Raw genomic sequence first — 57,165 nt, forward strand, 5'->3', positions numbered from 1 at the left:
GGAATGGCCCGATGCACAAGCCCAGAATGCAGCTGCTCGCCAGCTTTGATATCGCCTCTCTACAGTACCTGGATGAGTCAGGACAAACTACGCAGGCGCTACCCGATTTCGCTACCCCGGATACTCTGGTTGCCCTATACCGGCAGATGACCTTGGCGCGTATGGTCGATGATCGTGCGGTGAAGATGCAGCGCACCGGTCAACTCGGTACCTACCCGTCCAGCCTTGGGCAGGAAGCGATCGGTGTGGGTGTCGGTGCCGCCATGGCAAAAGAAGACGTCTACTGCCCCAATTACCGGGAAACCGGTGCTCTTTTGGAGCGCGGTGTGCGTATAGAGGAAATCTACGCTATTTGGGGAGGAGATGAACGCGGCCAGAACTATCGCCACGTATGCGAGGATCTACCGCTAAGCGTACCTATTGCCACGCAAATGTTGCATGGGGCCGGCGTTGCCTTTGCGCTCAAATATAAACACGAGCAGCTGGGGGAGCCTATACGTGCGGCGGTTACCAGTGGCGGTGACGGCGCCACTTCCAAGGGAGATTTCTATGAGGCGATCAACCTAGCAGGGGATTGGAAGTTGCCGCTGGTGGTGGTGATCAATAACAACCAGTGGGCCATCTCCCTACCCCGTTCTGGGCAGACTGCTTGTAAGACCCTCGCACAGAAGGCAATCGCCGCCGGAATCCCCAGTTTACAGGTTGATGGCAACGACGTGATCGCTGTGTATCAGGCCGTGTTAGAGGCGCTGCAACTGGCCCATGAAGGTGGCGGGCCTTCATTGATTGAGGCGGTGACTTATCGTCTGTGCGATCACACCACTGCGGATGATGCCAGCCGCTACCAACCACAAGAGGGCGTCAAAGAAGCTTGGGGTAGGGAGCCGCTCAGGCGGCTGAGAATCTATTTGGAAAGCCTGGGTATCTGGGGAGATGCACAGGAAGAGGAATTACAGCGGGAGTTGAAGGAGATACTGGAGGAGGCAGTGCGGGTGTATCGGCAAACTCCTCGAGATAAGTCTACGGCTATTTTCGATCACCTCTATGGAACCTTGCCCGAGGCCTTTATCGAGCAATACCAACAATTGCAGGGGGACAGCTGATGGCGCAAATTACCCTGGTAGAAGCGATTACCCAGGCGCTCGCTTTCGAAATGCAGAGAGACCCCAAGGTGGTTGTCTTCGGTGAGGATGTGGGACTGAACGGCGGCGTTTTTCGTGCTACCGATGGCCTGCAGGCGCGTTTTGGCCATGAACGGGTACTGGATACTCCGCTGGCGGAAAATATGATTGCCGGGATTGCGATTGGTATGGCGGTGCAGGGCCTGCGACCGGTGGCGGAATTTCAGTTTATGGGGTTTATCTATCCCGGTCTCGATCAGATCCTCAGCCACGCCGCGCGCTATCGCAATCGCACTCGCGGTCGTCTCTCCTGCCCGATTGTCTACCGGGCCCCCTATGGAGGCGGAATCCATGCACCAGAGCATCATTCGGAGAGCACTGAGGCACTGTTCGCCCATATTCCCGGATTGCGCTTAGTGGTGCCCTCTTCTCCGGCGCGGGCCTATGGATTGTTACTGGCGGCGATCCGCGATCCAGACCCGGTTGTCTTTCTCGAACCCAAGAGGATCTACCGTGCGGTGCGCCAGGAAGTCGTCGACAATGGTGAGGCTCTGCCGCTGGACCGTGCCTTTGTCTTGCGAGAGGGCAGTGATATCACCTTGATCGCCTGGGGAGCTTCGCTGAAGGAGACCCTGCAGGTTGCCGAGCAGCTCTCCACTGAAGGCATCGAAGCGGAGGTGATCGATCTCGCCACTCTAAAACCCCTGGATATTCACACCATTATTGATTCTTTGGAGAAAACCCACCGCTGTGTCTTGATACATGAAGCCGCACGTTTTTGTGGTCTGGGTGCTGAGGTGGCTTCACAGATCAATGAATACGCCTTTGACCTATTGCATGCACCGGTACAAAGAGTAACGGGGTTCGATACGGTGATGCCCTATTACCAGCTTGAAGATGTCTACCTACCCGGTGTGCCGCGAATTATGACGGCGGTGCGCGAAGTGCTTGAATACGCAAATGGAGGGGTGGCATGAAAATTTTTACCCTGCCCGACCTCGGTGAGGGGTTGCCGGATGCAGTAGTGCGGGAATGGCATGTGCACGAAGGAGATGAAATTGCCGCCCACGAAAGCCTGGTAACCGTTGAGACCGCCAAAGCTCTGGTAGAAGTTCCAGCTCCTTGGGGAGGCAGAATAGAAAAGCTGTTTGCAGAGCCGGATCAAACCGTCAATGTGGGTGAGCCCTTAGTGGGCTTTGTCGCTGAAGGCAGTAACCAAGAGACATCGCAATCAGCAGTGCCTGCTGAGGCTTCTTCTCCCAAAGAGTCTGTCATTCAGGAAGAATCTGAAAAGGAACAAGTGTGCGGCGCATCGGCACCTAATCGGCCGCGGGCTGACAGTGGAACGGTGGTTGGGAAGCTCGAACAGAGTGAAGATGTCCTCGGCGCCGAGCAGGGCCTTACTGAGGGACCTAAACGGCTGGCAACACCCTCGGTTCGTGCCCTAGCCCGGCGCCTGGGGGTGAATTTGGAACAGCTCTCCACGGACGGGGGAGTGATCACAGCTGCACAGGTGCGCTCTGCCGCGGGGGCAAAATTTAGTGCAGCGGAAATAGCTACCGGTCAAGCTGAGCAAAATACAAGGAAGCCTTTGCCTGAGAGGGATTTGGTAAAAGCTCAAGAGCCTAGGGAAATTATGTCCCCGGCGCGGCGTGCCATGGGCCTATCCATGAGCCGCGCTAGGGACCAGGTAGCGCAGATTACTCTGTGTGATGATGCGGATATCTCCAGCTGGTGGGGCAGCGAACCGGCATTATTGAGACTGATTCGCGCTGTGCAGTCTGCCTGTGCTGCGGAGCCTACCCTCAATGCGTATTTCCAAGATGATCAGCTGTATCCTCAACAGCCCGTCAATATCGGATTGGCGGTAGATTCCCCGCGAGGCCTTTATGTCCCTGTGCTCAAAGATGTAGCCACGCGATCAGATGACTCACTGATGGCCCAGGTGGCCGACTTCAAGCATCAGGCCAGGGAGACCGGAATCGCCCAGAGCGATTTGCAGGGCGCAACGATTCTCTTGTCCAACTTTGGTGCTATTGCCGGGCGCTATGCGACACCCGTTGTATTGCCCCCTACGGTGGCTATTGTCGGTGCGGGCAGGGTTTGCCAAGGAGTCGTCGTCATAGACCGTTGGCCGGCTATGCGGCCACTGTTGCCGCTTTCTATTAGTGCTGATCATCGAGCGGTGACCGGCGGTGAATTGGCGCGCTTTCTCCAGGCGATGCTAGCCGCGCTTTCCACCTGAGTAGCGGCATCATTTCTGCTGTTTCCCTGTTGGGCCTCTGCCTTTTTGAAATTCCTGTGGGAATTTATCTTTCATTTTGCTATCTTTAAGTTTCGAAATGAAAGTTGGCAAGTTATGTCGAAACGCAATACCCAACAACGCCGCCATGGGATTATGAGTCTTTTGAATGAAACTGGGGAGGCCAGTGTCGAAGATTTAGCAAGGCGTTTCGAAACTTCAGAAGTTACGATTCGAAAGGATCTTACTGCGATGGAAAACCACGGCTTGCTGCTGCGTCGCCGTGGTGGTGCCATACCGGTACCGCGGGAATTAGTTGTAGAGGAAGGGCCATCGGAAGTGAAGCGCGCCATTGGCCGCACTGCGGCGGCCTTGATTCCCGACCACCATCGCATCGTGATTGATTACGGCCGCACGACTGCGGCGATGATCCCCGAGCTGGAATCTAAGCGCGGTCTGGTGGTTATGACCAACTCGCTGCATGTGGCCAATGCCCTGCGGGAACTGGAAAACGAGCCAACCCTGTTAATGACAGGTGGCACCTGGGACCCCCACTTCGAGGCTTTTCAAGGCAAGGTGGCGGAACAGGTTTTGCGCGATTACGACTTTGACAGAGCGTTTATTGGTGCGGATGGCATAGATCTGGAGCGAGGCACTTGTACTTTTAACGAGCAAATAGGCCTATCCAGGGTGATGGCGCAAGTTGCTCGGGAAGTTGTGGTATTGGCGGAGTCCAGCAAGGTTGGCAGGCGTATTCCCAACCTGGAGCTATCCTGGTCAAAAGTCGATGTACTGGTGACAGATTCTGGTTTGGAAGAGAGTGCGCGCGAGCAATTGCAAGATTTGGGGGTGCGGGTGATTTGCGCATCGCCAAAATCAGTTGCAGGCGACTAACGAAAGAACAAACAAAAATTTTAGGATTTGAGAGGAGATCGGTATGTGTGGGATTGTTGGGGCACTGGCCCAGCGCAATGTAACGGGTATTCTTCTCGAGGGCCTGCGCCGCCTGGAGTACCGCGGTTACGATTCTGCGGGCGTCTGCCTTCGCGATAATGAAGGCCAGCTACAGTTGCGCAAGAGTTTGGGTAAGGTTGTAGACCTGGAGGCCAAGCTGAAGGTCGATCCCACTGAGGGCCATCAAGGCATTGCCCACACACGCTGGGCTACCCATGGAGTGCCTTCCGACGAAAACGCCCATCCACATATGTCTGAACATATCACCCTGGTGCACAACGGGATTATTGAGAATCACCAGGCTCTGCGCGAGGAGCTACAGGCCAAGGGCTATGAATTCGCCTCCGATACCGATACCGAAGTGGTGGTTCACCTGATTCACTCCCTGAGCACAGAGGGCCTGGGGGTGGTGGATGCGGTTAGCAAGGCGACCAAGATGCTGGAGGGTGCCTACGCCCTCGCCGTGATCAGCAGAGAGGAGCCTGAGGTCCTGGCTTGTGCGCGCTACGGTAGCCCCTTGGTCTTGGGCGTTGGCATTGAGGAGAACTTTATCGCCTCAGACCCGATGGCACTGCGCCAGGTAACCGATCGTTTTATTTTCCTCGAAGAGGGGGATGTGGCGGAAGTGCGTCGCAGTGGGATTTCCATTCGCAATAAGCAAGGTGAAGAAGTGAGCCATCCGGTGCATAAGCTGGATAGGGGCCACGACGTTGCCGACAAGGGGCGCTATCGCCACTATATGCAGAAGGAAATCTTCGAACAGCCGGAGGTTGTGGCGGCGACTTTGGCCGGGCGCATTGGAGAACATTCGGTTTCGGTGTTGTCCCAGGCGCTGGGTAGCCGCGCCCAGGAAATCCTGCCCAAGGTAGAGCAGGTACAGATCGTCGCCTGCGGTACCAGCTACCACGCGGGAATGGTGGCGCGCTATTGGCTGGAGGACTGGGCGGGAGTGCCTTGCTCCGTGGAGGTGGCCAGTGAGATCCGCTACCGCAAGACTGTTGTTCGTCCGGGTACTTTGTTCGTGACTATTTCTCAGTCCGGCGAAACTGCGGATACCCTGGCGGCTCTGCGTCAGGCCAAAAAACTTGGTTACCTGGGTTTTATGACGATTTGCAATGTGCCCAACAGTTCTCTGGTGCGTGAGTCTGAACTTTCGCTGATGACGGAAGCGGGCCCGGAAATTGGTGTGGCCTCTACCAAAGCCTTCACCACCCAATTGGTGGCCCTGCAGTTATTCAGTATTGCGTTGGCCAAGGCCAACGGCCTCCCCAGTGAGCGTGAAGCGGAACTAGTTAGTGCGCTACATCAGCTGCCGAAGCTGATGGAAGAGTTCACCGGCCTCGATGCACTAGTTCAACATACCAGTGAGGCTTTTGCGGAGAAGAATCATGCGTTGTTCCTCGGCCGTGGTGTCGAGTTTCCTATCGCCCTTGAAGGCGCATTAAAGCTTAAGGAAATCTCTTATATCCACGCAGAAGCCTATCCGGCAGGTGAGCTCAAGCACGGCCCGCTGGCACTGGTAGATGCGGATATGCCAGTAATTGTTGTGGCCCCCAATGACGAGCTGTTGGAAAAGCTTAAGTCCAACTTGCAGGAAGTGCGTGCGCGCGGTGGACAGCTGTTTGTCTTTGCCAGCCCCAAGGCCGGCTTCACCAGCGAGCAAGGGGTTACCGTAGTGGAAGTGCCGGACTCCCCAGAAAGTTTGGCACCTATCCTCTATACCGTGCCCCTGCAGTTGCTCAGCTATCATGTGGCGTTGCTGAAAGGCACCGATGTAGATCAGCCTAGGAACCTGGCTAAGTCGGTGACGGTAGAGTAATTCCCCAAGGCCATGGATGGCTTATGAACAAATCCGCGCAGCGCTTGAGCTTTACCACGTCGGATGGGGTAAAGCTCAGCTATCTGTGTGCCGGGACTGGTCCGACCCTACTGATACTGCACGGTTGGTCTCAAGGGGCGGCCCTGTTCAAGCATCAACTTGCCGGTTTATGTGATCGCTACCGAGTCATTGCTCTCGATATGCGTGGCCACGGTCAGTCAGAAAAACCCTTGTATGGCTACCGTATTGCCCGCTTGGCGAAGGACTTACAGGAGTTGATCACAGCCCTGGACCCGGCCCCTCTCTATCTACTTGGCCACTCGGCCGGTGCTTCGGTGATCTGGAATTACCTGGAGATATTTGGCGATACGCGAGTCTCCAAACTGATTTTTATTGATGAACCCGCCGCCTTACTTGCCCAGCCTTATTGGTCTGAACAAGAGCGTTTGCAGGCCGGTGCAATCCTCACTGCCAAACAGCTCTTCCAGTTTACCGGTCAACTGCGTAGCTCCCAGGGCGAGCAGGCAACCCGTGACATTTTGATGTCAATGGTGACTCCGGCAATGACACAGGATCAGAGGGAAGAGCTGGTTGGGGTCAATTTGCAGTTCCCGCGCGCTCTGGCGGCGCGCCTGTTTATTGACAATGTTACTCGCGATTGGCGGGATTTTATCCCCAGAATTGAAAAACCCACTTTGATCGCCTTCGGCCGTGCCAGCCCTCACCCAGTAGAGTGCCAGCAATGGATTCATCAACAAATTAAAGGTTCTCGGTTGGAGATTATCGAGGCTGCAGATGGAGGCAGCCATTTCCTATTTCTTGAAGCACCACAGAGGTTTAATCGGTTGCTGTGTGATTTTCTCGCCAGTTAGTCGGGTTTAAATAGAGGCCTGTTAATATTTTTCTGGCTGGATGGATTATTATCCGCTGGTTTTCCACAGGTACTCTGTTACCTGGTCTGCGTTCTTTTTCGGTGGGTAAGATAGGGAGTGTTATTAACAGGTTGGAGTTTTAAAATTTACCCTACGGCAGCAGGTGGCTGTTGATGTGGATAAGTAGTTTTTAAAAAATCCAACTTTCCCAAAATTATGCACAAGGAACTCTAATTTATGAGAAAGACCTTAGGTTATTAATAATCTTTCCCTATTTTTAATGAACTCTCTCTAGAGAGTATCTCTCTACCGATGCCAGAGGTGCCTATTCGAAATTAATTGTTAGGTTTACAGCGTTTCGGTTAACTCTTTTCCCTCTTGTATGGATCTTTGTTTCTTAAAGCGTCTGTGATCTTGCTTAGGCGCTAAAGCCCACACTTTCAATGACTTTGTGAAGCCTCGGTAATCCTCTTTCCTATACTGGCGGAATGGCTGACCTGTTAAGTCGGGTTAAAAATTGCAGTGCCGCGGTCTTTCAAAGGAATATGAGTGTGCGATGCACTATCTCGTTGTTGCTCTACTGTTACTGCTGGTAGTGGCGCTCAGCCTGATTGTCGCTAGAGTTTTGCCTTTTCCTGTCCCCTTGCCTCTTATTCAAATTTTAGGTGGTGTTCTTCTCGGCGCCGTGTTCGGCATAAAAATACCATTAGACCCAGAAATATTTTTTCTGCTTTTTATTCCACCTTTGCTTTTTTTGGCTGGCTGGCGCATTCCCAAGGGTGCTCTTTTCAGAGATCTAGGTTCGATAATTACCTTGGCTGTAGGGCTGGTAATATTTACCGTATTTGGCATGGGGTTTTTTATCGCTTGGTTGTTGCCGATTATGCCGATCGCCATGGCATTTGCACTAGCAGCAATACTTGCCCCCACGGACCCTGTGGCCGTATCGGTTGTGCAGGGCACCAATAATATTCCCCCAAGGCTTGAGCATATTCTTGCTGGAGAATCATTATTTAATGATGCCTCTGGGCTTGATATCTTTCGTATTGCTTTGGCTGCGGCGATGACTGGCAGTTTTTCTTTTCCACAGGCCGTAACCGGTTTTTTTTGGGTTGCCATAGGAGGGGTTGCCATTGGTGCGGGGGTGGCATTTATCTGTGGCTATCTGTTGCGCTGGTTGGTGTACCTTCGCGGTGAGGATACGGCGATCCAGATTTTGGTAAGCTTATTGGTCCCTTTTGCCGCCTACCAAGCCGGTCAAAGTGTAGGTGTGTCGGGAATTCTTGCTGCTGCAAGTGCGGGAATTGCCACTCATTACACCAGCTTGCATGGTTCAGAAAAATCCGCTACACGGATGGACCGTAGAGCAGTTTGGAATACCGTACAAACTGTGCTCGATGGCATTATCTTCGTGCTGCTGGGGGAACAGCTGGTGCGCCTTATCGATGTAGATTCGAGTTGGGCTCAGGATATTGGATTAGGTTGGATTGTATTGTATGTCCTGGCAATTTCTTTTGTTCTTTTGATGCTGCGTTTTATCTGGGTTTGGGTATCGCTTTATCTCTCGCGCTTTCGCCGCAACCTTCCCTCTCTCTCTACTCAATTTGCTCTGGTCAGTGTGTTGAGCGTGGCTGGTGTGCGTGGGGCTATCACTCTTGCTGGTGCATTTTCAATGCCTCTTTTAATGCCTGATGGCAAACCATTGCCTGGCCGTGAAGCATCTATAGCGATAGCTATGGGGGTAATTCTGATTTCATTATTGGTCGCCAGTATTTTCCTACCATTTCTTCTTAGGCGCTTACCAGATACGCCCAGTCTTGCGGCGATTGGCGATGAAAAGGGAGCAAGGGTTTCTGCCGCCAAGGCGGCTGAACATCGGCTGATCAGTTTGCGTAAAGAAATAGATGTACACTGGAAAAATAAAGAGATTGCCTACGAGGCGATCGATCACCTGCTGGAGATATACCGTCGGCGCATCAACATCGGTGATGATGAAGCGGGCGAGACGGTATGGTTGAGGGCACGGGTGGAACGCCGTTTTCGTCTGGCGGCATTGGCCGCAGAGCGACAGCGTCTTTTGGAACTCCGTGTGAGCCGAGAGATTGATGATGAGTTGCACAGAAAATTAGTGCTCGAAGTTGATCTGATAGAGGCCAGTATTTTGTCTAAGGAATAGAGGTTTTCCCGGATCAATATTCGCAATAGGTTGGGAAAGGTATGAAGTATATAGAGCTGCTAAGTGTTGATGGCGTATCTATCTTTAAAGAGCGGAAAATAATCCAGAAGAACCATCAGCCACTTGGGGATTATTCTGATCCCTATCAGGTGCGGCAGATATATTTTCGTGAGTTCGATGAGCATCAGATTTTTGATTGGCACTGCGCGCCACGAGAGCAGTTTATTTTTTATCTGGAAGGTGAGGTGAAAATAACGACCAGCTCTGGTGAGCAGCATATTTTTAGAGCTGGCGATATTTTATTAGCCAAGGATTTGTGTGGAAAGGGACATGTGAGTGAAACTCTGATACCAGGTCGGGCTGTGATCGCTGTGCTCGATCACAGCTCCGCAGTTGGCCACTAAGTCGCACTCAACCACATTGCGCTCAAAAGTTTGCGCCGTCAGCCAATACCCTAATTTGGGTAAAAGCTATATTGGCGCTATGTTTCTAAGTCTTTTATCGGCACAGGCATGGGGCCACTTAAGACCTTTCGGTCTCCACTTTCGCCTCTTCCCAGTAATGATCCAGGTGCAGGTCCCTATCGCGGCGGTCTTCTTGTAGAGCCTGCAAGAGTTGTTCACGATAGATACGACTTTGCGCGATGTGCTGTGCCTCATCGCGCCAGTAGGGAAACAGTGCCTCCAGCATACGCTGGTCGTGCTGTTTAAACTTGCGTGCAGCGCGGCGCGCTTGCAAGGGGCTGAGTCCCAGCAGCTCCAGGGCCTTCTCACCAATTGCCAAGGCGGGATCGACGGTCTCGCGAAAAATATATTTTACCCCGGCTTCCATCAGCGCGTATTGGTGCATACGGCTGCGCGCCCGCGCGAGAATCTTTAAGTGCGGAAAGTGTTTTTGCAGCTGCGCGATGATCTCCAAAGACGCGGCCTGATCACTCAATGTGAGTATCACCAGGCGTGCCTGGGCGGCGCCGGCGGCGCGCAGTAGGTCTTCCCGCGTGGCATCACCGTAATAGGCCTCAATACCATAGCGACGAACCAAATCCAGCTGTTCGGCGTTGCGCTCTAGTAGGGTGGTGCTAAAACCACAGGCATTGAGCAGGCGTCCGGCAATCTGGCCGAAACGGCCGTAACCGATGATGATGACCGGTGAATTGGAATCCAGCGGTGGTTCGTGTTCGACTGCCTGTGGGGCTTCCGGGCCGATAAGAAAACGCGGCTGAATAAACCTTTCAAATACCAGTAACAGAATCGGTGTGAGCGCCATAGTCAGGGCGATCAGTGCTACCAACAAGCTGCTGGCTTCGGCGTCGAGTACTTGGATTTGAGTGGAAAAGGACACCAAAACGAAGCCAAATTCTCCCGCCTGGGCCAGGGATAGAGCGAATAACCAATCCTCGCCCTTGGACATGCGCAGAAACCTTGCCAATAAGAACAGAACGCCAAATTTCACCACTACCAGGGCTACTACCAGGCCAAACAACAGCAGTGGGTTTTGCGCGATCTGCGCAAAGTTCAGGCTGGCGCCTACAGCGATAAAGAAAAGTCCCAGTAACAATCCTTTGAACGGCTCAATATCTGCCTCCAGTTCGTGGCGAAACTCACTCTCCGCCAACAGTACTCCGGCGAGGAAAGTACCCAGAGCCGGTGAGAGGTCGAGCCAGCTCATTACCGCCGCTGCAGCGAAGACAATCAGCAGGGCGGTAACGGTAAACATTTCGCGTACCTGGCTACCAGCTACCAGGCGTAACAGCGGTCCCAGCAGATAGCGGCCGGTGATAGCGAAGGCAGCGATGGTGGCAATAACTGCAGCGGCATATCCCCATCCCTCCAAGCCGCTGGCGTGGGATTCGGCGGTAGTACCCGCGAGCAATGGCAGCAGGGCGAGAATGGGGATTACAGCGATATCCTGGAGTAACAGCACCGCAAAGGCACTGCGCCCGCCTTGAGTTTTGAGAAGCCCTTTTTCATTGAGGGACTGTAGGACGATAGCGGTGGAGGACAGGGCCAGGATCAAACCGATCGCTACGCCGGTGCGCCAGCTCATATCGAATAACCACAGCGCTATTGCCGCCACTGCAGCAGCGGTCAGGAGTAGTTGCGCGCTGCCGGTGCCGAGGATGGCGCCGCGCATTTGCCACAACTTTTTAGGTTGCATCTCCAGGCCGATCAAAAACAGCATCAACGCTACGCCGAATTCGGCCACATGCATTTCATCGCTGGCATCCCCCACCAGGCCCAGTGCGCTGGGTCCAATGGCCACCCCGGCCAGTAGGTATCCGAGTACGGAACCCAGGCCCAGGCGTGTGGCGATAGGCACAGCGATAACCGCGGCCCCCATAAAGATGACGGCTTCAACAAGGAAGTTAGAGTGTTCCATTGATCGATTATCGCTAGTTAGCAGTGTGTTGCTGATCGCTGGCGGGCGCGCTTTCCGGTTCGGCAAATTCGCGACTGCGGCGTATTAATGGCGCTATGGTAGAGCCCTGCACCACAATAGAAAAGAGCACTACGCCGTAGGTCATAACCACCCATAGGTAGCGCAGGTCCTGCCCCTGAACAAAAGCGCTGCCAGAGGGAATGGACATAGCCAGGGCCAGGGCCAGGCCGCCTTTGAGACCACCCCAGATCAATATCCGGTTGGTGTAAGGGTGGTAGCTGCGGCGCCTTTTCAGGTACAGGAAGGGCACCCCCACAGCCAGGACTCGTGCCATTAGTACGATGACAATTCCCGCCACCATTAGCAGGTAGTCCGCCGGGCGCAGATCGATAGTAATCAGGAACAGGCCCACCAACAGGAACAGCAGTCCGTTGAGGAAATCCTCGGTGATATTCCAGAAGTTATCCAGTTCGTGCTGGCTCACCCTGGAAAAGCCGCGCTCGCGGGTGAAGTTGCCGATAATAATTCCGCTCACTACCATCGCCAGGGCACCGGAGACACCGAGGATATTGGCCAATGAGAATCCGGCAGTTGGAATGACCAGGGTGAGCAACAGCTCCAGGCTGTGGTCGTCGGTGCAGCAGATCAGCCAGTGGAATAGCCCACCGATAATCAGGCCGAGCAGAATTCCCCCAATCGCTTCCAGCACGAATAGCTCTGCCACTGCCGGTACAGTTGGTTGCCCCCCTTCGAAAGCCACCGCGTAAATTACCGCAAATACCACAATACCGAAGCCATCGTTGAACAGGGACTCCCCTTCCACCTGAATGGAAACCTGCTCCGGTGCCTTAAGGTTTTTCATAATGGCCAATACGGCGATGGGGTCGGTGGGGGAGATCAAGGCACCAAATAATAGACAGTAAATGAAGGCTACCGGCATATTGATCAACATGAGGAACCAATACAGCAGGCCGCCCACCGCAAAAGTGGAAATCAAAGTACCAACAATCGCCAGCAAGCCAATTTCCAGTTTTTGATTGCGCAATTCCAACAGGTCGATATGCAAACTGCCGGCGAAGAGCAGGAAGCCCAGCATTCCCTTGAGTAGGATGTCTTCCAGGTTAAGCAACGGTAGCAGTTGGTCGGCCCAGGTGCGCAACTCCACTACCCCCAATTTGCCCAGGCCGGTGACAATGAGCGACAAGGCCAGGGCCCCAGTGGTGATGGCAATTGTGGTTTGTGCACGCAGCACATACTGATTTAGGAAACCGAGAAAGACCGACACCGCGGCAAGAAAACAAAAGGTGTAATAGACTTCCATGCCGTGCGTGGACTCCAGGGATAAGAATTGCGGGGCCTTGCCCACCCCTTAAAAGCGATGCTTCTACGGGCGAAATTATCAGTTGCTGAGCGTGCCGTTAGTGTAGTCGCGCAGGGCCCCGCTCGAGTTTCCCTGACAGGGCTCTGGGCACAGGGGTGTCAGGTATGGATCCGCCGGCTGCGCCCTGGTTGGGGGCGCGCAATTGTAACGGCTCCTCAGTGCGGCACAACCGCATTTTCTATTTATATCCACAACAACTTTTCCGCGCCTGCCGAAACTGTCATTCGTTAATTTCCGCTTCGTCTGACTCTCAATTGCGGTGCAAGTTTCTCTTAGTGGAATACATTGCTGTCGGCATCGCCCCCATTTCGATATGGCTTCCCAACTACACTGGAGGCATCAGGTAGAGCCCAATGTAACAGTTAAAGAAGAGAGAAGGCCGTGGCACATCATCCCCTGTTATGTGATACCTCTAAACTTGTCGGGCGGGTATTAATGTCCCTGCTGTTTATCTTTGCCGGCTGGAATAAGATCGGCGGCTACAAAATGACGGAAGCCTTTATGGTTTCCATGGGAATCCCCGCCCTGTTACTCCCCTTGGTGATTATCGTAGAACTGGTCGGTGGCCTGGCGATATTGCTCGGATTCTTTACCCGCTTTTCCGCAGTGATTCTTTTTCTCTTCTGCCTGGCTAGTGCCTGGATGGTGCATTACTCACCAGGCGATCCCGCAGAGATGACCAGCTTTATGAAGAACATCACCATTGCTGGAGGCTACCTGATTCTCGCCTGCGCGGGTGCTGGGCGCTTCAGCCTAGATCACTGGATTCGCAAAAAATAGCGCCTTGTGAAGCCAGTAGGCGCCTATATTGCCCGATGCCGCACAGTCCACTCAGGAGGGTCACCGTGAAACTCTTTTATGCGCCAGGAGCCTGTTCTCTATCCCCACATATTGTCGCCCTGGAGGCGGGTATTGATCTCGAACTCTGCAAGGTGGATCTAAAGACGCATACCCTGGAAAACGGCGACGACTTTTATAGAGTTAATCCTAAGGGCTATGTACCAGTACTGCAGCTAGAGGGGGGCGAGTTACTCACAGAGGGCGTCGCTATTATGCAGTTTCTCGCCGAGCAAAAGCCCGATGCCGGTTTGGCGCCACCGTTGGGCACTTTGGACCATTACCGCTTGTTGGAGTGGTTGAATTTTATCAGTGCGGAGGTTCATAAATCTTTCTTGCCCCTGTTTTGGAAAGGCACTGAGGAAGAAAAGAAAAAAGCTCGGGAAAGGATTCTACGTCGCATAGACTATATTGAAGAGCAGCTACAGAACGACTATCTGTTGGGGAATTCTCTATCTGTCGTGGATGCGTATCTCTACCTGATAAACCGCTGGCTCAAGGTGCAGGATTTTGATATGACACGGTGGCCCAGGTTACAGGCTTTTCAGGAGCGTATGGCAGCGCGCCCGGCAGTTCAGCAGGCCTTGCAAGAGGAAAATCTCAGTTAGATTGAGGGCCCAAGAGTATATTACCGCCAAATAAACAGTGCACCAGCTCCGCTAGCGTTGGTCGAAGTTGTGGCTGTACTCACTGAAAGCATCTTATCTCGTTCAGGAATAGTCCTCGATTTATTTACTCCCTACACATATCTTCAGCCTTACCTGGACAGGCAAATTGTCGTTGGTACTGACCCGGAGAGATACCGAAAGTTTTACGGAAATGATGGCGAAGGGTTGCACTGCTCTCAAAACCAGAAACTTGTGCTGCATGATCAATGGTCTCACTGCCTGACTCCAGAGCTTTCTGCGCTATACGAAGCCGTTGTTGCGTTAACCATTCTTTAGGGGCCAGCCCCATGGATTGGCGAAATTTTCTATCGAAACTGCGACGAGAGAGATGCGCTTGTTTCGCCAAGTCGCCCACCATGATGGGTTTATCCAGGTTGGCAAGGGCCCAATCCAGGGCGCCCGCGAAATGATCGGGCCGCTTGGGAACTGGGGTCTCTACAAACTGGGCCTGTCCTCCCTGCCGATGAGGAGCCATCACCAGGCGCTTGGCTACAGAATTAGCCAATTCATAACCATGGCTACGCCGTAAATACTCTATTCCCAAATCTATTGCTGCTGAGCTTCCTGCAGAACAGGCCAATTTGTCCTGCCAGACATAAAGTACATCCCCTACATACTCTACTTTGGGGAATCGCTTTTTAAAGGTATTCGCATAGCGCCAATGAGTGGTGGCTTGCCTTCCATCCAGCAAACCAATTTCGGCAGGTAAAAATGCGCCAGAACAAAAAGTCAGAATTTGCCGGCGTTCCGCCGCAAAGGCTTCCACAGCAGCGTATACAGATTGTAGGGAGCAGTCCTTGGTTTGTGGTGTAGTCGGCCAGCTGGGTACGACTAGCAAATCGTAATCCATCAGGCTGCTCACTTGTCTGCACTGTAGGGATACCCCCCCAAGCCCCAGCTGTGCCTTGGCAGTGAAGGAAACAACCTCTCCCTCATAGAACGTATCGGTACAGGGGCGGGGTAAACAGAACAGTTCGGTCGCGCAGCCAAGTTCAAATAAGGCAACCTGGTGATGAACCAGAATCGCTACGCGCTTTGCTTTTCCCTTATCCATCATGCCCTCCCTTGATTTCTCACTTCGATACCCAGATTGGCTCAAATTTAACGCTATATGGCTTTTAAGCCAATCGTTAAATAAATAGCCAGAGAACAGAATATATACACGACAAAGAGTGAGTGTTAACCAAGGAGATAGTTATGAGTTCTGCTGTAAGTCGTATTGCCCCAGCTAGCAGTCAAAAAGCCCTGCAACATTTCCAAGAACTGATGGCCTTTGAGACGGACTGCTGGGATGTTCATCATGCCCTAACCAATGGGCGCCAGGACTTCGTGCTGCTGGATGTTCGTGGTGAAGAAGCCTTTCGTCAGGGGCACATTTTGGGCGCTGAGTCCTTACCTTATCAGCACATCAATAAAGAGCTTGTATCTCGCTATCTAGATTCCACTTTGTTCGTCGTTTACTGCGCAGGGCCCCATTGCAATGCAACAGAGAAGGCTGCTGTCCGGTTGGCAAAATTGGGGCTTCCAGTGAAAAAAATGATTGGTGGTATAACCGGATGGATAGATGAAGGATTCAAACTGGTGGGAGAAAAGGAAACTATCAGCGCCTAAGGTCAAAGTGAGATTTTATCTCTCAAGACCGGAAATAAAGAGGGTGAAGATTGCACCCTCTACCAATCCATCAAATTTGGCAACAAATAAATGCTTATACGTAACGCAAAGCCTAGTGATATTCGTCAATTATTGGAGATGATGCGTGGGCTAGCTAAATTCGAAGGCTACTTAGATAAGTTCAAGGTTACTGAGGAAGAATTAAATAATCGACTATTTAAGCGGGCAGACTTCCAATGTTTAGTGGCCGAAGACAGTGGTGTAGCTATTGGCTACCTGGTTTTTTATGCCCTTCCCTTTACCTACGATTTAACTCCCTGGCTGTGGATTAAAGAACTTTACGTAGTTGGCAACAAAGAATATCGCCGTAAAGGGGTAGGAAGGGCATTGATGGGGTATTTAATAAAAGAGGCCTATGAGCGGGGTAGTGCCAAAATAAAGTGGGAAGTTCTTTCTACTAATGTAGATGCACAAGCTTTTTATCAACAACTAGGTGGAGCTCCGGAACAGAAGTGGCAAATATGGTCCCTGAGTACTTAGCCAATATGGCCGGGCCGAAATACCCCCTTTTCAATAGATGAACACAAAACTGACTCTTCAACGCGGGGTAAAGCGCCTGGTGATTGGTATATCCGAGTCGATGGGTGTGCGTGCCTGAGCGATTACCAGAGTGGAGAACAGGGCCACTACTGCACACCCAAACATGGACGCGGCAATAGGAACCAGGGTGCCGGTGTGCAGGCTGCTGACCAATCCGCCCAGCACACCGCCAGTGATAAAAATTGTGGCGCCATACAGGGCGTTGGCGCTGCCGCTGATTTTGGGAAAAAACTCCAGATAACAGGCGGCGGCATTGGGCCCGGTAATACCGATACAGCTCATTACCAATACCAGCGGTACCATCCACAGAGTCAGTTCTTTAATACCGGTCAAAGTGCCGAGTAATAGCAAACCACAGCCGAGTATCTGCAGGGTGACGCCAGCCAATAAAATATTGCGCGGCTGGAACAGGTTGAGCAGGCGGATATTGACCTGCACCATACAGATCAGCCCCAGAATACAGGCGCCAAAGAACAGCGGGAAGCGGCTCGGACTGACACTGAAGTAGTCCATAAAGACAAAGGGTGCGGTGGTGATATAGATAAACATCGAACCACTGACACAGGCCTGGGCGCCGAGAAAACCGAGGGCGCGGCGGTTGCGTAGCACCTGTCCATAAGTGGAAATCAGTGAAGCTAATGGCATCAACTGGCGCCGCGCGCGGGTAAAGCGCGATACAGTTTCTGGCAACAGTAAGCGCACTAATAGCAGCATGCCAGCGGCGTACAGTAGCAGGAATACAAAAATACTCTGCCAGCCACCCACTGCTAGCAGTAGAGAGCCGATTACTGGAGCGATCAGGGGGGCGATCAGCATGATGGTACTGATCATAGAAATAATTTTGGCGGCTTCACGCCCACTGTGCAGATCGCGCACTATGGCGGCGCAAATCACTGTAGCAAAACCGCCCCCCACGGCCTGGAAAAAGCGCAGGATAATCAGTTGATCGACATGGTCGGCAAACAGGATCAGCAGTGAACTGACGATATAAATGCACAGGCCGATAGTGCCGACCAGTCGCCTGCCCCAACGATCGGAGAGGGGGCCGCCGAAGAGCTGTCCTAGGGCAAAACCCAGTAAAAAGCTGGAGACCGAATACTGCACCCGCTCCACTTCGGTATCGAGCGCACCGGCCATGGCCGGGATAGCCGGCAAGTAACTGTCGATGGAAAATGGCGTCAGGGAGACCAGCGCCGCTAGCCATACCACCAACCAGCGCGGTGCTTTTTGCTCAGCGGATAATGCGGTGGATGTCATGGAATTGCTCTGGAACGGCTAGGGGCACTTGTTGGCGGTGGCAGTAGATCGCCGGATACAGCAGGCATGGTAGAGGGGCCGCGACACATTATCCAGTGCCGCATTCTTGCAAACTTCCCTCAGTGTTTGTCTTCCCGCAATGTGTACAAACCCTGCTTCAGCTTCAGTAGGTGCTCTTGCAGCTGGGGGCCTTTGCGCTGGGCAACGCCGATGGCGAGCACATCGATCACCACCAGATGGGCGATGCGTGAGGACAGTGGTGTATAGATCTCAATATCCTCCTCCACATCCACTTCTAGCGGGATACTGGCCTGCTGCGCCACCGGCGAACCGCTGGGTGCCAGGCCAACCACCAGAGCGCCCTGCTCCTTTGCCATGCTCATCGAGCGCAGTAGTGCCTTGGTGCGGCCACTCTGGGAGATAGCCACGACTACATCGCCCGGCTGCATAGACATGGCTGACATATTCTGGATGTGGTGGTCCGAGTGGGCGGCGGTGGCCAATTGCAGGCGGAAGAACTTGTGCTGGGCATCGGCGGCGACAGCACCAGAGGCGCCAAAGCCGAAGAATTCCACTCGCTTGGAAGCGGCCATCGCAGTGACAGCGGCCTCAAGGGCGCGGTCGTCAATTCTATCGCGCACTTTTAGCAGAGTATCTACTGTTGAGTCGAACACCTTGCGTTTGTACTCGGCAATGGTGTCGGTCTCGGTCACCGCGATTTGGCCGAAGCTGGGGCTGGAAGCCAGTTGTTGCGCCAGGTTCAACTTGAACTCCTGGAAGCCGGAACAGCCCACGGCGCGACAAAAGCGCACCACGGTCGGCTCGCTCACCTGGGCCTCTGTGGCCAGGTCGACGATGCGCATATGAATAATTTCATCGGGATTGGCGAGAATATACTCCGCCACCTTGCGCTCAGATTTGCGCATGGATGACAGTTGCTCACTGATTCGTTGCGTTACTTCCGCCGGTTTCACAGGACTTCCTTCTCTATGCCAGTTGGCGCAGTTTAGCCGCTGCGCCCCCGGCTGGCGAGAGGCTTTGCATTGTCAGCCGGGGTAAAATCCTGTTTATTTACACAGGTCTTATGCAGCAGCTCTGGTACAATCTTCGCCCATGGACGTATCTCAGATTTTAGACCCCCTCAACGACGCCCAGCGCGAAGCGGTAGCTGCCGCGCCCGGCAATCAATTGGTTCTGGCCGGTGCCGGCTCGGGCAAGACCCGGGTGCTGGTGCACCGCATCGCCTGGCTGATGCAGGTGGAGGGCGCCTCGCCCTACTCCATTATGGCGGTGACTTTTACCAACAAGGCGGCCCGCGAGATGCGCGCTCGTATCGAAGAGCTGCTGGGGGTGAATACCTTTGGCATGTGGGTGGGCACCTTCCACGGCCTGGCTCACCGCCTGCTCAAAGCCCACTGGCAAGAAGCCAAGTTGCCGCAGAACTTCCAGATTCTGGATTCCGACGACCAGCTGCGCCTGATCAAGCGGGTACAGGCAGATCTGGGGCTGGACGATAAAAAGTGGCCGCCGCGGGAAACCCAGTGGTGGATTGGCGCGCAGAAAGATGAAGGCCTGCGCCCGCAATATATCAATGCCGGCGCCGATCCTTGGTTGCAGACCATGGTGCGCATCTACTTCGCCTATGAAGAGGCCTGTCAGCGCGGTGGGCTGGTAGATTTTGGCGAGTTGCTGCTGCGCGCCCACGAACTTTGGCTGAATAACGACAGTATTCTGGCCCACTACCGCCGGCGTTTCCCCCATATCCTGGTGGATGAGTTCCAGGATACCAACACGATTCAATACGCCTGGCTGCGCCTGCTCGCTGGGGAGCGGTGCCATATCACCGCTGTGGGTGACGATGACCAGTCCATTTACGGTTGGCGCGGCGCCAAGATCGAGAATATCCAGCACTTTTCTACAGATCTGCGTGAAGTGCAGACGGTGCGCCTGGAACAGAATTATCGCTCCACTTCCACTATTCTGAACGCCGCCAATGCGGTGATCGCTAATAACAGCGGTCGCCTAGGCAAGGAGTTGTGGACCAAGGGTGAAGAAGGCGAGCCTATCGCCGTCTACGCCGCCTACAACGAGCAGGATGAGTCGCGCTTTATCGTCGAGCGTATCAATGACTGGGTGCGCGATGGCAATCGCCGCGACAGCATTGCCATCCTCTACCGCTCCAACGCCCAATCCCGGGTGCTTGAAGAGGGGCTACTGCGCGAACAGGTGCCCTACCGTATCTACGGTGGCCAGCGCTTCTACGATCGCCTGGAAATCAAAAATGCCCTGTCCTACCTGCGCCTGATCAGCAATCGCAATGATGACACCGCCTTTGAGCGGGTGGTAAATACCCCCACTCGTGGCATTGGTGCGCGCACGGTGGAGATGGTGCGCTCCTATGCCCGCGAGCAGGGCTGCTCCCTGTGGCAGGCGGCCAAGCTGATGTTGCAACAGCGGGTTCTGGCTGCGCGCGCCGGCAACGCCCTGCAGAGCTTTCTGGATCTGATCAACCAGCTGGCTGCAAATGCGGAAGAGAAAGAGCTGGATGCCATTGCTGAGGATGTGATTGAGACTAGCGGCCTGCTGGAATTCCACGGCAAAGAAAAAGGTGAGAAGGGCCAGACACGAGTGGAGAACTTGCAGGAATTGGTCACTGCTTGTCGCTCTTTTGCCGGTGTGGACCTGCCCGAGGGCGAGGAAGATGAGGAGGAAATCCCTCTTATTAACCAGTTCCTCGACAGCGCCGCCCTCGATGCCGGTGAAGGTCAGGCGGATGAGTTTGAAGATGCCGTCCAGCTGATGACCCTACACTCCGCCAAGGGCCTGGAATTTCCTTTGGTGTTTATGGCGGGCGTGGAGGAAAACCTATTCCCCCACAAGATGTCTGCACAGGAGCCCGGCCGCATGGAGGAAGAGCGACGTCTCTGCTACGTGGGTATCACCCGCGCCATGCGTAAGCTGTATATTACCTACGCGGAAAACCGGCGCCTGTTTGGCAGCGAGACCTACAACAGTCCGTCTCGCTTTATCGGTGAGATTCCGCCAAATTTGGTGCACGAAGTGCGCTTGAAGACCGAAATTTCCCGTCCCCTCTACCAGGCGGATTATGGCAAGGTGGGCCAGTTTTCCGACCCGGCGCCAGATTTCGATGATTTACCACCATTGGCACTGGGTGGCCGGGTTGAGCATGTCAGGTTCGGCGAGGGCACCGTAGTGCAGTTCGAAGGCAATGGCCCCCGTGCACGTGTACAGGTCAATTTCGATGATGTTGGCAGTAAATGGCTGGTAGTGGCTATGGCTAAGCTTCAGCCTTTATAGATTGTTTGCTTTGGTAAAAACCAAGTCAGATTAGAAATTTTTTCTACACTGATTTCGGTTTTTCCCAAATTCCCGACCATTTAAAAAAGATCATTTATCGATGATCAGCGCCTTACAAGAAAAAAGATAATTAAAAGCGATGAAAAAAGTTAACTGGTATCCCGCTATTATTTTGGGCCTACTGGCCCTACTCGTTGTTACCTTTGCTGCACTGGTCACTTCCCGCGCAGCACAGGGCCCTGCACAACACTTTTCCGATAATGACAACAAAGAATTGTTCGAGTGGAAGCTTGTCACCACTTGGCCAAAAAATTTCCCCGGCCTTGGCCAGGCCCCAGAGCGCTTTGCAAAAAACGTTGAGTTGATGTCCTCCGGCCGCCTCAAAATTAAAGTTTATGGTGCAGGTGAGCTGGTACCCGCTCTAGGTATTTTTGGTGCGGTATCTGAGGGCGCTGCACAGATGGGACATGGTGCGGCCTATTATTGGAAAGGCAAGATTCCAGCGGCCCAGTTTTTTACCGCGGTACCTTTTGGTTTAAACGCCCAGGAAATGAATGGCTGGCTGCACCACGGTGGTGGTTTGGAACTCTGGAAAGAGATTTATGAACCGTTCAACCTGATCCCCCTAGCGGGTGGCTCTACTGGGGTACAGATGGCCGGCTGGTTTAACAAACCAATTAACTCTGTTAAGGATTTGCAGGGCTTAAAAATGCGAATTCCCGGTCTGGGCGGTGAAGTATTAAACCGGGCCGGTGGTACCGCTGTGACTATTCCCGGTGGTGAACTCTATACCGCGCTGCAGACTGGTGTTATTGATGCGACCGAGTGGGTTGGACCTTATAACGATCTCGCTTTCGGTTTCCATCAGGTTGCCGAGTACTACTACTATCCCGGCTGGCATGAACCCGGCTCAATGATGGAATTTATCGTCAATAAAAAAGCCTTTGAGAAATTGCCCAAAGACCTACAGGCCATTGTGCGCGTGGCTGCCCGCGAAGCAAACCAGGATATGTTGGATGAGTACACCGCACGTAATAATCGCGCCCTGCGTGAGTTGGTGGAAACACACGGAGTCAAAGTTAAGCGTTTACCAGACGATGTACTTGCCCATTTAAAGCAGATCAATACTCAGCTGATGCAAGAGACCGCAAATAAGGACCCAGAATTTGCGCGTATCTATAAAGCCTTTAAGGATTTTGAGCGGGATGTGCGGCCCTATCACCAGATAAGTGAAGAGGCTTATTACCAGGCGCGTGAACTTGATGGGGAAAGCAAGAAACAGGAATAAAAGGCAAAATTAATATCATAGAAGGGAAACTGGTTTAAGGCAGTTTCCCGAAATAGTTTTGCAAGTCGTTTCAGGGCAGCGGTCTGGTATGCCCTCTATCGTCGATAGCGACAAAAACAAACTCACCCTCGGTGACCTTTACCTGCTCACCAGAGTCCACCCGTGTCAGCCATACCTCAACCATTGTCCTAATAGAGGAACGCCCTACCTCTATAGCTTCGGCATAGCAGCTGACCGTAGAGCCAACCGGAACCGGGCGTAAGAACACCATACTGCCGACCGCTACGGTAGTTACCCTGCCGCGCGCAATGCTTTGGGCCAAGATTGCTCCAGCCAGGTCCATTTGCGACATCAGCCAACCAGCGAATACATCCCCCTGGGGGTTGGTATCACGGGGCATAGCCAGGGTTTGCAGGGTAAGCGTGCCTGTTGGTTGCGGGTTTTCATCAAGGGCTGAAAGTGCGGACATCGACTACTCACAGATTGTTAGAGTTATTGGTTTCCACCTGAGGGAAGGTGGCGCATTCTAGCACAAATTGAGTAGTATTTGACCAGTACTTGTCTGAGTTTTTCCAACGAAAACGAGGGAAGTTTTTCCCAGCCACCCCCCTAGGTGGCCGGGAAATTAGTGACAAGAGCCCTAAAGTGTCTCTATTGCTAACAGATTGTCGTCCGGGTTTTTGTCGATCATCTTGATATAGGGATCAAAGCCAGCAATGCTCGGTTTGCCCTTCACCTCAAACTCCAGCAGGGTGGTCTCTTCACTGATCTCCTGTTTGGCCAAGTAGAGCACATTGTCTGAACTGGTATTCTTGTCGGGATCTTCTGCAAAAATGGCAACATCTATCCAGTTATTGATGGGAATTTCTTGTTCCTGTCCATCCCCTTCGGCTTCATATTTGTGCGCTTCCAGCTCCAGTAATACGCGATAATTGCCGTTCTCCAACAACTCATAGGTGGCATTTGCGACTTTGAGATCAAAGAGGACTACTCGCTCCAGCATATCGGTGATTAGCTCTTGCTGGGGTGGTTTGGCGTGGGCTCGGAGTCTTGCCACTAAATCCATGCTGGTGGGATAGGGATCACTGGAGAAGCCTTTTTCTTTTAACAGGGAAGCCAAAGCCGCATTGACGGCATCTTCACCCATCGCATCCTTAAGGGCATACATCGCTAGCGAGCCCTTGTCGTAATGGATATAGGTCTGGTTCTCGTTGCGAGATAAAGGTAACTCCTCAAGCAACTCGGTACCCCGAGCGCTCAGGTAGCCATCTAGCTCATATTTGAGGAAACGACGCATTTTTTCATGGCCGTATTCCCGCTCCATCACCATTAGTGCTGAGTACTGCGCCAGGGTTTCAGACAGTAGAGTCGCTCCCTGTACATTGGCGCCAATCAATTGATGCGCCCACCACTGGTGCGCCACCTCGTGGGCGGTTACATAGAAGACGTAATCAATCTCATCCGGGTCCCGCAGATCGGCGACAAAACCGATAGATTCAGAGAAAGGTACGGTGTTGGGGAATGCCTGGGCAAAGGATTCATAGCCCGGGAACTCGACGATACGCAGTTGGCGATACTGATAAGGGCTGAATGCCTTACTGAAATACTCCAGGGACTTTTTCACCCCCTCAACCATACGATCTATGTTGTAGTCGTGGGGCTTGTGGTGGTAGACCTCAATGGCAACGTCCTGCCACTTATCTTTGACCACTGTGTAGTCCGCTGAAAGGTAGGAAAAAAAGTTGTGAATGGGCGCGTCCATCTTGTAATGAAAATAATGGCGCTCTCCCTCCTGCCAGTCTTTTTTTAGGTAGCCGGGGGCCAGTGCTATCTGTCCCAAGGAAGTACTGACGGTGGTTTCAAAGTTGATCCAGTCGGAGTCGCTGCGAAGATAGGATTTTCGGTAGTGCTCTTTGTCCTCCAGTTTGGGCATGCGCTGCGGCGGCGGTAGATCGTGCTTTTTACGCAGGTGACGATCAGTCAACTCAAAATTGCTGTTGTAACCGATAAAGGGCAGCGCTTCGTAGTTATTAAAGAAGGTACCGTTCTGCACCAAGGTGGTGGAGGAGCCGGAGTTCATAAAGCCGCGATTGATCCTGCTCAGATCAAACTCCAGCGTGAGGGACTGGCCGGGTTCAAGTGGGCGATCCAGCTCGAAGAAATAGTGTCCGAACTGCTCGTCCTTTTCGCGTAACTTGGCCTGATTTAGGGATAACTGGTTAACTGTAAGGCCGCGATCCAGCCCTATAACTACCTCATCAATCGACTCCACACGCTTGTTAACCAGGAAATAGCGGCCGCGCACTTCATAGCGGCGTTCATTGGGGAAGATATCCACATCCACTTTGACATCGGTGATATGTGGTGCGAGTTTATCCTCCAGGGCCTTGTATTTCTTCTCATAGTCTGCAGCCAGTCGCTCACGATCCTTGCTGGTTTCGTAGTGATTGAGAATATTGGTGTTGTAGAAAATAAAGACGCCCGTGCCGATAAACAGTAGCAGGGTTGTGGAGGCAGTTAATCGACTGGAAAGCCCCAATTGGAAGCGCAGGGCTTTGACCCGGCTAGTTAGAGGAGCCAGGGTTCCGCGCTGCCAGAGCCCGTAACTCAAGATGGCCAGTATCAGGCTGAAGCTGATCCAATATAACGCAAACCAAGCCCGACCCTGATCAAAGTGACCATAACCATTCATGTCCGAGTAAGGTGCGGCGTTCCAGTCTGCAAATTGATAGAGGTTGTGTTCGAACCCAAGGCCATCAAGGACACTGGAGCTAATTAAGTAGCCCACCATCAGCAGCATGCCGAGGAATTTATTGCGGGTTATCACCTGGGCAAAGATTGATAGGACTGCCATCAAGTAAAACGGCAGCGCAAACTGATACCAGAGTCCGTAAAAATACAGTCCAGGCTCAAGAGTTGTATATCCCTTGCCCAGCTGTACAGCCACAGTGGTAAGCATGCAGGCTATCAGGATACCGGCCAGAACTACCAGCATTGCAATAAACTTGCTCGCTACGAAAATCCAGCTGGGTGTGGGCACGGCATCCATAATTTCATGGCAACCGGCCTGGCGTTCTCGCCACACCAATTCAGCCCCATAGTAGATCAGAATAATCAACATGATGAGGCTAAAAGCACCTTCTATCAGACTGACCATAGAACGAGTCACCGGGTATACCGAGGTGCCAAATACTGCCTCCAGGCTCAGGGATGCGCCCAAGACATTCAGAACACCTAGTGCCAGGATTACCCAAAAAGCTAGGCTTTTTACTACTGCTTTTACTTCAAAACCGCAGCGTATACGGAATTGTTGCCAAACCGTGGCTGCCCCAAAGTTTGGAGTAATTCGCGGTAGGGGCTTGATGTACCTAGGTATCTCACTATCTGCAGCTTCTGTGGTGCGGCGGCGCGACCAGAGAGGTTTACGTTCGACAAATGAAAAGCATTTATAGCCTAAGCCGATAAATAATAAGCTGGCGCCCAGCCATAGTAAGCGGTTGATTAGAAAGTTTCCCTCTAGTGCGATCATAGAGGTATTGCGATCGAAAGCGGTCCAGTAGCGAGTTGTCTCCTGGAAGGCGGCGATACCAAAGGGGTCAGCCAGTGCGGCAGCACTTCGATAGGCGGGTTCATCCATGATTCCCTGGCTGGTGAAATAGAGTATCAGGAAGGCGATCAACCCCAGGTAAGTGGCCATCATGCTGCGAGTTATGGCTGCCAGGCTAAAAAACATGGCGCTGCAAAACAGCATGGTGGGAAAGATAAGTATGAATAAGGTTTGCAGGTAGTGGGATATTTGAGTGGGGCCCAAGCGCTCTGGGTCTAGCCAAGGCATCCATGAACCGAACAGCATACCCAGCGCCGTAGATGAGAAAGCCAGGAAGGCTACGGCGAATGATCCTGTGAAGCGCCCCAATAAATAATCACGCTTACTGATAGGGGTACTGAAGACAATACCTTCCATTTTCATATCGCGATCACGCAGCACCGGATTGGCTGCGAAGGCGGCAGTGATAAAAATACTGAAAACGCACATTACTAACAGGGTTAGCATAATCGCGTAGGGAGAGTTGATCAGGGTGCTACCGCCACCGCCGCCGATCTGTATATTGTCGACGGTCATAGCACCAAAAGTCAGTAGAAAAAATACCAGGCTGGTCACATAAAACAGTGGCTGGCGCAACTGGTAGTGAAATTCAAACTTAGCAACCGATAAAAACATTTCGAAATCCCCCCCCATCTCAAGCGGCGCTAGCCACTTGAGCTTTTTTATTGCTAAACAGGGTGGAGAAGTAGACATCTTCAAGGTCCGGTTGCAGCTGCTCAAAGCCTACTGCCGGTTGGGTATCTGCCAGCGCATGCACAACATGGCGCCCGGCTAATAAACGAGTGGAAATCACATCAAAATTATTGTGGCATTCTTCCAGCTCAGATTTATCGACGGTGCGCCGCCATACACGTCCTTGCAATTTAGAGATAAGTTCTTCGGGTTTACCTTGGGCCACAATTTGACCTGCGGCCAGGATCGCCATATTGGGGCACAGATCGGCAACATCTTCGACAATATGGGTGGAAAGAATTACCACTACGTTCTCGCCAATTTCGCTAAGCAGGTTGTGAAAGCGATTGCGCTCCTGAGGGTCGAGACCAGCGGTAGGCTCGTCGACAATAATCAGGCGTGGGTCACCGATCAGGGCTTGGGCAATACCAAAGCGCTGGCGCATACCCCCAGAGTAACCGCTTAGGTTTTTTTTGCGATCCTTAAATAAATTTGTCTGGTGCAGTAATTCAGCCACCATTTCGCGACGCTCTTTGCGATTACTAATACCTTTTAGAACTGCCATATGATCGAGCATATCTTCAGCACTGATTCTCGGATAAACCCCGAAATCCTGTGGTAGATAACCCAAGGTGCTGCGAATTTTCTGAGGGTTACTGGCCACATCGATACCATCAAAAGTGATGGAGCCGCTGTCTGCAAATTGCAGCGTGGCGATAGTACGCATTAAAGAAGACTTGCCGGCACCATTGGGGCCGAGCAATCCGAACATACCCTTGGGAATATCCAAGTTGACGTTTTTAAGCGCATGCACGCCGTTATCGTAGGTCTTGGAAAGGCTGGTAATATTTAGCATTTTTTAAATCCTTTTTAATTTTTTATTCGTGCTTGGATATCGATAGCAGTGTTTAATTCCTTTTGATGGATCTATTTTTAAGGAGAGATATCCACAGAGGTTTATTGAAGGTCTGGCGAGCAAATTAAAAAATTTAATGCCAATTTAGCAGGTGCTGGTGACTTGCCGTAGGGAATCAAGATGTGCCGATGAATTTAAGGGGCGAAGGGTTTATTAAGTTTCAATGTTAGTACGATCGTTTTGGGCTGGATCCAATCGGTAGCGATACAAGGTCTTATCACTACCGATCGTTGTCTTTTGGGTTAATTCTGAACCACCCCCGGCAACCAAGTCACCAGAGCAGGCCAGAGTGCTAGGAGGCACAAAATCAACAGCTGAATAGCGATAAATGGCATAACGCCGCGATAGATAGCGGAAGTGGCCACTGAACTTGGCGCAACGCCGCGAAGATAAAACAATGCAAATCCAAAGGGTGGAGTAAGGAAGGAAGTCTGCAAGTTGATTGCAATCATGATGCCCAGCCAAATCGGGTCCACACCCATCGCCAACAACACCGGCCCAACAATGGGCACCACCACAAAGGTGATCTCAATAAAGTCGAGAATGAAACCGAGCAAGAAGATCACCAGCATGACCAGCAAGGTCGCACCAATAACACCCCCAGGCAGACTGTGGAAAATACTGGTGACAAGTTCTTCACCGCCATATCCACGGAAGACCAGTGAGAACAATGAAGCACCAATAAGAATGGCAAACACCATCGCGCTTACCTGTAGAGTGCTGCGACCCACCTCCCCCGCTTGCGCCCAATGCAGAGCACCGCGACTGTAAGCCAGTAATCCCGCCCCCAGAGCACCTACGGCGGCGGCTTCTGTAGGCGTTGCGGCACCGGTAATAATTGACCCCAGCACTAATAGCATCAAAGCGATAGGAGGAAAAAGGCTACTCAGTAGCGGCCAAACTTCCAGAGGTTGCTGCTGCGCGGTCTTGGCCTTACTCGGAGAACGGCGCGCCACAAACAATAGATAAACAATGTAGGCTGCTACCAGCAATAGGCCGGGAATAATGGCACCGATAAAAAGGTCACCAACGCTGACCGGCTTGGGGTTAAAAATACCTGCGGATAGTTGTGCCTGCTGGTAGGCGTTGGAGAGAGTATCCCCAAGCAGCACCAGAGCAATAGAGGGGGGAATAATCTGCCCGAGGGTGCCGGTGGCGCAGATGGTGCCGGTGGCGAGCTTTGGGGAGTAGCCCTGCTTCAACATAGAGGGCAGGGACATTAATCCCATAGTCACCACGGTGGCGCCCACAATACCGGTACTAGCGGCCAGAAGTGCGCCGACGACCACTACAGAAATGGCCATACCCGCCGGCGCGCCCATAAATACTTTGGTCAGATTGACCAACAAGTCTTCGGCGATTTTTGCTCTCTCGAGAATGACTCCCATCAAGACAAAGAGCGGCACGGCAACCAGGGTGCCGTTTTGCATAATGCCGTAGAGGCGGTCGGGGAAGGCACGCAGTAGCTCGGCATCGAAAGCGCCATACACGATACCCAACCCGGCGGTGATTAGGGCCGTACCGGCGAGCGTGAAAGCTACCGGGTAACCGAACATCAGTAGCCCGCAAACGGCGGCAAACATCAATAGAGGTATCAGCTCGATCATGCCTCTGCCTCCTCCACCTGCTTGAGCAATCGTGGTTTCGCTACAGATTCGCTTACCGGGCTTGAAACCTCCATAAGCTGTAGCAGAGCACGAATAAACTGGGCGGTGCCGGCGAGACCGAGGGTTACTGCCGCGAGGGGAATCAGACTTTTCAGCAGGAAAACACCGGGAAGGCCGCCGGCATTGGCGCTCTCCTCAAGCACTGACCAACTATTCAGAGCAAACTGCCAGCTGCTCAGCAACATAAAAGTGCAGACTGGCAAAAGAAATAGCAGAAAACCCACAGCATTAACCCAAGCCTTACCCCTGGGACCCATTCGCCGATAGAAGACATCGACACGCACGTGGGCGTCAGTTTGCAGCGCATAGGCCAGGCCCAACATAAAGGCGGCACCGTGCAGATAGATTACGGACTCCTGTAGCGCTATGGAGCCACTGTCGAACAGGTGGCGCAGAGCCACAACGCAGGACTGTATTAAGACCATGGCCCAGGTAAACCAGGCGAGCAGGTGGCCGGTGCGACTGGATAGACTCTCCAGTGCACGCGCTCCACGCATCAGAAATAGCATGGGGGCTTCTCTCTTTACATCTTATTGTTATCTCGTTTGTATGCAGGTTACCGCTTTGCCTGCCCGGGCACCAGCGGGGTAAATTTCCGGCTGTAACTTTTTTGTCATGTTTTATTCATAGAATCGTCATCCGTTGTTCCTAGCATCGCCGCGTGAAATAAAAAACACTCATCGGAGTTACACATGAACAAGCAAATTTTGGCTACTTCCCTGGCGGCATTGACCCTTGCCACCTCTCAGGTAGCCCTGGCGGCTCGCGACTACATCAGTGTTGTGGGTTCTTCCACTGTTTACCCTTTTACCACCACTGTGGCGGAGCGTTTCAGCCGTGCTACCCAGTTCAAGACTCCGGTAGTTGAATCCACAGGTACTGGCGGCGGCATGAAGCTGTTCTGTCAAGGCGTTGGTGAAAGCACTGCAGACATCACTGGTGCTTCCCGTCGCATTAAGCAGTCCGAGCTGGAGATGTGTAACGGCAACGGCGTTGATGTTGTGGAAGTACAGATTGGCTACGACGGCATCGTGCTGGCCAATGCGAAGAAAGCAACTCCTTTCAAGCTTTCCCGCAAAGATATTTTCCTGGCCCTGGCAAAAGAAGTACCGAACCCGGATGGTTCCGAAACGCTGGTAGCCAACCCTTACAAGACCTGGAAAGACGTAAACCCTGCGTTGCCCAATACCAAAATTGAAGTTTTGGGGCCGCCCCCCACTTCCGGTACCCGCGATGCCTTCGCGGAGCTGGCAATGGAAGGTGGTTGTAAGAAATTTGGCTGGATTAAGGCCATGAAGAAAAAAGACAAGAGCGCTTACAAGGCGATCTGTCACAACGTACGCGAAGACGGCGCTTATGTTGAAGCCGGTGAGAACGATAACCTGATCGTCAACAAGTTGGTTGCCAATCCGAATGCCCTGGGCATCTTTGGTTTCAGCTTCCTCGACCAGAATGCCGATAAAGTACAAGGCTCTTTGATCGAAGGACAGGCTCCGACTTTCGACTCTATCGCCGATCAGAGATATCCAGTTTCCCGCCCGCTGTTTATTTACGTGAAGAAGGCACATGCCGACGTAGTGCCAGGTATCAAGCAATTCCTGGCGGAGTTCACTAATGAGCGCGCTTGGGGTGATGAAGGTTACCTGACTGACAAAGGTATGATCCCTTTGCCCCAAGAGAAACGCCAGAAAATTGCTACCGACGTTCGCAAGCTGAATGCCCTGAGCAATCTTGCTGCGAAGTAAATTTATCCTGGAGTAGTACAGTCAAAGGGAATTGACGGCCAAGCTCGAGAGGGCTTGGCCGTTTTTATGAAAGCCAAGTGGAAACACAGGGAAAAGTCGGGATAATGCCGACATCGACATTTTTAGCACGGTAATTCAATGCAAACCCCCACACTGTTCGCCCTTTTGCTGCTGTTGATTTTAGTGGCCTACGGTACCGGCTTTAGTCGTGCACTGAGTGCAGCGCGCAGCCGCGGAGGCCTGCGTAATCTGGCCTCACTGCCCAGCTATCACGGATTATTTACCGCGCTTTGGTGTGGTTTACCGGCACTTTTACTACTGGGTGCCTGGCTGATTTTTGACGATGCCATTATTCGCTCTATGGTGATGCACAGCATCGCCGACAAGCCCGATACCATTGCCGGGCAGAACCTGCTCTTTGCACAAATTCAAAACCTCGCCGCTGGCCATTTGGTGGGAGAGTCATCCCCACAGTTACAGTTGGCTGCCGAGCACCTCAGTCAGTTGCGCAATAATTCCAATACTCTACAGGCCTTTTTAAGCCTGGTATTGGCGGTGGGCCTGGGGGCATTTGCACTGTTGCGTTTTTCTCCGGAGCTGCGTGCCCGTGAGAAAGTGGAAAAAGTCCTGAAGGCTATTCTGATTACCTGTGCCTGCGCCGCGATTTTTACCACTGTGGGTATTTTGTTCTCGGTACTGTTTGAGTCGCTGCGCTTTTTCCAGTCGGTGCCAGTGACTGAATTCTTGTTCGGCCTGCACTGGAGCCCGCAGATGGCCCTGCGCGCCGATCAGGTTGGTTCCAGCGGAGCTTTTGGTGCGGTACCCCTGTTTACCGGCACCCTGATGGTTTCCGCAATCGCTATGTTGGTGGCGGTGCCTGTGGGCCTGATGGCCGCTATTTATCTGGCCGAGTACGCCAGCAAGCGCGTGCGCAACGTGGCCAAGCCTATTTTGGAAATTCTCGCCGGTGTACCCACCGTGGTATACGGCTTTTTTGCGGCACTGACTGTTGCCCCATTTATTCGTGACCTGGCCACCTCAATGGGTTTACAGGCCTCCAGTGAGAGCGCTCTGGCCGCTGGCCTGGTGATGGGGATTATGATTATCCCATTTGTCTCTTCATTATCTGACGATGTTATTAATGCAGTTCCGCAGTCCCTGCGCGATGGCGCTCTGGGATTGGGTTCAACCCAATCGGAGACCGTGCGCAAGGTGGTGATTCCCGCCGCCCTGCCGGGAATTGTCGGCGGTGTACTCTTGGCGGTATCTCGCGCAATTGGTGAAACCATGATCGTCGTGATGGCCGCGGGCCTCGCCGCCAACCTGACTGCGAACCCTCTGGATTCGGTCACCACTGTTACCGTGCAAATTGTGACACTACTGGTCGGCGACCAGGAGTTTGACAGTCCCAAGACCCTGGCCGCATTTGCGCTTGGCCTGATGCTATTTATCTCCACTCTGGTGCTGAACTTTATCGCCCTGCATGTAGTGAAAAAATACCGGGAGCAGTATGACTAATCTCACCCAGACGCAGGTTCGTGAGCGCATCGAGAAGCGCCTCGCCAGCCGCCATCGCAAGGAAAAACTGTTTCGCGGGCTGGGCATTGCCAGTATCGCTTTCGGCATACTCGCGGTTGTCATTCTATTCAGCGATATTATCAGCAAGGGTAGCGGCGCCTTTGTGCAGACCGCCATTGAGCTGGAAGTGCACTACGATGCGCAGGTACTCGGTATTGAGACGGTCGATGACGAGAGTCTTGCCTTGGCCAATTTCACCGGGGTGATCCGCGCGGCGTTGCGCGAGCGTTTTCCCTCGGTGACTGGCCGCAGTGACAAGCGTGAGCTCTATAGCCTGGTCTCCTCGGGGGCACCCTTTAACCTGCGTGATCGCCTGGCTGCAAACCCAGAGCTACTCGGTACGAGCGAGAAAGTATGGTTTGCCGCTGACGACGATGTGGATACTTTTGTTAAAAGCCTGAAGGATTCCAAAGAGGGCTTCCGTGGCCGCACATCCGAACAGAAAGCCGGCTGGATCGAACAGTTGCTACAAAGTGGCGAACTAAAGAAGCGTTTTAATACCACTTTCTTTACCAACGGCGATTCGCGCGAGCCGGAACAGGCAGGTATCCGCGCCGCTTTGATGGGCTCGCTGTTTACATTGCTGGTGACTTTGGCGCTGTCTTTCCCAATCGGGGTAGCTGCCGCTATCTACCTGGAAGAATACGCGCCGAAGAATCGTTGGACCGATCTGATTGAGGTGAATATCAATAACCTCGCGGCAGTGCCGTCCATTGTATTCGGCTTGCTGGGGCTGGCGATCTTTATCAACTTTTTTGAGTTGCCGCGCTCAGCGCCTCTGGTTGGCGGTCTGGTACTTACCCTGATGACATTGCCGACAATTATTATTTCCAGCCGTGCGGCGTTGAAAGCGGTGCCGCCTTCGATTCGCGAAGCGGCGATGGGTATGGGTGCCTCGCGTATGCAGGTGGTTTTCCACCATGTATTGCCGCTGGCCATGCCCGGTATGCTCACCGGTGCGATTATTGGTATGGCCCAGGCCCTGGGAGAGACTGCTCCCCTTCTGATGATCGGTATGGTTGCCTTTATTGTGGATGTACCCGGCGGAGTTACTGATCCGGCCACGGTATTGCCGGTACAGATTTTCCTCTGGGCCGACAGCCCAGAGCGCGCCTTTGTGGAGCGTACCTCTGCAGCCATTATGGTGCTGCTGAGTGTATTGATTCTTATGAATACCAGTGCAGTAATGCTGCGCAAGAAACTTGAGCGCCGCTGGTAACAGCGCGGATAATCGGAAAACAGGATTATTTATGAGTACCATGACCCTGGATGCCGCCGGACATTCTGAAGCGGCGCAACCCGAACTGACCGGTGAAAAAATGGCAGTGAGCCAAGCCGAGGTGCGGAAAACAGTGGGCCAGCCCTTCACTGATACCGCCAAGTTACGCATGCGCAATGTGAATGTGTTCTACGGTGAAACCCAGGCTATTCACAATGTGGGCCTGGATATCGGCCGCAATGAAGTTGTGGCGATGATCGGCCCATCCGGTTGTGGTAAGTCCACTTTCCTGCGTTGCCTCAACCGCATGAATGACACCATCGAAGGCTGTCGGGTGGAAGGCGAACTGAGCCTGGATGGCGACCCCATTTATGGTCCCAAGGTAGATGTTGTGCCACTGCGCGCTCGGGTGGGGATGGTGTTCCAGAAGCCCAATCCCTTCCCCAAGTCTATCTATGAAAATGTGGCCTATGGCCCCAAAATCCACGGGATCGCCAGCCGCCGCGCCGACCTGGATGAAATTGTGGAAAACAGCCTGCGCCGCGCCGGCCTCTGGGATGAAGTTAAGGACCGTTTGGACAAGCCGGGCACCGGCCTGTCTGGCGGTCAGCAGCAGCGTCTGTGTATCGCCCGAGCCATTGCCGTGAGCCCGGAGGTTATCCTGATGGATGAGCCCTGCTCCGCCCTGGACCCTATTGCCACTGCGCGTATTGAGGAGCTGATCGATGAGCTGCGCGAGAACTACACTATTGCCATCGTGACCCACTCCATGCAGCAGGCGGCCCGCGTTAGTCAGCGTACGGCTTACTTCCACCTGGGGCACCTGGTTGAAGTCAACGATACAGAGACCGTGTTCACCAATCCGGAGCACGAACTAACCGAAGCCTACATTACCGGCCGCTTCGGCTAAGCCAATCTTGCTCCGAGGGATAACTATGGAAATGCACTTCGATCAGCATATCTCCCGCCAGTTCAATGAGGACCTGGAGGGAATCAAGACCGAGATGTTGGAAATGGGCGGCATGGTCGCCCGCCAAGTAGCCGATGCCGTCGATGCTCTGTCGAATGCCGACAGCCAGCTCGCCGAGGAAGTCCTGCGCGTCGAAGAGGAAATCGACAAGTGCGAGATGGCCCTGGACGAGCACGCGACTTTAATAATCGCCAAGCGCCAGCCCGCCGCTTCGGATCTGCGTATGGTGATGTCGGTAACCCGTATCGCCCGCGACCTGGAACGTATCGGTGACGAGGCCAGCAAAATCGCGAAAATGGCGATTGCCCTGACCGATGAGGGCACCTCACCGCGCGGCTATACCGAGATACGCCATCTGGCAAATGCTGTACGCAAAATGCTCAACGACGCCCTGGATGCCTACACTCGTTTCGATGTGGAGTCCGCATTGCGCACCCTCGCCGAGGATGAACAGGTGGACATGGATTACCGCACTGCCGTCCGCGAGCTGGTGACTTATATGATGGAAGATCCGCGCAGTATTTCCCGTGTAATCAATGTGCTGTGGACACTGCGCTCACTGGAGCGTATCGGTGACCACGCCAAGAATATTTGTGAGCAGGTGGTCTACCTGGTGGAGGGGGCGGATATTCGCCACGGCCACGAGAGGAATTTGAATTTAAGGAAATCCTGAGTTTCCTCAGCCAAAGAAAGGTCGCTCATAGCGGCCTTTTTTATTGCAGGCAGATTTTAAGAACTTGAAATATTTAGAGGCTTGGCGATGAAATATATTTTTGAAGTTCAAATCAAGGAAGGTTTCACAGCGGAAGAATATGCCGATGCCTGGGTACGTGCGTCTCAGTTAATTCAGCGGGCACCTGGGGCTATGGGCACGGAACTTTTGCAAAAGATCGGTGACGAAAATAGCCTCATAGCGATAGCCACTTGGCACAGTAAAACAGAACGCGATGCTATGCAGGCTAAACATACGTTAGCGATTGATGAAATTATTCAAAACGTGGCTCCTTTTGTGGGAATACGACCTTTAGGAGAGTTTAAAGAATTTAGAGAAGTAGTAGCTTCTTCTACTGATGATGAACTTTCTTAAGAATGCTTTGTCAGAGCTGAATAGAAGCTGAATAAATTATTTTTTAAAAAATAAAAACTGTAAATTTTACTCGGTCATTGAATAAGCATTTAAAGTACTTGATTACGGATAATTACATCTAGGCTAGCCGCTTTTTATTCTATCTAACCTCTGTTCTCACTCCCTTCGTCGCAAAGTCTTCTCAAACTGACTTTGTGTAATTAACTGTTGTTGCGGACAAAAAATCTTTTGTTACAATCCGCAGCCCAATTTGGATCCCTACGTTAACGAAGGATTTTGATATGAGATTCAAGCTCGCAGCTCTTCCCCTGATGCTTCTTGCAGCTACTGCAACTGCTGAGGAGTACAACTCTATTTCTACACTTGGATATTCCAATCTTGATTTTGATAGTGCTGATGGAAATCAGTTCGGTGCAGAAACGACTTACTACTTTGGCGGTAAAGAGGCACTAGGACCGCTTAAAGAATTTGAATATATTAATAAAGTTAGCAATGTTTCGGCAGCATTTCTTCACTACGATGTAGAAAGTGAAGACCTTGATAATTTTGCATTTGCAGGTGAATACTTTGCTGATAATGGCTTAGTATTCGGTGCTAATATTACAGAAGTAGACGATAGTGGCGTAAACAAGTTAACACTTGGGTACTTTTTCACCCCCAACTTTCTGGTAGAAGCGTCTCATGTTGATACTGACGAGGAAGACAAAACTTTAGTTGAAGCTCGTTATAATTATCAGCTAAGTGGTACCGATTATATCGGTTTTGATTTTGCAACAGATGATGACTTCGATGTTCAGGTGTTCTCTTCTAAGTACTTTACGAGCTTAGGCGGTAATCAATACCTAGCCGCTGAACTTGCCTATGCCAATATTGATAATGGTGATGATTACTGGCAAGTTGGTACAGATTACTACTTCACTTCAAATACGTCCTTTGGTGTAAAGTTTGATGAGAACGATGACTATAAGGTAGCCTTTTCACACTTCTTTAGTAGAAATATCGCTGTTGAGGCCGCTTATAGCACTATCTTTGCGGAAGGTATGAACTTGCGCAGCTTTGGTAATGAAGCCTATGCCGCTGGTGCAGATTTCGATGTAGACATTGATAAATTTGAGCTAGGCTTGACTGTTCAGCTGTAATTAATAGCTAAATAAAAGGGCTACTTATAAGTAGCCCTTTTTAATCGATTTTTAGGAGAAATTGGGCTTAAGCTTTTCCAGTCAATGCCTGTATCCGCGCCTGCGCCTTAGTGCCTATTTCTCCCCCTGCCCCGGCTGCTGTCTCGTAGTGCTTGAAAGCGCTTTGCTTATTCCCCTGCTTTTCATACACCTCGCCCAAATAGAAGTGTGCGTAAGCTGTTTCCAAATAACGTAGAGAACGGTTTAAGTCCCTCTCCGCAGCAGTGTAATTTTTAAGTTGCGCACTAGCCATGCCGCGTTTTAACCAGTGGGAAAATAGTGCAGGATTTTTCTGTACGGCACGGTCGTAGGCCTGGTGGGCTTTATCAAATTGTTTTTTCTGGGCGAGCAAATCTCCTTCCAGAGCGAAGAAAGAGGCTTCTTTTGGTTGTTGCTTCTGTGCCTTTCGTATCAAATTCAGTGCCGTACCAAACTGCTTTTTATTGGCTGCTTTTATGGCACCATCATAATTTTCATAGGCATCGGCATCGCGTTTTAGTTGTGCTATGGCCTTTTGATAGGCATCGCGGTTGGTGACCCCGTTCTTGGGTAGGGATTTACTGTGCTCGATATTGGCGCTGACGCGGGACTGTGATGGGGGGTGGCTGGCGAAGAGGGCTTCCAGGCCGTTGCTCTGCTGCCCTTTGGAGAGTTCGACGAATTTGCGCTGCAGTCGCACGGCGCCCTGGGGGGCATAGCCGGCGGCAGCCATATATTTCATGCCGTATTCGTCGGATTCCAGTTCGTTGCCGCGCCCGTAGCGGGCGATATAGGCAGAACCTCCCAGCTGGCTGCCAGTAGAAATAAGGTCCGCATAGGCGGAATCTTTGGTGGCCGCACCGAGTACAGCCAGTCCGGCTCCGAGCACCTGCTGTTGTGACATGGCGGTGGCGGAGTGGCGGGCGGCGGCATGGACAATCTCGTGGCCGAGCACAGCGGCCAATTCTGCCTCATCCTCAAGCAGGACCAGCAGGCCCCGGTTAATGGCGATTTTGCCACCGGGAAGTGCCCAGGCGTTGGGAACGGAGTTATTCAATACCACAAATTCGTAGGGCAGCTGCGGCTGGTCTGAGAATCTTGCCAGCTTTTGCCCGACCCGGTTCACATATTCCTGCAAATTGGGATCTATGGTGTACTGACCGCCCTGTTGTTGCTGGTTAATAGGGTATTGCTGCTGCCCTAAGTTCAATTCCTGCTGGGCCGATACCAGAGAAAACTGTTGCTCTCCGGTCACTGGATTGGTGACACAGCCACTGATAATAGAGGTTGCCGTCAACGCCACTGCGGCGAAGAAAGCCTGGTTACACGAGATCATTGCTTGCCTCCCTGTATAATGCCGATTATTCAACGATCACCCATTGTACACAGTCGGGGAATAGAGGTTATGACGGCACTTCAGGTAATAGAGTTATTTGCGGGCACCAACCCCGATGGCGAGCCGGTGGTAGAGCGCTTACAGGTACGAGTCAATGAGGACGACAGTTGCCAGCTGGTACGTTCTCCCGCATTTATTAAAGGCATCGCCAGTGGCGATTGCATTAAAGTGGATAAAGATACCCAGCAATTTGAGCTGGTTAAGCGCTCCGGTAATCTGGCGATCCGTATTTTCTGTCGCGGCGATAGTGCCGAACTCTCCGACCGCTTGAGCCCGCAGCTGGAAAAACTTGGAGGAGAGCTGGATCTGGAAGTTCCGCGCATGCTGGTTTACAGCATCCATGTCAGCTGTGGTTTCGATAAGATTGAGGAAATTCTCAATAGTATCTGTGATGGTGCCAACAGTGCTTGGTACTACGGCAATGTCTACGATCCGAAGGATGGCCAAACACCCCTCAACTGGTGGCAGGATATATTGAAGCCCGAATAGAGCAGTGCCCCGATCCTAGCGGTTGGGTTCAAATAGAAAGCGAAGCAGCACAAGTAAGGCACCCGATGTTAATAGTGATTTCTCCAGCCAAGACGCTGGATTACGAGAGCGAAATACCCACACTGGAAACCACTCAGCCAGACTTTCTCAAGGAGTCAGCGGCATTAATTGGCGAACTGCGTGATCTGAGCCCACAGCAAATCTCCAGCTTGATGAAGATTTCCGACAAGCTCGGTGTGTTGAATTACGACCGCTTTCAAGACTGGAAACGCCCTTTTACAAATAAAAATGCGCGCCCAGCTCTACTCGCCTTTAAGGGGGATGTTTATACCGGCTTGGCCGCTGAAACTATGGGCAAGCGCGATTTCAGTTATGCGCAAAAGCATTTGCGAATGCTCTCCGGTCTCTATGGCCTGTTGCGCCCGCTGGACCTGATGCAACCCTACCGCCTGGAAATGGGCACCAGGTTTGAAAACAGCCGCGGTAAAAATCTGTATGAATTTTGGGGAGAGCAAATTACTGAGACGCTCAATGCCCAGTTGCATGCGCTGAAGAGTCGGGAATTGGTCAACCTTGCCTCTAATGAGTACTTCAAGGCGGTAAAGCCCAAGGCGCTCGATGCAGAGGTCATTACCCCTCATTTTAAAGATCTAAAAAATGGTCAGTATAAGATGATCAGCTTCTTTGCCAAGAAAGCGCGGGGCATGATGAGCCGCTGGGCGATTGAGCAGCGGGTGAAGAAAGCGGAGGAGCTTAAGGGCTTTGATGTGGCTGGCTATACCTATAACTCGGGCATGTCCAATGAGCGCGACTGGGTTTTCACTCGGGATGAGCAGCAATGAGCGATACCAGCCTGCCGGATGCACCGGCTTGTGCGCGTAATCGCGATCCAATTCTTACTCAACTGCGCCGCCTGCTGGATGGTAGCCATAAGGTATTGGAGGTGGGGAGCGGCACAGGCCAGCACGCGGTCTTTTTTGCACCGCGCCTGCCCCACTTAATTTGGCAGACCTCGGAGCGGACGGAAATGCTGCCCGGTGTGCGAGCTTGGTTGGCGAGTGCGCCTGCACAGAACTTGCGCGAACCTCTGACTCTGGATGTCGATGCGCCCTGGCCAGCGCTGAATTTCGATGCGGTGTTTACCGCGAATACCCTGCATATTATGTCGAGGGAGTCAGTACAGCGATTCTTTCACAAACTGCACACTCTGTTAGAACCCAATGGCTTGCTGGTTGTATATGGACCCTTCAAGATTGATGGCAGTTTTATCGGGCCCAGCAATGCGGATTTCGATACCTACCTCAAAGAGCGCAACCCCGATAGCGGTATCCGTGATCTGGAGTGGTTGGATCAATTGGCCAGTGATGTCGGCATGCGTCGGGAAGAGCTAAATTACCTGCCAGCGAACAATCAGCTGGTCGTTTGGCGTAAATACGATAACAAGGAGTGATTATGCCCGTTTGGTTTGAAGTGTCTGTTGTTGTAGCGTTTGCCATTGCTGCTGTATTTTTTTTCGCCAAATATCGTGAAACTGCTGCAGCCCTGCATGAAAGTGAGCGCATGAAAACGCGTCTCTCCAATGATCTGAATCGCTATAAAGATGTGCCGCGGCTGCGCGCTCTGCGCGATGCCTTGGTGGGAAACAAGCCTCTGCCTGTGGATGACAATGGCAATGAGCATCTGTTGTTAAGAGATGGGGATTTAAAGTTGCACCACCTGATCCTGCGCCGGGAGAGCACCCCGGTGCACGATGAAGAAGAGACCACCTACATCAAAAATGGTGAGCCGGTAAAGCTGCCGGAATTTGAATAGTTTTATCATTGAGGGGGTGGATTAGGAATCCGCGCCCTCGGTCTCCATTAGTTCCCGGGAGGGGCTCTCTTTCAGCTTGGTAGAGGGGAAGTGCAAGGTGAAAGTACTGCCCTGGGCTGGGACACTGTGCACGCTCATTTCCGCACCGTGGCGCAACAGTACATGCTTGACGATAGCCAGGCCCAATCCCGTGCCGCCGCTGTCGCGGGAGCGGCCGGGGTCTACCCGGTAAAAACGTTCGGTAAGGCGCGGGATGTGAAGCGGGTCTATACCGATACCCTGGTCCCGCACACTGAAGTGACCGCCATCGTTATCCTGCCACCAGCGCAGTTGTATCTCCCCGTTCCCCGGGCTGTATTTCACCGCATTGAGCGCCAAGTTGGCGAAAGCGCTGTGTAGCTCGCTGGCATCGCCGCGGATACTGTAATCCCCTTCGCACGCCACACTGATCTGGTGACGGTCGCCGCTAAAGCTGCGCGCCTCACGGGCAACTCGCTCCATCAACTCGCGCACATCTACAGAGACGTCACCCGTTTTTCGTTCTGACGTTTCCAGGCGTGCCAGAAGAAGCAGGTCGTTGACCAAGGTGGTCATACGTGCCGCCTGCTCCTCCATCTGAACCAGCGGGCGCCGCCAGGCAGGGGGGGCCATATCGCTGTTCTGTAGGGTTTCCAGGTAGCCGGCGATTACGGTAAGAGGAGTGCGCAACTCGTGAGAAACGTTGGCGACAAAATCGCGGCGCATCTGCTCGAGATTGTGCAAGCGGGTGATATCGCGAACGATCACCAGGGCCTCATCCTTGCCGTAGCGGGTCACTTCCAGTTGCAGGTGCAGGGCTTCATTACCCGGCGCGGGCAAGGTCAGCGGTTCGCGGGGGCTGTTGTCCTCGCTGTGCATATAGCTGACAAAGCCAGGGTCGCGCACAAAGTTCACCAGGGACTGCCCCTGATCGCTAGATTGCAGGCCGAGCAGCTCGCCGGCGGCGGGGTTCCACCAGGCGAGGTGGTCGCCATTTTCCAGGGCTACAATGCCTTCGCGCAGAGCGCTGGTGCTGTCCTGAACACGTCGTAACATGACATGCAGCTTTTGCTTCTCACGGCGGTGACGGCGCTGCATACGGTAGAAGTCGTCATAGATTTCACCCCAGATACCAAAAGCAGTGGGAGCGGGGCCGCGGCGGCCATTGGCCAGCCAGCGATTGAAGCGGTGCTGCTGCCACAGCACTGAGAGTAGGTAGGCTGCCAGCCCTAAAATCAGGGTGAGCGACCACTCGGACGTGGTGAAGCCGAGGGTCAAGCAGCCCAGAGCAATAATTAAGAAGCGCGAAAATTCGCCAATACTGCGATCCAACATAGCCTTGCCGTGTTACCTGGCAGTTGTCGGGAGGGCTGATGTCCACCCCCGCACTTAATACATCTTAGAAACCCGGTCCTCTGTGGGAGTGACCAATGGTTACCGCGGGAGTCAGTGCCGATCTTTGAAGATTGTCACACTTTTTCGGCAGTTTGCACAGAAAATCGATAGCCGGTGCCGCGCACTGTCTGGATATAACGGTCGTGACCGTCAAGTGCCAGGGCTTTGCGCAGGCGGCGGATGTGTACGTCGACGGTGCGCTCCTCCACATAGACATTGCCACCCCAGACGTGATCCAGCAGCTGGGTGCGTGTGTAGGCGCGTTCCTGGTGAGAGAGGAAGAAAGTCAGCAGGCGAAATTCAGTAGGCCCCATATCCACCGGCTGTCCCTTGATGGTGACCCTGTGGCTTAGAGGGTCCAGTACCAGATCGCCGGCGCTGAGGGGGTCTTCAGGGGTGGCCGGGCCGGCGCGGCGCAGTACCGCCTTGAGGCGCGCCACCAACTCGCGGGGGGAGAAGGGCTTGGTGATATAGTCGTCGGCGCCCGTCTCTAACCCTTTGATTTTATTGTCTTCTTCGCCTTTGGCGGTGAGCATGATGATGGGCACCGCGGTGGTCAGCTCATCGCGCTTAAGTCGGCGGGCCAGCTCTACTCCGGATACATCGGGTAGCATCCAGTCTAGAAGAATAAGGTCTGGCTTTTCGTCGATGACTAAGGCGTGGGCCTCCTGGGCGTTTTCCGCCTCCAGGCAACGGTAGTCTGCCATTTCTAAAGCCACCCGCAGCATATCGCGTACAGGGGCTTCGTCGTCGACAATCAGGATCGTTTTACTGTGCATTTGGCTGCCATATCCGCTCTGTTGTCAGAAGTTCCCGGTTATGGCCGAGGATTAAACGGGATTTATATGACAAATATATGACGGTTATGCCTGAACTCCCAGACCTGGATCAATTGAAGAGGTAATGCAGGAATATTCCGGCAAAAAACACCAATCCTACCCAGTTGTTGTGGAGAAATGCCTTGAAGCAGGCCTCTCTCTCCCGGTTGCGAATCAGCCATTGCTGGTAGGCGAAAAGTGCGGCTATAGCTGTAACTGCCAAGTAGTAAATGGCGCCGAGGCCGAAGCGCTGGCCGATCAACACCAGTGCCATTAGAACCAAAAGCTGCAGAGCGGCGGTCATGGCTCTGTCCATTTCCCCGAACAGAATTGCCGTGGATTTAACCCCGATTTTTAGGTCGTCATCCCGATCTACCATGGCGTAAAAAGTGTCATAACACAGGGTCCACAAGAGGTTGGCGACATAGAGAAGCCAGGCCTGTGGAGGGACTTCGTCAGTCACCGCGGCGAAGGCCATGGGGATCCCCATACTGAATGCTGCGCCCAATACGACTTGAGGCAGGTGAGTGTGCCGCTTGGCGAAGGGGTAGCAGAAGGCCAATGCCAGCGCTGGCAATGACAATAAAATCGTTAGCTGATTGGTGGTGAGCACCAGCAGAAAAGCTGCGAAGCTGAGCCCGGCAAAGAGGCCCAGAGCCGCCTTGGGGGTAACGCTGCCGGTGGCCAGGGGGCGCGTGGCGGTGCGCTTAACATGGCCGTCAATCTCTCGGTCGGCGAAGTCATTTACCGCGCAGCCGGCCGCACGCATCAGGATGACGCCCAAAGTGAACACTGCAAATAGGTGCAGCCCTGGCCAGCCCCCCGCCGCAAGCCATAGTGCGGCCCAAGTGGGCCACAAAAGTAATAGGGAGCCAATGGGCCTATCCATACGCGCCAATTGCCAATAGGGCATTGCGGCGGGCCAGCGCGCGGCGATTTGTTGGCTAATCACGGTGGCTAATCTCCCTGTATTTGATTATTGGTTTGCGGGGACTGCAGGTGGGCCATCGGGGCAGAACTGCGATAAAAAAGCCTCTGCGACCAAGAGGGGCTTGCCCCGCAGCCAAAAAATTGAGCGGCGCCCCCAGGCACTGTCGCCGCCGTCGCAGAGTCCTTGAGCCTGCAAGTCGGGGTTGCGCCGCAATTGGTTGAATTCTATTTCGCCTCGGCGAATCCCTGGTTCGCTGAACAGCAGCTCCCCCAGAGGGCGGTCGTCGAGACTGCGTAAGTTACGGGACTTGCCCTGCAGGCTGCGCAGGGGCAGGACACTGCGTGCGTAAACCCAGGGTTGGCCACACCCTATCAGTAGTACCTCCCGCACCAGGGCGCGGCTGTGCCGATTTAAATTGAGCGCGCGGCATTCCTCCGCTCGGGGTAGCTGCCAGCTCTGACCGAGTACCCGCACACTGAAATCCCCTCCACTCAGTTGCTTCAGTGCAGCGGTGAGCGAACCGGTGTATGCCAGCCACGGCATCAGGTTTTCAGGTGGTTGGGACTGTGCCGATTCAAACGGCCGCCCCCGCCAATCGCCCGCAGGTACAAATGGAGACTGGTGCAACGATAACTCCGCAGTCGGTAAAAAGGGCATTGTACCCTGCCCACTGGCGGCTGGCGCCACCCCGTTGGATTTTTGCTCACCGGGGCGGCAATGGATATAGTGCTCCCTTTAATGAAAACAATGAATTTATAAAGAGAAGCTTGTTATGGGGCTTACGACCAAAATTCTGCTGGGGATGATCGCGGGTATTGGGTTGGGAATCCTGATCAATATCCTGAACATGAGCCAATTGCTCGGTGAGGGTGTTACCAACGCAATCAACCTCTACCTGACAGGTGGCCTGTTTGACATTATTGGGCGAATTTTTATCGCCTCTCTGAAGCTGATGGTGGTGCCGTTGGTGTTGGTTTCTCTGATCAGTGGTGCCTGTGCCCTGTCTGAAGGAAGCCGGATCGGTCCGTTGGCGGGTAAAACTGTGCTGCTCTATATGCTGACAACGGCTATCGCTATTACCCTGGCCCTGTGCATGGCACTGATCTTCCAGCCTGGGGTAGGTGTGAGCGAGGCTGCTGCTGCGGCAACGTCTTCTTTCCAACCAAAAGAATCTCCCCCACTTTCTGAAGTGCTGGTAAATATTTTTCCCACCAACCCGGTCGCAGCCATGGCCGAGGGCAATATGCTGCAAATTATCGTGTTTGCTCTATTAATGGGCTATGCGATCTCCCGCTGCGGCGAGCCAGGGAAGCGCATTGCAGCTTTCTTCAACGATCTCAATAGCGTTGTACTGCGCATGGTGGGGGTGTTGATGGTGTTTGCTCCCTACGGAGTTTTTGCCCTGTTGGCGAAAACTTTTGCAGGTTTGGGCTTAGAAGGCTTACTGCAACTGGGTAAATACTTCCTGGTGGTACTGGCAGCCTTGATTATTCATGCACTGGGCGTCTATTCGATTCTACTGAAGCTGTTGAGTGGCCTAAAGCCCCTTGAGCTGCTGAAAAAGATGCGTCCGACGATGATTTTTGCTTTTAGTACAGCTTCCTCGGCAGCAACCATACCGGTAACCCTGGCGACAGTTGAGAAGCGCTTAGGTGTGGACAACAAGGTGGCTGCTTTCACAGTCCCCTTGGGTGCAACCATCAATATGGATGGCACCGCGATTATGCAGGGTGTGGCTACGGTCTTTATCGCTCAGTTCTTTGGTATTGAGATCGGCTTGACCGGCTTCCTGACTGTGATCCTGACAGCAACCCTGGCTTCTATTGGTACTGCCGGGGTGCCCGGAGTGGGCCTGATTATGCTCGGTATGGTGCTGCAGCAGGTGGGACTGCCGCTGGAGGGGATTGCCATTGTGATCGGCGTAGACCGCCTGCTGGATATGGTGCGCACCGCAGTGAATATCACCGGGGATGCGGTGGTGAGCAGTGTGGTGGCGAAGAGTGAAGGCGCCTTGGACGAGGAGACTTACTACGACGCCAATTACAAGAGTGTCAGCATCAACGACAACAGTACAGTAGGCGCCCACTAGGGCGTTCTCTTCAAGCCTCGGCGAAACGAGGCTTGTTTTGTAACCAGCGCTTAATTAGCTGCTGTCGCATCCCTTCCGTCAAGTGTGGGGATATGGCTATTTTTTGCACTTGTGGCAGCAGTTCCGCATCCCGCTGTAGATCTGCGATACGGTGTTGGATCTCTCCAGTCTGGCGGGTGCCGAGAATTTCCCCTGGTCCGCGCAGACGCAGGTCTTCCTCAGCGATGGCGAAGCCGTCGCTATGCTGACGCAGCGCCTGTAGGCGCGCCCGTCCATTTTGTGACAGCGGTGTACCGTAGAGCAGCACACAGTGACTGGCTATGGAGCCGCGCCCAACCCGACCGCGCAGCTGGTGCAGCTGGGCGAGGCCCAGGCGCTCTGGGTTTTCGATAATCATCAGACTGGCGTTGGGAACGTCTACCCCCACCTCGATCACCGTGGTTGCCACCAGCAGGTCTACCTCACCAGCTTTGAAGGCGCTCATTACCTGCTCTTTCTGCTCCGGCTTAAGGCGCCCGTGTACCAGGGCCACACGCGCCCCGTCGAGCATCTCCACTAATTCCTCGGCGGTGGACTCTGCGGCCTGAGCCTGCAGGCTCTCGGATTCCTCAATCAGAGTGCAGACCCAATAGGCCTGGCGCCCCTCGGCGATGGCACTGTGCACTCTTTCCATCACCTGGTCGCGACGGTCGTTAGAGATCGCCACGGTGTTGATAGGCTGGCGACCGGGAGGCAGCTCATCAATGATGGAGCAGTCCAGATCGGCAAATGCGGACATAGCCAGGGTACGGGGGATCGGGGTGGCGGTCATAATCAACTGGTGCGGCTGTAACCTGCCGGTGGCACCGCTGGCGGCGCCCTTCTCGCGCAGCTGCAAACGCTGGCGCACCCCGAAACGGTGTTGCTCGTCGATAATCACCAACACCAGGTTATGGAACACTACACCCTCCTGGAAGAGTGCGTGGGTGCCTACCACCAGCTGCGCCTCGCCACTGGTAATTTTGCCCAACTGCTCGCGGCGCTCGGCGGCTTTTAAGCTGCCGGTAAGTTGCGCTACCTGTACGCTGAGAGGCTCAAGCCAGTTACAGAAATTGATTCTATGCTGCTCGGCGAGAATCTCTGTCGGCGCCATCACCACCACCTGAGCACCAGCGCCGATGCCTTTGAGGGCAGCCATGGCCGCTACCAGGGTTTTACCGGCGCCGACATCTCCCTGTAGCAGGCGCATCATGGGGAGGTCCTGGGCGAGGTCTTCGGCGATCTCCTCACAGACTCTTTGCTGTGCACCGGTGAGCGAAAATGGCAGGCGCGAGAGGAAATCTCTCTCCAGAGATTTGTTTGTGGGCAGTGGCGGTGCCGCAACTCTTGCGCTGTTGCGCCGCAATTCCAGCAGGCTCAAATGGTGCGCGAGCAGCTCTTCCAGGGCCAGGCGCTGTTGTGCGGGGTGTGTGCCGGCGGCGAGTTTTTCCAACTGGGTGCCGGCAGGTGGCGAGTGCAAATAAACCAGGGCTTCACTCAGGGGGTAACGCAATGGCTTTGGTAGTAAATCTGCAGGGAGCAGTTCGGTCACGGCTCCACTGCGCAGGAGCTCCACGGCTTGCTGCATCAGACCGCGCATACGCCCCTGGCTGACGCCCTCGGTCAGGGGGTAAACCGGTGTCAGGGTTTCCTTGGTAGTGGCGTTTTCGCTGCCGACAACTTCAGTCTCGGGATGGTAGAGTTCCAGGCCGGCGGCGCCACGCCGCGCCTCGCCGAAGCAACGCAGGCGTACGCCGCGGGCAAAGCGGTTTTTCTGCGCAGCAGAAAAGTGGAAAAAACGCAGAGTGATACTGCCGCTCATATCCTGAAGCTTGACTACCAGACTGCGTCGGCGGCCGAAAACTACATCGGCGGCAGTTACCTCGCCCTCAATAACCGCATCCATCCCGGCAGTGAGCCCGGCCACCGGCACCACCCGGGTGCGGTCCTGATAGCGCAACGGCAAGTGGAACAGCAGGTCTTGCAGGGAGTGGATATGCAGTTTGGCCAGGACCTGGGCAAACTTGTCTCCTATCCCTTTGAGGTTGGTAACCGGCTGATCTGCAAGGTTGTTTATGGCTCGATCAGATGACACTGGCTTATGGCCTCACGCAATATATCGATAGCTCGGTGGCGTGGAAAGCTGGCACGCCAAGCCAATGCGACGGTGCGCCGGGGCCCCGGTGCCTTGAAGGGGCGTGTTTCCAGCAGCCCGCTGGCATATTGCGAAGCAGTGGCAGCGGAGAATGGCAATACGGTGATACCGAGACCCGAGGCCACCATGTGTCTCAGGGTTTCCAGCGAACTGCCATCGGCGGCTGTGCGAATGCCTCCACCACCGCTCTCCTTCTCCATAGTGACCTGCAAGTGTGGGCAGGCCTCTAGCACTTGGTCGCGGAAGCAGTGGCCCTCCCCAAGCAACAGCACATTATCTTTGGTGAGCTGCTCGGGATCTATGAATTCCTGCTGGGCAAGGGGGTGCCCAGCCGGCATCAATACCACGAAAGGTTCGTCATAAAGTGGTTGGGTGACCACATCGGGCTCGGTGAATGGCAACGCGATAATGATCGCATCCAGCTCGCCCTTGCGCAGGCGTTGGCGCAGAGTGGCGGTGTAGCCCTCTTCTACGTAGAGAGGCATATCTGGGGCCAGGTGCTGTAGCTGCGGAATAAAGTGCGGAAACAAATAGGGGCCGATAGTAAAAATCGCCCCGACCGAGAGGGGGCTCGCCAGTTGGTCCTTACCGGCGCTGGCGATGTCTTTAATAGCGGCAGACTGTTCCAGTACCAGTTGGGCCTGGGCGACGATACGCTCCCCCAATGGCGTGGCCTGTACCCGGGTTTTGGAACGCTCGAAAAGGGCGACGCCCAGCTCTTTCTCCAGCTTTTTTACTGCGATAGACAGGGTCGGTTGGCTGACGAAGCAGCGCTCGGCGGCGCGGCCGAAATGCTGTTCCTGAGCGAGAGTGACGATGTAGCGCAGTTCATTGAGAGTCATGGTAAAGACAATTAAGCGATAGTATTTGATAGCTATTATTCATAAATAATAGCTGCTGACCACACCCTAGCGCTAAGCTGTCACCTCAGGCACAAAGTTGGGAAAAATTACCAATTGTGGACGGCTTTATGGAATTGAGGCGCAAAATTTTGCTATATCTTATGAGGGCCAACAGAATGGAGAAACGCCATGGGAGTTTTATCCTGGATTATTCTCGGACTGATTGCCGGCGCCTTAGCCAAATGGATCATGCCAGGTAAAGACCCAGGTGGTTGGATAGTCACAATGGTGATTGGCATTATCGGTGCCTTCATCGGTGGTTGGCTTGGTGCCCTGATTGGATTCGGTGGCCCCGTGACCGGTTTCGGATTTGGCGACATAATAACAGCCACCATTGGTGCGATTATCTTTCTCGCTGTCTACCGCCTACTCAAAGGGCGCGGTAATTAGTTCAATACCAGAGCGGCAGATGGAATGGTGAGGCGTGAAAGTGCCTCGCATCGTTATTCATGGATGGCAAAACCGCAATCGTTTGCGGATTTTTTTTGGCGCACCGTTTAATAGTTAATAAATAAGACTAGGGACTTCTCATCTGAGGAGTTCTGCGGGACGCAACAGCACAATATCAAGGGAATATGGCAGTCGACGCTGTCCCAGGCGCAAGATTGTCGGGAACTATATGACACAAAAAGAGAAGCTTTGGATCCTTGGGTGTGGTGATCTGGGGGCGCGCCTCGCTCTAAATATAGATCGCAAGCAGTACAGTGTTTACGGCATGCGACGCAACCCTCTGGTGGCTCTGGCGAGTAAGCGCAGAGCGGATGCGGTTAATTGGCGTCGGGGGGATGCCACCAAGGTGGGGGATATCGAGCGCCTGCTGACGGATGGTGCCGATATCGTCCTCGCCACATTTACTCCGGATGAACATACCCCTGGCGGTTATCAGCGCGCTTACGTGGAAACCGCGCGGGCTTTGGGTGAGGCCATTTCACGCCTGCCAAAACCGCCGCGCTTAGTGATATGGGCATCTTCAACCCGCGTGTATGGCCAGAGCGGTGATGATTTTCTTGATGAGCAGACGCCTCCTGCACCTAGTGGTTTTCAGGGAGAGGCGCTGCTCGCGGCGGAGGAGATCATACGCTCGGCGATTCCCGGGGTCTGTATTGTACGATTTGCCGGAATTTACGGTCCGGGGCGTGACCGCTTGCTCTCCCAGGTACGCGCCGGTCGCTGTGCTCCGCCCCAGCCCCCCCAGTTCAGTAATCGTATTCATGTGGACGATTGCATTGGCTTTTTGTTGCACCTGGTTGAAAGGCACAAGCAGGGTTGGATACCAGAGCCGCTGTATATCGGCGCCGATAGTAAGCCGGTCCCCATGTATGAACTACAGCAGTGGCTGGTGAAGGCTATGGGCTATACCAGCGCCCATTTGCGTGAGATTGTGCAGACCAGCGAACGCCGCTCGAAAAAACTCAGTAATCAGCGCTTGCTCGCTAGTGGTTACCAGCTCAAGTATCCCGATTACAAAGTGGGCTACAGTGCGCTATTGGAAGCGGAAGGCTGACAGCGGCAAATCTACGAGAGAGAAATCTAGAAATGCAGTGCCGGGCGGAAGTCCGGCACTGCAGGCTGGCGCTCTGCTGGGTTAAGGCACCATCACCCCCTCGGCTTCAAACTGGGCACCAAGCGGCAGCTCCTTAACGACCACCGTGGCACGCGCTGGGTAGGGCTCCTGAAAAAACTCCGCCATCACCTCATTCACTGCGGCAAAGTTGTTGCTGTCGGTGATGTAGAGATTGAGCTTCACAATATGCTGGAGCGATCCATCCGAGGCCTCACAAACGGCTGCAAGGTTGCGGAAAACCTGGTGGGCCTCATCGACAAAACCACCGGAAACCATCTGCTGAGTCTCGGGATCCAGTCCTATTTGCCCGGACAGGTATACCGTATCGTTGACCTTTACCGCCTGGGAGTAGGTACCGGCTGCTGCCGGAGCCTTGTCTGTTTTGATAATTGCGCGGTTGGGCATTGGGCACTCCATTACTTATTGCTATTTGTTGCGGAAAGCCAGTAAATATAGCGCGCTTTTGTAGTGAATGGCAGCGAAGCCATAGGCCAAAAAGCGGAGTAAAAGCTCGCTCTCAGTGAGTCGATAATTAGCTCGCCAGAACGATATCCAAGTATCTTACGGGCGCGAGATACGGATCACCGACGGCAGGTTACGCAGCCTTTTCATGACTCTTGCCAGATGAATACGGCCACTGACCTCTAATGTGAGGGAAATTACGCTGTTATGGGCGTCTTTTTCATCCACATTAATCTGCTCGATACTGGCCCCCTCTTCGGTAATACGGGTGGCCAGGCGCGCGATAATGCCGCGCTCGGACTCCACTTCCACCCGAACATCCCCGAGGAACTCTCCGCGTACGTCTGGGGACCAGTTTACCAGCATCAGGTTTTCCGGGTGTTCGCGGAATTCGTTGGTATTGCGGCAGGTATCCCGATGTACCACTACGCCTTTGCCGGAGCTGATATGGCCGATGATGGTATCCCCCGGAATGGGGCGGCAGCACCGGGCGAAACTGATCATCATGCCCTCCTGGGCATCAATGGTCAGTGGCGAGGAGATATTGCTCGCTTCCGCCTCTTCACTGTGTGCGGGAGCCAACAGCTTGGCCGCCGAGAAGGCGACTTTGTTGCCGAGGCCTATCTCCTCCAGCAATTTCTCCAGAGTGGCACACTTGGCTTCCTGCAGACCTTTTTCCAGTTGCTCCGGTGTCAGTTCTTCCAGGCGGGTATTAAATTTACCCAGGGCCTTTTCGAGCAGGCGCCGCCCCAGAGTAATGGAGTCGTGGTGGCGCTGATGTTTGAGGAAGTGTCGAATGGCGCTACGGGCTTTGGCGGTTACAACAAAGTTGAGCCAGTTTGGGTTTGGCTGAGCATTTTTACGGGTGAGAATTTCCACCTTTTGCCCGCTGGCCAGCGGCTGTGACAGGGGCGCCAAGCGCTGGTTGATCCGCACGGCCACACAGGAGTTGCCGATATCTGTATGCACTGAGTAGGCGAAATCCACGGCGGTGGCACCGGCGGGCAGGTCGACAATCTGCCCTTTAGGGGTGAATACATAGACCTCGTCGGGGAAGAGGTCGATCTTAACGTTCTCAATAAACTCCAGGGAGTCGCCGGCACGCTGCTGCATCTCCAGCAGGCCCTGTACCCAGCGGCGTGCACGTACCTGGCTAGTACCACCAGTGTTGATCACCTCATCGCCGGAAGCCTTGTACAGCCAATGGGCGGCGATACCGCTATTGGCCATTTCGTCCATTTCCTTGGTGCGAATCTGCACCTCGATAGGCACCCCGTGCATTCCCAGCAGCACTGTGTGTAGTGACTGATATCCATTGGATTTGGGGATGGCAACATAATCCTTGAATTCGGAGATGACGGGTTTATAGAGGCTGTGCATTACGCCCAACACCCGGTAGCAGGTGTCCACGCTGTCCACGATGATGCGGAAAGCGTAGACATCCATGATCTCTTTAAAGGATTTCTTCTTGGCGCGCATCTTTTGGTAGATGCTGAATAGGTGTTTCTCTCGACCAATCACCAGGGAGCTGATTCCTTCACGCTGCAGGCGCAGCTCAATGGCGTTCTGGATCTGCTCCAGCAGTTCCTTGCGATTGCCGCGCGCGGCTACCAGAGCGGCACGCAGTCGGCTGGCGCGCAGTGGGTGGATCGCAAAGAAGGATCGGTCCTCAAACTCGATACGCACATCGTTCATACCCAGGCGGTGGGCAATGGGTGCGTAGATTTCCAGGGTTTCGCGAGCGATGCGCTGGCGTTTTTGTGGCTTGAGTGCGCCGAGGGTGCGCATATTGTGCAAGCGGTCGGCCAGCTTGACCAAAATCACGCGGATATCGCGCGCCATGGCCAGAGCCATTTTCTGGAAGTTTTCCGCCTGTTTTTCCGCGGCGCTGTCTGTCTCAAACTGGGTCAGTTTGGATACACCGTCGACAATATCGGCAACCTCGCCACCAAACTGCTCCTCCAGTGCGGCTTTGGGGATTCCGGTGTCTTCGATCACATCGTGGAGCATGGCAGCAGCCAGGCTCTCGTGATCCATATGCATGCCAGCGAGAATTGTGGCCACCGCCAGAGGGTGGGTCACATAGGGTTCACCGGAACGTCGCTGCTGACCGTCGTGGGCTTGTTCCGCGTAGAAATAGGCGCGACGGACTATTTGGATTTGCTCGGGAGGCAGGTATGAGGAGAGGCGGTGGGCCAGACTATCGATGGTGTGCAATGCCGCGCGCGCCTCTCGTAAAACTCATAAACTCTAGGTCAGAACAGATCGAAATCAGATTTCCTGGTCGGATAGATAGGCCGGGGCTGCCATGGGTGCCGGGGCCTCTTCACGATCTGGCTGGTCGAGAATGCTCGCATCAACCAGGCCCTCTTCGATTTCACGCAGGGCGATAACCGTGGGTTTGTCGTTCTCTTCTGGAACCATCGGATCCTGTCCGCCGGTGGCAATCTGGCGGGCGCGCTTACTACCCACGATAACGAGTTCGAAGCGGTTGTCGACGTGCTCCAGGCAATCTTCAACGGTGATACGTGCCATAAACTTTCGGTTCCATTCACTGTGCCCGGGTGGGCGAATTCTGTTCGGGGGACCGGTTATTTTACCGGACCGGGGAGTGTACGCAATTCGATCAACCGGCTCAATGGCGCAACAGTGCCTGCAACAGTTCACCGTGGCGTTTCTGTTGCTTTTCCAGGCGTTGGCGCTGGGCGGTGAAGATGGAGCCAAGCTCTATTAGGGCCTGCTCGAAATCGTCGTTAATCACCAGATAGTCGGCTTCCACGTAGTGGGTCATTTCATCAATGGCCTGATCCATACGACGCTCGATCACACTTTCGTCGTCCTGGCCTCGACCTGTGAGGCGTTCGCGCAGGGCCTCCTGAGAGGGCGGCAAAATAAAAATACCGACGGTCTCTGGGTGCAGACGGCGCACCTGAGCGGCACCCTGCCAGTCAATTTCCAGGATTACATCGCGGCCACCAGCGAGAATTTCCTCGATACTGCCCTTGGAAGTACCGTAGTAATTATCACCGTATACCTGAGCGTGCTCGAAGAAGGCATCTTGCTCAAGCATTGCCAGAAACTCCTCGCGCGACACGAAGTGGTAATCGACACCGTTGACCTCGCCCGGACGCATTGAACGGGTGGTATGGGAGATAGAAACGGTGACCTGACTGTCGCTATCCACCAGTGCTTTGACGAGACTGGTTTTCCCAGCGCCGGAGGGGGCGGATACGGTATAGAGGGTTCCTGTTTGCACAACTGATCCTGTTCGGGGGCAAAGCGCGCATTATAACCGAAGCCGTTACCTGAGCGGTGACTGGCAGTTGCGCAATTCCAGGAAAAAGGAGGAGGAAAAGGCTAAACCCCGGCCGGAATTGGGGGGTAAGTGTTGGGAGTTTCAGGAGGCGCTATAAACTGCCTTCTGAGCCCGGCCGGGATCGCCCAGCGGGAGATCACTCGATCACCACCAACATCCTGCAATCGAGGTTCACTCCTTGTTGCTAATCGCAAACGACAGCGACTGTATCCTCTTTGCAAGTGATTGCCAACCACCCCCAGGCCAGAGCGCTGATCGCAATATAAGCGCTAAAAATTGGGACAAATTGTGTGTTTAACATCGGCAGCACCCCGCAGTAGAGGGCCAGGCGCAAGGGTTCCAGATATTTGGTCAGTGGATGGTTATCGAGAATTCGCCCATTGACTACCAGGCCAAAAACCAACAGTGCTACTGCCCCCAGCAGTAAGGGAATCTCCAGGCTCTGGTAGTACCACAGGAGTGCCAGGGTGGCGGCGGAATAGCACAGGTGCTGGCCCAGCGCGTAGTTGCGCCGGGCCCGATGAATCTGTGGGTTGTAACGCTGGAAAGATTTCAGATTGGTGGAGGGGACTGGCATTGCCGCTTCAGCATCTGCGGGACGATAGCCGGTGGGGCGGAACCAAAGGGTAAATTTGTCCCACCAGTTTTTTGTATACCAGGCGTCTTGCGCCATGCGTTTCAGATGTTGCAGATTTGCCGCCAGAGGATCGAAGGTATTAAGGGGTTTGCGCACACCGTAAATACAGGGCTCCCCCTCCAGCTCCTCTTGATAGGTACCAAACAGGCGGTCCCATATAATCAGGATTCCGCCGTAGTTTTTATCTACGTACACCTTGTTCTGCGCATGGTGTACTCGGTGGTTAGAGGGGGTAATCAGCAACCATTCCATCCAGCGGATTTTGGGAATTTTTTGCGTGTGTACCCAGAATTGGTAAATCAGATCTATGGCTCCGGCCATGATCACCATTTCCGCTGGCAAGCCAATTAGCAGCAGGGGTAAATAGAATACCCAATCCAACTGCAGCCCACCGCTAGACTGGCGCAAGGCAGTGGTGAGGTTGTAGTCCTCGCTCTGGTGATGCACCAGGTGTTCCGCCCAGAACACGTTGACCTCATGGCAGATGCGGTGCTTCCAGTAATAACAAAAATCGTAGGCGAGTACAGCTAGCGCCAGGTGCCAGCCATTACTCATGGACCAGTCGAAGCCGACTGCTTGGTAGTAAGGCTGCAGCAGCTGGTATAGCGGGATATAAATGACTAGAAATAGGCTTTTATAAGTAAGCCCAAGTATGCGGCTTAGGATACCCGTACTCAAATTTCCCAGGGCATCGTTGAGGCGGTAAAGCCCCCAACCTTTCCAGCGGTCCAGTGCGAGTTCTGTGAGTACGGCGATCAGGAAAAAAGGGATGGCGAAGGTAATCAGATCCACGGTGACCTCTTATTGTTATAACTCGATACCGTTTCTCTTGAATGTGCCATAGGGGCTGTGCTGTTCAAATAACCGCAGGGGCTGGATTCCGAAATCCGTCAGCGTTTGTATAAGAGGCCGCGCATAATCGCCTTTTTCTCAACTTGTGGTCTGCACGCAGGCTGGGTCAAACAACTGTTCGATCATTTGCTCAACTGCAGCGCGGTCCGAGGTGGCGCGGAGATAAGTTCGCAGCCCAATCATTAGAACCTGTAATTGGCGAGCGAGCAGCGCCGAATCTGTCTGTTTGGAAAGCTCTCCAGCATTCACCGCACTCTCCAGATACTGACGGAACTTTGCCCCATGTGCAGCCAGTAAAGCGCGGGCCTCGGCCAATAGTGCTTCTTCCCCTTCATCCAGCTCTGAGATGGCTTTAGCTAATAGGCAGAGCTCGTTTGGGGCATCAACATCGTCACCTAGCAATATGTGATGGAAATAGGCACGCAAGCCTCCAAGGTTGCTGCCTTCGTCATTTATGCATTGAAGGAGTAATTGGTCGCGATTTTGCGCGTAATAGCTGAGAACCTCTTTGAAAAGTCCAGATTTACTACCAAAAGCGGCATAAATACTACCAGGACGAAGATTGGTGGCCTGTTGTAGATCACGAGTCGATGTGGCGTGAAATCCTTTTTGCCAGAAAAGCCAGGTTGCCCGCTGCAATACTTCCTGGCGGTCAAATTTCGCGGTATTCGCCATGTTGCCTCCACTTGAGCAATTGCTCAAATTTTACCCTTTCAAGAGATATCCGCCAATTACTCTTTGTTGTTGAACGATCGCTCAACATTGGTTAGTCTCACAATACTTGACCGATCGCTCAAGTATTTAACCCAAACATCAAAGGTGAGTTCAGCGATGAAAGAGTTCCAGATTTACGATCTTGAAAGCGCACCGCAAGACAGCAAACCCCTCCTCCAGAAATCTATCAAGGCCTTTGGCTCTATCCCCAACTTGCACGGGGTTATGGCAGAGTCGCCCCAAGCCCTGGCGGCTTACCAGGATTTACATCAGTACTTCCTGGACACCTCATTCAATGCCGAAGAAATGACTGTGGTTTGGCAGAGCATCAATGTGGAGCATAACTGTCACTACTGTGTACCGGCACACAGCGCTATTGCCAAGGCGATGAAAGTAGCGGACGAAGTGAATGAGGCCCTTCGCAATAAGACGCCCCTACCTACTGAAAAACTTGAA

The 57,165-nt window shown here is 53.4% G+C and carries 52 protein-coding genes (1 of these 52 cut by a window edge); 29 read left to right on the plus strand and 23 right to left on the minus strand.

The genetic code is table 11. From position 1 onward, the window contains the following. Nucleotides 1-11: 11 nt before the first annotated feature. The 8 genes from pdhA to ACJJIT_RS19840 all read left to right on the plus strand — a co-directional run bounded on the left by pdhA (nucleotide 12) and on the right by ACJJIT_RS19840 (nucleotide 9,588). On the plus strand, nucleotides 12-1,103 hold the full coding sequence (pdhA, locus tag ACJJIT_RS19805) for a pyruvate dehydrogenase (acetyl-transferring) E1 component subunit alpha (RefSeq protein ID WP_444883241.1): 1,092 nt from the start codon (nucleotides 12-14) through the stop codon (nucleotides 1,101-1,103). Next, nucleotides 1,103-2,098, plus strand: coding sequence for an alpha-ketoacid dehydrogenase subunit beta (locus ACJJIT_RS19810; RefSeq protein ID WP_444883240.1), 996 nt, complete (start codon nucleotides 1,103-1,105; stop codon nucleotides 2,096-2,098). The genes pdhA and ACJJIT_RS19810 overlap by 1 nt, the downstream gene beginning before the upstream one ends. After that, nucleotides 2,095-3,366: a dihydrolipoamide acetyltransferase family protein gene (locus tag ACJJIT_RS19815; RefSeq protein WP_444899447.1), complete on the plus strand. Its 1,272-nt coding sequence runs from the start codon at nucleotides 2,095-2,097 to the stop codon at nucleotides 3,364-3,366. Before ACJJIT_RS19810 ends, ACJJIT_RS19815 begins: the two co-directional genes overlap by 4 nt. Before the next feature lie 114 nt (nucleotides 3,367-3,480). Further along, entirely contained in the window at nucleotides 3,481-4,257 is a 777-nt protein-coding gene (locus tag ACJJIT_RS19820; RefSeq protein WP_444883238.1) for a DeoR/GlpR family DNA-binding transcription regulator, read from the plus strand. A 43-nt stretch (nucleotides 4,258-4,300) separates the two neighbouring features. Continuing rightward, on the plus strand, nucleotides 4,301-6,136 hold the full coding sequence (gene glmS / locus ACJJIT_RS19825) for a glutamine--fructose-6-phosphate transaminase (isomerizing) (protein WP_444899448.1): 1,836 nt from the start codon (nucleotides 4,301-4,303) through the stop codon (nucleotides 6,134-6,136). A gap of 23 nt (nucleotides 6,137-6,159) precedes the next feature. Further along, on the plus strand, nucleotides 6,160-7,008 hold the full coding sequence (locus ACJJIT_RS19830) for an alpha/beta fold hydrolase (RefSeq protein ID WP_444899449.1): 849 nt from the start codon (nucleotides 6,160-6,162) through the stop codon (nucleotides 7,006-7,008). Nucleotides 7,009-7,564: 556 nt separating this feature from the next. Continuing rightward, nucleotides 7,565-9,184 (plus strand): Na+/H+ antiporter, encoded by a 1,620-nt coding sequence (locus ACJJIT_RS19835; protein WP_252083935.1) that lies wholly within the window; start codon nucleotides 7,565-7,567, stop codon nucleotides 9,182-9,184. Nucleotides 9,185-9,225: 41 nt separating this feature from the next. Beyond that, nucleotides 9,226-9,588: a cupin domain-containing protein gene (locus ACJJIT_RS19840; protein ID WP_444899450.1), complete on the plus strand. Its 363-nt coding sequence runs from the start codon at nucleotides 9,226-9,228 to the stop codon at nucleotides 9,586-9,588. A 118-nt stretch (nucleotides 9,589-9,706) separates the two neighbouring features. On the opposite strand, the gene ACJJIT_RS19845 is transcribed toward ACJJIT_RS19840, so the two are convergent. Together ACJJIT_RS19845 and ACJJIT_RS19850 are read right to left on the minus strand one after the other, a co-directional pair. Further along, on the minus strand, nucleotides 9,707-11,563 hold the full coding sequence (locus ACJJIT_RS19845) for a monovalent cation:proton antiporter-2 (CPA2) family protein (protein ID WP_444899451.1): 1,857 nt from the start codon (nucleotides 11,561-11,563) through the stop codon (nucleotides 9,707-9,709). A gap of 13 nt (nucleotides 11,564-11,576) precedes the next feature. Next, nucleotides 11,577-12,884: a cation:proton antiporter gene (locus ACJJIT_RS19850; protein WP_444899452.1), complete on the minus strand. Its 1,308-nt coding sequence runs from the start codon at nucleotides 12,882-12,884 to the stop codon at nucleotides 11,577-11,579. 441 nt (nucleotides 12,885-13,325) lie between these two features. On the opposite strand from ACJJIT_RS19850, the gene ACJJIT_RS19855 reads away from it, so the two are divergent. Together ACJJIT_RS19855 and gstA are read left to right on the plus strand one after the other, a co-directional pair. Next, the gene (locus ACJJIT_RS19855) at nucleotides 13,326-13,724 is read left to right on the plus strand and encodes a DoxX family protein (protein WP_252083931.1); all 399 of its coding nucleotides are present in this window, start codon (nucleotides 13,326-13,328) and stop codon (nucleotides 13,722-13,724) included. A 65-nt stretch (nucleotides 13,725-13,789) separates the two neighbouring features. After that, nucleotides 13,790-14,389 carry a glutathione transferase GstA gene (gene gstA / locus ACJJIT_RS19860; RefSeq protein WP_444883233.1) on the plus strand — a complete coding sequence of 200 codons (600 nt, stop codon included), beginning with the start codon at nucleotides 13,790-13,792 and terminating at the stop codon, nucleotides 14,387-14,389. A gap of 124 nt (nucleotides 14,390-14,513) precedes the next feature. Here gstA and ACJJIT_RS19865 read toward each other — a convergent pair whose 3' ends face one another. Next, entirely contained in the window at nucleotides 14,514-15,503 is a 990-nt protein-coding gene (locus tag ACJJIT_RS19865; RefSeq protein ID WP_444899453.1) for a helix-turn-helix domain-containing protein, read from the minus strand. 143 nt (nucleotides 15,504-15,646) lie between these two features. Between ACJJIT_RS19865 and ACJJIT_RS19870 the strand changes: the two genes are divergently transcribed. Then, entirely contained in the window at nucleotides 15,647-16,060 is a 414-nt protein-coding gene (locus ACJJIT_RS19870) for a rhodanese-like domain-containing protein (RefSeq protein WP_444887604.1), read from the plus strand. Nucleotides 16,061-16,150: 90 nt separating this feature from the next. Continuing rightward, the gene (locus tag ACJJIT_RS19875) at nucleotides 16,151-16,600 is read left to right on the plus strand and encodes a GNAT family N-acetyltransferase (RefSeq protein ID WP_444887603.1); all 450 of its coding nucleotides are present in this window, start codon (nucleotides 16,151-16,153) and stop codon (nucleotides 16,598-16,600) included. 57 nt (nucleotides 16,601-16,657) lie between these two features. Here ACJJIT_RS19875 and ACJJIT_RS19880 read toward each other — a convergent pair whose 3' ends face one another. Then, the gene (locus ACJJIT_RS19880) at nucleotides 16,658-17,917 is read right to left on the minus strand and encodes a multidrug effflux MFS transporter (RefSeq protein WP_444899454.1); all 1,260 of its coding nucleotides are present in this window, start codon (nucleotides 17,915-17,917) and stop codon (nucleotides 16,658-16,660) included. 119 nt (nucleotides 17,918-18,036) lie between these two features. Then, complete coding sequence (gene hexR, locus ACJJIT_RS19885; RefSeq protein WP_108735063.1) at nucleotides 18,037-18,891, minus strand: transcriptional regulator HexR; 855 nt, start codon at nucleotides 18,889-18,891, stop codon at nucleotides 18,037-18,039. A 139-nt stretch (nucleotides 18,892-19,030) separates the two neighbouring features. Between hexR and uvrD the strand changes: the two genes are divergently transcribed. Beyond that, entirely contained in the window at nucleotides 19,031-21,235 is a 2,205-nt protein-coding gene (gene uvrD, locus ACJJIT_RS19890; protein ID WP_444899455.1) for a DNA helicase II, read from the plus strand. A gap of 139 nt (nucleotides 21,236-21,374) precedes the next feature. Beyond that, nucleotides 21,375-22,523: a TRAP transporter substrate-binding protein gene (locus ACJJIT_RS19895; protein WP_444887601.1), complete on the plus strand. Its 1,149-nt coding sequence runs from the start codon at nucleotides 21,375-21,377 to the stop codon at nucleotides 22,521-22,523. A 70-nt stretch (nucleotides 22,524-22,593) separates the two neighbouring features. Here ACJJIT_RS19895 and ACJJIT_RS19900 read toward each other — a convergent pair whose 3' ends face one another. The 5 genes from ACJJIT_RS19900 to ACJJIT_RS19920 form a co-directional block, all read right to left on the minus strand. Then, nucleotides 22,594-22,992, minus strand: a complete 399-nt coding sequence (locus ACJJIT_RS19900; RefSeq protein WP_152455932.1) for an acyl-CoA thioesterase — start codon at nucleotides 22,990-22,992, stop codon at nucleotides 22,594-22,596. A gap of 171 nt (nucleotides 22,993-23,163) precedes the next feature. Then, a complete protein-coding gene (locus ACJJIT_RS19905) occupies nucleotides 23,164-26,745 on the minus strand; it encodes an ABC transporter permease/M1 family aminopeptidase (RefSeq protein WP_444899456.1) in 3,582 nt (1,193 codons plus the stop codon). A gap of 19 nt (nucleotides 26,746-26,764) precedes the next feature. Further along, a complete protein-coding gene (locus ACJJIT_RS19910; protein ID WP_252083921.1) occupies nucleotides 26,765-27,658 on the minus strand; it encodes an ABC transporter ATP-binding protein in 894 nt (297 codons plus the stop codon). A 302-nt stretch (nucleotides 27,659-27,960) separates the two neighbouring features. Continuing rightward, entirely contained in the window at nucleotides 27,961-29,325 is a 1,365-nt protein-coding gene (locus ACJJIT_RS19915; RefSeq protein ID WP_444887598.1) for a TRAP transporter large permease, read from the minus strand. Then, nucleotides 29,322-29,894, minus strand: a complete 573-nt coding sequence (locus ACJJIT_RS19920; RefSeq protein WP_444887597.1) for a TRAP transporter small permease subunit — start codon at nucleotides 29,892-29,894, stop codon at nucleotides 29,322-29,324. Before ACJJIT_RS19920 ends, ACJJIT_RS19915 begins: the two co-directional genes overlap by 4 nt. A 183-nt stretch (nucleotides 29,895-30,077) precedes the next feature. Here ACJJIT_RS19920 and ACJJIT_RS19925 point away from each other — a divergent pair, with 183 nt between their 5' ends. The 7 genes from ACJJIT_RS19925 (at nucleotide 30,078) to ACJJIT_RS19955 (ending at nucleotide 37,123) form a co-directional block, all read left to right on the plus strand. Then, nucleotides 30,078-31,130, plus strand: a complete 1,053-nt coding sequence (locus tag ACJJIT_RS19925; protein WP_252083916.1) for a PstS family phosphate ABC transporter substrate-binding protein — start codon at nucleotides 30,078-30,080, stop codon at nucleotides 31,128-31,130. A 138-nt stretch (nucleotides 31,131-31,268) separates the two neighbouring features. Next, a complete protein-coding gene (gene pstC / locus ACJJIT_RS19930; protein WP_444887595.1) occupies nucleotides 31,269-32,648 on the plus strand; it encodes a phosphate ABC transporter permease subunit PstC in 1,380 nt (459 codons plus the stop codon). Beyond that, entirely contained in the window at nucleotides 32,641-33,927 is a 1,287-nt protein-coding gene (gene pstA, locus ACJJIT_RS19935; RefSeq protein ID WP_444899457.1) for a phosphate ABC transporter permease PstA, read from the plus strand. Before pstC ends, pstA begins: the two co-directional genes overlap by 8 nt. Before the next feature lie 31 nt (nucleotides 33,928-33,958). Beyond that, nucleotides 33,959-34,837 (plus strand): phosphate ABC transporter ATP-binding protein PstB, encoded by an 879-nt coding sequence (gene pstB / locus ACJJIT_RS19940; protein WP_252083913.1) that lies wholly within the window; start codon nucleotides 33,959-33,961, stop codon nucleotides 34,835-34,837. A gap of 25 nt (nucleotides 34,838-34,862) precedes the next feature. Continuing rightward, on the plus strand, nucleotides 34,863-35,570 hold the full coding sequence (gene phoU, locus ACJJIT_RS19945) for a phosphate signaling complex protein PhoU (RefSeq protein WP_252083912.1): 708 nt from the start codon (nucleotides 34,863-34,865) through the stop codon (nucleotides 35,568-35,570). An 87-nt stretch (nucleotides 35,571-35,657) separates the two neighbouring features. Beyond that, on the plus strand, nucleotides 35,658-35,984 hold the full coding sequence (locus ACJJIT_RS19950; RefSeq protein ID WP_444899458.1) for an antibiotic biosynthesis monooxygenase family protein: 327 nt from the start codon (nucleotides 35,658-35,660) through the stop codon (nucleotides 35,982-35,984). A 281-nt stretch (nucleotides 35,985-36,265) separates the two neighbouring features. Further along, complete coding sequence (locus ACJJIT_RS19955; protein WP_444899459.1) at nucleotides 36,266-37,123, plus strand: putative porin; 858 nt, start codon at nucleotides 36,266-36,268, stop codon at nucleotides 37,121-37,123. Nucleotides 37,124-37,190: 67 nt separating this feature from the next. On the opposite strand, the gene ACJJIT_RS19960 is transcribed toward ACJJIT_RS19955, so the two are convergent. Beyond that, the gene (locus ACJJIT_RS19960; protein ID WP_444899460.1) at nucleotides 37,191-38,477 is read right to left on the minus strand and encodes a M48 family metalloprotease; all 1,287 of its coding nucleotides are present in this window, start codon (nucleotides 38,475-38,477) and stop codon (nucleotides 37,191-37,193) included. Between the two features lie 69 nt (nucleotides 38,478-38,546). Between ACJJIT_RS19960 and ACJJIT_RS19965 the strand changes: the two genes are divergently transcribed. The 4 genes from ACJJIT_RS19965 (at nucleotide 38,547) to ACJJIT_RS19980 (ending at nucleotide 40,838) form a co-directional block, all read left to right on the plus strand. Continuing rightward, the gene (locus ACJJIT_RS19965; RefSeq protein ID WP_444899461.1) at nucleotides 38,547-39,026 is read left to right on the plus strand and encodes a DUF4265 domain-containing protein; all 480 of its coding nucleotides are present in this window, start codon (nucleotides 38,547-38,549) and stop codon (nucleotides 39,024-39,026) included. A 65-nt stretch (nucleotides 39,027-39,091) separates the two neighbouring features. Further along, nucleotides 39,092-39,868, plus strand: coding sequence for a peroxide stress protein YaaA (gene yaaA / locus ACJJIT_RS19970; protein ID WP_444899462.1), 777 nt, complete (start codon nucleotides 39,092-39,094; stop codon nucleotides 39,866-39,868). Beyond that, nucleotides 39,865-40,476, plus strand: coding sequence for a DUF938 domain-containing protein (locus ACJJIT_RS19975; RefSeq protein ID WP_444899463.1), 612 nt, complete (start codon nucleotides 39,865-39,867; stop codon nucleotides 40,474-40,476). The genes yaaA and ACJJIT_RS19975 overlap by 4 nt, the downstream gene beginning before the upstream one ends. A gap of 2 nt (nucleotides 40,477-40,478) precedes the next feature. Continuing rightward, nucleotides 40,479-40,838, plus strand: coding sequence for a hypothetical protein (locus ACJJIT_RS19980; RefSeq protein ID WP_444899464.1), 360 nt, complete (start codon nucleotides 40,479-40,481; stop codon nucleotides 40,836-40,838). Between the two features lie 21 nt (nucleotides 40,839-40,859). Here ACJJIT_RS19980 and phoR read toward each other — a convergent pair whose 3' ends face one another. From phoR to ACJJIT_RS20000, 4 genes are all read right to left on the minus strand, one after another. After that, nucleotides 40,860-42,191 (minus strand): phosphate regulon sensor histidine kinase PhoR, encoded by a 1,332-nt coding sequence (phoR, locus tag ACJJIT_RS19985; RefSeq protein WP_444899465.1) that lies wholly within the window; start codon nucleotides 42,189-42,191, stop codon nucleotides 40,860-40,862. 134 nt (nucleotides 42,192-42,325) lie between these two features. Next, nucleotides 42,326-43,030 carry a phosphate regulon transcriptional regulator PhoB gene (phoB, locus tag ACJJIT_RS19990; RefSeq protein WP_252083902.1) on the minus strand — a complete coding sequence of 235 codons (705 nt, stop codon included), beginning with the start codon at nucleotides 43,028-43,030 and terminating at the stop codon, nucleotides 42,326-42,328. Nucleotides 43,031-43,139: 109 nt separating this feature from the next. Beyond that, the gene (gene ubiA, locus ACJJIT_RS19995) at nucleotides 43,140-43,982 is read right to left on the minus strand and encodes a 4-hydroxybenzoate octaprenyltransferase (RefSeq protein ID WP_444900936.1); all 843 of its coding nucleotides are present in this window, start codon (nucleotides 43,980-43,982) and stop codon (nucleotides 43,140-43,142) included. A gap of 63 nt (nucleotides 43,983-44,045) precedes the next feature. After that, nucleotides 44,046-44,657, minus strand: coding sequence for a chorismate--pyruvate lyase family protein (locus ACJJIT_RS20000; RefSeq protein WP_444883213.1), 612 nt, complete (start codon nucleotides 44,655-44,657; stop codon nucleotides 44,046-44,048). Between the two features lie 115 nt (nucleotides 44,658-44,772). Here ACJJIT_RS20000 and ACJJIT_RS20005 point away from each other — a divergent pair, with 115 nt between their 5' ends. Continuing rightward, entirely contained in the window at nucleotides 44,773-46,089 is a 1,317-nt protein-coding gene (locus ACJJIT_RS20005) for a dicarboxylate/amino acid:cation symporter (protein ID WP_444883212.1), read from the plus strand. A gap of 10 nt (nucleotides 46,090-46,099) precedes the next feature. Here ACJJIT_RS20005 and recG read toward each other — a convergent pair whose 3' ends face one another. Both recG and ACJJIT_RS20015 read right to left on the minus strand, forming a co-directional pair. After that, the gene (gene recG, locus ACJJIT_RS20010; protein ID WP_444899466.1) at nucleotides 46,100-48,202 is read right to left on the minus strand and encodes an ATP-dependent DNA helicase RecG; all 2,103 of its coding nucleotides are present in this window, start codon (nucleotides 48,200-48,202) and stop codon (nucleotides 46,100-46,102) included. Continuing rightward, nucleotides 48,181-49,104 (minus strand): hydrogen peroxide-inducible genes activator, encoded by a 924-nt coding sequence (locus ACJJIT_RS20015; RefSeq protein ID WP_252083898.1) that lies wholly within the window; start codon nucleotides 49,102-49,104, stop codon nucleotides 48,181-48,183. Before ACJJIT_RS20015 ends, recG begins: the two co-directional genes overlap by 22 nt. A 189-nt stretch (nucleotides 49,105-49,293) precedes the next feature. On the opposite strand from ACJJIT_RS20015, the gene ACJJIT_RS20020 reads away from it, so the two are divergent. After that, nucleotides 49,294-49,554, plus strand: a complete 261-nt coding sequence (locus ACJJIT_RS20020; RefSeq protein WP_252083897.1) for a GlsB/YeaQ/YmgE family stress response membrane protein — start codon at nucleotides 49,294-49,296, stop codon at nucleotides 49,552-49,554. Nucleotides 49,555-49,783: 229 nt separating this feature from the next. Then, nucleotides 49,784-50,668, plus strand: a complete 885-nt coding sequence (locus tag ACJJIT_RS20025; protein WP_444887588.1) for an NAD-dependent epimerase/dehydratase family protein — start codon at nucleotides 49,784-49,786, stop codon at nucleotides 50,666-50,668. Between the two features lie 81 nt (nucleotides 50,669-50,749). Here ACJJIT_RS20025 and ACJJIT_RS20030 read toward each other — a convergent pair whose 3' ends face one another. From ACJJIT_RS20030 to ACJJIT_RS20055, 6 genes are all read right to left on the minus strand, one after another. Continuing rightward, complete coding sequence (locus ACJJIT_RS20030; protein ID WP_444883209.1) at nucleotides 50,750-51,133, minus strand: Rid family detoxifying hydrolase; 384 nt, start codon at nucleotides 51,131-51,133, stop codon at nucleotides 50,750-50,752. A 156-nt stretch (nucleotides 51,134-51,289) separates the two neighbouring features. Continuing rightward, complete coding sequence (gene spoT / locus ACJJIT_RS20035; protein ID WP_252083894.1) at nucleotides 51,290-53,407, minus strand: bifunctional GTP diphosphokinase/guanosine-3',5'-bis pyrophosphate 3'-pyrophosphohydrolase; 2,118 nt, start codon at nucleotides 53,405-53,407, stop codon at nucleotides 51,290-51,292. Between the two features lie 54 nt (nucleotides 53,408-53,461). Beyond that, the gene (rpoZ, locus tag ACJJIT_RS20040) at nucleotides 53,462-53,725 is read right to left on the minus strand and encodes a DNA-directed RNA polymerase subunit omega (protein ID WP_252086044.1); all 264 of its coding nucleotides are present in this window, start codon (nucleotides 53,723-53,725) and stop codon (nucleotides 53,462-53,464) included. Between the two features lie 100 nt (nucleotides 53,726-53,825). Next, on the minus strand, nucleotides 53,826-54,446 hold the full coding sequence (gene gmk, locus ACJJIT_RS20045; RefSeq protein ID WP_444899467.1) for a guanylate kinase: 621 nt from the start codon (nucleotides 54,444-54,446) through the stop codon (nucleotides 53,826-53,828). Between the two features lie 244 nt (nucleotides 54,447-54,690). Beyond that, on the minus strand, nucleotides 54,691-55,935 hold the full coding sequence (locus ACJJIT_RS20050) for a sterol desaturase family protein (RefSeq protein WP_444899468.1): 1,245 nt from the start codon (nucleotides 55,933-55,935) through the stop codon (nucleotides 54,691-54,693). A 138-nt stretch (nucleotides 55,936-56,073) separates the two neighbouring features. Continuing rightward, the gene (locus tag ACJJIT_RS20055; RefSeq protein WP_444899469.1) at nucleotides 56,074-56,670 is read right to left on the minus strand and encodes a TetR/AcrR family transcriptional regulator; all 597 of its coding nucleotides are present in this window, start codon (nucleotides 56,668-56,670) and stop codon (nucleotides 56,074-56,076) included. Between the two features lie 156 nt (nucleotides 56,671-56,826). Between ACJJIT_RS20055 and ACJJIT_RS20060 the strand changes: the two genes are divergently transcribed. Beyond that, nucleotides 56,827-57,165 carry the 5' portion of a carboxymuconolactone decarboxylase family protein gene (locus tag ACJJIT_RS20060; protein ID WP_444899470.1) on the plus strand. The gene runs 204 nt beyond the window's last position, so only the first 339 of its 543 coding nucleotides appear in the window; it begins with the start codon at nucleotides 56,827-56,829; its stop codon lies off the right edge, out of view.

The sequence above is a fragment of the Microbulbifer mixtoriginis (SeqCode) genome (genome assembly GCF_052467515.1).

Bases quoted from the DNA above. Each gene is read 5' to 3' on its own strand.
- ACJJIT_RS19965 (WP_444899461.1), top strand. From the start codon at position 38,547: ATGACGGCACTTCAGGTAATAGAGTTATTTGCGGGCACCAACCCCGAT.
- ACJJIT_RS19900 (WP_152455932.1), bottom strand. From the start codon at position 22,992: ATGTCCGCACTTTCAGCCCTTGATGAAAACCCGCAACCAACAGGCACG.
- ACJJIT_RS19980 (WP_444899464.1), top strand. From the start codon at position 40,479: ATGCCCGTTTGGTTTGAAGTGTCTGTTGTTGTAGCGTTTGCCATTGCT.
- ACJJIT_RS19895 (WP_444887601.1), top strand. From the start codon at position 21,375: ATGAAAAAAGTTAACTGGTATCCCGCTATTATTTTGGGCCTACTGGCC.
- ACJJIT_RS19870 (WP_444887604.1), top strand. From the start codon at position 15,647: ATGAGTTCTGCTGTAAGTCGTATTGCCCCAGCTAGCAGTCAAAAAGCC.
- ACJJIT_RS19925 (WP_252083916.1), top strand. From the start codon at position 30,078: ATGAACAAGCAAATTTTGGCTACTTCCCTGGCGGCATTGACCCTTGCC.
- ACJJIT_RS19820 (WP_444883238.1), top strand. From the start codon at position 3,481: ATGTCGAAACGCAATACCCAACAACGCCGCCATGGGATTATGAGTCTT.
- ACJJIT_RS19845 (WP_444899451.1), bottom strand. From the start codon at position 11,563: ATGGAACACTCTAACTTCCTTGTTGAAGCCGTCATCTTTATGGGGGCC.
- pdhA (WP_444883241.1), top strand. From the start codon at position 12: ATGCACAAGCCCAGAATGCAGCTGCTCGCCAGCTTTGATATCGCCTCT.
- pstB (WP_252083913.1), top strand. From the start codon at position 33,959: ATGAGTACCATGACCCTGGATGCCGCCGGACATTCTGAAGCGGCGCAA.
- ACJJIT_RS19920 (WP_444887597.1), bottom strand. From the start codon at position 29,894: ATGCTATTTCTGATGCGTGGAGCGCGTGCACTGGAGAGTCTATCCAGT.
- ACJJIT_RS19830 (WP_444899449.1), top strand. From the start codon at position 6,160: ATGAACAAATCCGCGCAGCGCTTGAGCTTTACCACGTCGGATGGGGTA.
- ACJJIT_RS20015 (WP_252083898.1), bottom strand. From the start codon at position 49,104: ATGACTCTCAATGAACTGCGCTACATCGTCACTCTCGCTCAGGAACAG.
- ACJJIT_RS19880 (WP_444899454.1), bottom strand. From the start codon at position 17,917: ATGACATCCACCGCATTATCCGCTGAGCAAAAAGCACCGCGCTGGTTG.
- phoR (WP_444899465.1), bottom strand. From the start codon at position 42,191: ATGTTGGATCGCAGTATTGGCGAATTTTCGCGCTTCTTAATTATTGCT.
- ACJJIT_RS19905 (WP_444899456.1), bottom strand. From the start codon at position 26,745: ATGTTTTTATCGGTTGCTAAGTTTGAATTTCACTACCAGTTGCGCCAG.
- ACJJIT_RS20000 (WP_444883213.1), bottom strand. From the start codon at position 44,657: ATGCCCTTTTTACCGACTGCGGAGTTATCGTTGCACCAGTCTCCATTT.
- ACJJIT_RS19960 (WP_444899460.1), bottom strand. From the start codon at position 38,477: ATGATCTCGTGTAACCAGGCTTTCTTCGCCGCAGTGGCGTTGACGGCA.
- pstC (WP_444887595.1), top strand. From the start codon at position 31,269: ATGCAAACCCCCACACTGTTCGCCCTTTTGCTGCTGTTGATTTTAGTG.
- ACJJIT_RS19815 (WP_444899447.1), top strand. From the start codon at position 2,095: ATGAAAATTTTTACCCTGCCCGACCTCGGTGAGGGGTTGCCGGATGCA.
- ACJJIT_RS20005 (WP_444883212.1), top strand. From the start codon at position 44,773: ATGGGGCTTACGACCAAAATTCTGCTGGGGATGATCGCGGGTATTGGG.
- ACJJIT_RS19850 (WP_444899452.1), bottom strand. From the start codon at position 12,884: ATGGAAGTCTATTACACCTTTTGTTTTCTTGCCGCGGTGTCGGTCTTT.
- pstA (WP_444899457.1), top strand. From the start codon at position 32,641: ATGACTAATCTCACCCAGACGCAGGTTCGTGAGCGCATCGAGAAGCGC.
- ACJJIT_RS19915 (WP_444887598.1), bottom strand. From the start codon at position 29,325: ATGATCGAGCTGATACCTCTATTGATGTTTGCCGCCGTTTGCGGGCTA.
- ACJJIT_RS19865 (WP_444899453.1), bottom strand. From the start codon at position 15,503: ATGGATAAGGGAAAAGCAAAGCGCGTAGCGATTCTGGTTCATCACCAG.
- ACJJIT_RS19835 (WP_252083935.1), top strand. From the start codon at position 7,565: ATGCACTATCTCGTTGTTGCTCTACTGTTACTGCTGGTAGTGGCGCTC.
- ACJJIT_RS19910 (WP_252083921.1), bottom strand. From the start codon at position 27,658: ATGCTAAATATTACCAGCCTTTCCAAGACCTACGATAACGGCGTGCAT.
- yaaA (WP_444899462.1), top strand. From the start codon at position 39,092: ATGTTAATAGTGATTTCTCCAGCCAAGACGCTGGATTACGAGAGCGAA.
- ubiA (WP_444900936.1), bottom strand. From the start codon at position 43,982: ATGCCCTATTGGCAATTGGCGCGTATGGATAGGCCCATTGGCTCCCTA.
- phoB (WP_252083902.1), bottom strand. From the start codon at position 43,030: ATGCACAGTAAAACGATCCTGATTGTCGACGACGAAGCCCCTGTACGC.
- ACJJIT_RS19840 (WP_444899450.1), top strand. From the start codon at position 9,226: ATGAAGTATATAGAGCTGCTAAGTGTTGATGGCGTATCTATCTTTAAA.
- uvrD (WP_444899455.1), top strand. From the start codon at position 19,031: ATGGACGTATCTCAGATTTTAGACCCCCTCAACGACGCCCAGCGCGAA.
- rpoZ (WP_252086044.1), bottom strand. From the start codon at position 53,725: ATGGCACGTATCACCGTTGAAGATTGCCTGGAGCACGTCGACAACCGC.
- ACJJIT_RS20025 (WP_444887588.1), top strand. From the start codon at position 49,784: ATGACACAAAAAGAGAAGCTTTGGATCCTTGGGTGTGGTGATCTGGGG.
- ACJJIT_RS19955 (WP_444899459.1), top strand. From the start codon at position 36,266: ATGAGATTCAAGCTCGCAGCTCTTCCCCTGATGCTTCTTGCAGCTACT.
- glmS (WP_444899448.1), top strand. From the start codon at position 4,301: ATGTGTGGGATTGTTGGGGCACTGGCCCAGCGCAATGTAACGGGTATT.
- ACJJIT_RS19975 (WP_444899463.1), top strand. From the start codon at position 39,865: ATGAGCGATACCAGCCTGCCGGATGCACCGGCTTGTGCGCGTAATCGC.
- ACJJIT_RS20055 (WP_444899469.1), bottom strand. From the start codon at position 56,670: ATGGCGAATACCGCGAAATTTGACCGCCAGGAAGTATTGCAGCGGGCA.
- ACJJIT_RS19810 (WP_444883240.1), top strand. From the start codon at position 1,103: ATGGCGCAAATTACCCTGGTAGAAGCGATTACCCAGGCGCTCGCTTTC.
- ACJJIT_RS19950 (WP_444899458.1), top strand. From the start codon at position 35,658: ATGAAATATATTTTTGAAGTTCAAATCAAGGAAGGTTTCACAGCGGAA.
- ACJJIT_RS20020 (WP_252083897.1), top strand. From the start codon at position 49,294: ATGGGAGTTTTATCCTGGATTATTCTCGGACTGATTGCCGGCGCCTTA.
- ACJJIT_RS19875 (WP_444887603.1), top strand. From the start codon at position 16,151: ATGCTTATACGTAACGCAAAGCCTAGTGATATTCGTCAATTATTGGAG.
- ACJJIT_RS20030 (WP_444883209.1), bottom strand. From the start codon at position 51,133: ATGCCCAACCGCGCAATTATCAAAACAGACAAGGCTCCGGCAGCAGCC.
- phoU (WP_252083912.1), top strand. From the start codon at position 34,863: ATGGAAATGCACTTCGATCAGCATATCTCCCGCCAGTTCAATGAGGAC.